We start from the raw sequence: 56,430 nt of genomic DNA, 5'->3' as shown, positions 1-56,430 counted from the left end.
GCGTTGGTGAAATCCACGAGCAGCTTCTGCGAGCGCCAGGAGTGGGAGAGGTTCTCCACCTCGCCGGTCCCGAACACGGTTTCTCCCCCCTCGAGCGCACGGATGATGTCCTGCATCAGGCGCGGGTCGGCGTCACGGAAGCCGTAGATCGCCTGCTTGGGGTCGCCCACCCAGATCTTCTCCTCGATGAGCTGGGAGAGCTCGAGGAACAGGGCCAGCTGCACGGGGGAGGTGTCCTGGAACTCGTCGACCGCGAGGAGGCGGTAGCGCGAGGCGATGGATTCACGCACCCGCGGCGAACCCTGCAGCAGGCGCAGCGCCTGCACCTCCTGGTCGATGAAGTCGATCAGACCCAGCTCGCGCTTGTAGGTCTCGTAGGCGTCCAGCGAGTCCGCGGCGACGTCGAGCACGAGCGCGATGAGATCGCGGAGGTCCTGCTGCCAGGCAGGATTCTGCGCGAAGCCCTCGCCCACCTCGATCGCGAGCGGCTCCAGGGCCCGATTCGCCGGGGCACCGTACCTTCCGCCGGCCAGCTTCAGCCAGCTCGACCACGGTGCCCGCTCCCGATCGCGCAGGGTCCGCTCGAGCCGGCGCAGCGCCTCGAGGTCGCCCCGGGCCCTGTTCACGCTCCGCGGCGAGATCGGCCCGCCCTTCACCCCCTCCCCGGTCTCGTCGACCGACGCGGCCAGATCCTCCGCGAACCCGTCGATCCGCCGCCCCAGCTCGTGCAGCCAGCGGCCTCGCAGATCCTCTCCGGGCTCGGGCAGCCGGGCCGCCTCCCGGAGCTCCTCCCAGGACACGGTTGCGGCGGCACGCAGCTGCTCGGCGCCGAGCAGGTTGGTGCGGGCGGCGTCCGCGACGTCCTTCACCCGGCCCCGCCAGGCCTGCTTCCTCTGCACGAAGCCGTTGTCCTTCTCGTCGCCGTCGTGCTCGGTGCGGGCGAGCATCGCCGCCCAGCGCACCCCGGCCGCGGCAGCGGTGCGGTCGATCGCCGCGGCGAACGCAGCCTTCTGGGTCGTGTCGTCGAGCACCTGCACCTGCGGGGAGATGCCCGCGTCCAGCGCGTACTCGGTCACCAGGCGCCCGGCGACGGAGTTCACGGTGCTGATCAGAGCGCTGTCGATGCCGCGCGCCGCCTCGACCTGCTGGCGGTCCAGGAGCGTGGAGCGCACCCGCTGGGAGAGCTCGTCGGCCGCTTTGACGGTGAACGTCGTGGCGATGACCTGCGAGGGGTCCAGCCCGGCCTCGAGGCGCTCCGCGAGCAGCCGGGTCAGGGTGTACGTCTTGCCGGACCCGGCCGAGGCGTTGATCAGGGTGAAGCTCATGATGCATCGCCTCTCAGGCCGCACAGCAGGGAGAAGTCGCAGTAGTCGCAGCGGGCGTCGACCACGATCCCGCCGCCGGCCCGCGCCTCCTCCTGCGCCGCCGCGTAGGTCTTCTTCGCCTCGGTGCGCGGGGTGCCGAGCCCCTGCCCGGCGTCGCGCAGGATCTGCCCGGACTGCGCCGTGACGGTGCCCTCGCCGATCGCGTCGAGCGCCTCGGTGATCCCTCCGACCGTTCTCGACCACGCCCCGGCGATGTCCAGCGTGGGCCGGCCGTGCGGGTCCAGCGCCGGGTTCGCGGAGACGAACTCGCCCTGCTTGAGCAGGAAATACCCGACGTCGGCCGAGTCGTCATGCAGCGACCATGCATAGGAGGCCAGCTGCAGCGCTTCCCCGGCGTCGAACAGCTCAGGGTACTTCTTGGCCGCTGAGGTCCACTTCAGGTCGATCACGGTAGGCTTCCCGGCGGCGTCGTCGGCGAGCACGTCGCGGTAGCCCAGGAACGGCACCTCGAGGTCCCCGCGCTCCAGATGCAGCGTCAGCGGCTCCTCGAAGCGGGACTCCACGGAGGTGATCACGAGCCCGGCCTCCGCGAGGCGGCCGAAGAACTCGACCAGGGAGCGCACGGCGGTCTCGCGCATCGTGGTCAGCTCGACCTCCCGGCCGGGCAGCAGCAGCTCGGAGGCCAGCTGGGGGACGAGCCGCTCGAGCATCGTCGAGATCTCCTCGGCGGAGGGCGCACCGCCCTGCTCCCGACGGGTGTTCACCAGCTCCTCGACCACGGTGTGCACGAGGGTGCCGATCATCTGGTTGCCGCTGGGCACGCTCGCGACCGAGGCGGGACGGATCCCGAGCCCCGTGCGATACGTCCACTTCTGCCGGCAGCCCAGCAGGTTCTCCGCCTGGGAGTAGCTCAGCGCGGTCGGCACCAGATGCGGTGCCGGGCCGGTGCGCTTGGTGAGATCCTGCGCAGGCTCCGCCGGGCCGACGAGCGCAGGAACGCTCAGCAGCCGACGCGACCCCGCGAGCTCCCAGACCCCGTCTCCGACCGCTGTGCGCGGATCCACCCGGAACTGCTCGAGCACCTTCGCGACGTCCTCCCCGGGCGCGGCCCGCTCTGCCGCGAGGTGGGCGAGCAGGGAGTGGGGAGCGGTGGCCTTCTCGGCGCGGCCGCGGGTGCGGACCACGATCAGCCGTCCGGTGCCGAGCAGCCCGCGCAGTCCCGCATCGGTCTCGAGAGCGGCCAGAGCGGCAGGTTCCACGAGACGCCCCCCGAGGCCCTCGAGCGCCGCGATCTCGACGGCGTCCCAGGTCACGCCGGTCTGCGGGTCCTGTCTGTCCGCGCCCCACCACAGCACGTCCCCACCGCGCGGGCGCAGCTGCGCCGGGCGGGTGCAGGCGGTCCAGGCATCGGTCGCCTCGGGCCGGGCGACCGGAGAGGCGGCGCGCCCGGCGGAGGCCTCGACGATCTGGGAGAGCTCTCGCGCGCCCAGCAGATGATCATCGCCGAGGGTGTCGAGCACCGCCAGGACCGTCTGCAGATGGGCGCTCGCCCGCACCAGCCCCGGATCGCCCTGCCCGAGGGCGTGCAGCCGTTCCCCGAGCCAGGCGGTGGCGACCCGCAGCCGCGGGGGCGTCAGCTGCTCCGGGTCGAGCGGGTGCGTGACCAGCGCCGAGACCGCTCGGGCGATCTCGAGGGCGGCGACCTCCTCGGGATCGGCGGCGAGCTCGGAGAGCACAGCCTCCCAGGCTGGACCGCCGGTGCCGGGCTCGGCGGCCAGCGCATCGAGGAAACGGCGACGCACCCGTGAGGGCACCAGGCCGATCGGCTCGCGGTCGGACTCCGGGGCATCGAGCACGCGCAGGTCCAGGAACGCCCCGAGCTGCTGCACGTCCACCGGGGCGATCGCGATCGAGAGGTACAGCGGGAGGATCTGCAGGCTGGTGCGGTCCGCGGAGGCTCCCGCCACCCCGATCGCGGCCACGCCGCGGCGGTGAAGCTCCTGGTCCAGCAGGATCGTGTCCTCCGTGGCGAGGACATGGACCGGGTCTCCGTCGCGCCCGGCGAGGAACCGCGCGGCGGTCTCCGCGGCCGTCCATTCGTCGTCGGCCTCGAGCAGCACCAGCTCGGGTCGTCCGGCCGGCATCTCGCCTGCCGGGCGCACCTCCACCCCGGCCCCGGCCAGCAGTTCCAGCAGCTGCGGCCACAGCCCGGGGAGGGTCGCCGGTTCCTCGTGGCAGAGGACCTGCTCGATGCCCAGCGGCCAGGGCGAGACGGCGAGCTCCGCGAGCAGGTCGATGATCTCCCGCAGGTCGTCGGCCGCGCCGGGGGCGATGTCGGCCTCCTGCTCGATCGCGCACAGGGCATCGATCCGGGCCGGCAGTCCGGGCGCCCGACGCAGCGTGGCCCCGGCCGTCACGGCCGCATCGCGCCAGGACAGCATCGTGCTCGCGGTCGACCAGGGATCGACGTCGAACGAGGCCCGTGCCCACTCGTGGTCCGCGGCGGCGATCGCGCGCGCGTACTGCGCGGTCCGCACCGCGGGATCGACCGACGGGCGGGTCAGCGCGAGCCGGGTCTGCAGCAGCTGCACGAGGCCGCGGGGCCCCATCCGCACGGTCCCGGTCGCACCGGCACCATCCGCCCAGGCGGTGCCGTCCAGCGACCAGCCGAACTCGATCTGCATCTGGGCTCCTCCGTCGTCGCGTCCCGCCCCAGACTAGGGGAGGGGGCCGACATCGGGGGGCTGCGATCGCGGCGACGCGGTCTCGATGATCCCGCCGATCAGTTGGGCAGTGCGGGCCCACGGAGCGAGCAGCACGAGCGTCCCGGCGAGCAGCCACCAGGCCCCGACGGCGGCCTGCTGCAGTTCGAGCGCCCCGGCGGTGAGGGCGAGTGTCGTGATCAGCACCGGCACGACGGTGGACACGGCGACCGCGACCAGGGAGATCACCGGCACCGCCGCAGGATGCGCCCTTCCGCCGATCCGGCGCATCGACATCACGCCCACCACGGCGTCGAGCACCAGCGTGAGCACCGCCAGCGCCGCGGCTCCCACGGTCACCGCGATGAGCACGCCGAATGCCAACTGCCCGTCCCGTTCGTCCGACGGGGAGGGGGTCAGCACGGCGGAGGCCCCCAGGAATGCGGAGTAGACGCCGACCAGGAGGCCGACGACCACCATCACCACCGTGAGCGCCCAGCACGCCGCGGCGAGCAGGCAGAGGATGCCGTAGCGGCGGTGTGGTCGCATGGGGCGATGCTACGGCCGGCGCGATCAGCGGTTGAACGGATCGTCCGCACGCACTCCCCAGCTGAAGCCGCGGTCGTAGTAGACCGAGCCTGAGTCGTCCGGGGCGAGTACCAGCTCCTGGCCCTCGCCGCTCACGCGCAGCGTGCCGTCGACCTGCTCGTCGATCTGCAGGGTGATCGTCGTCGGCTCGATCTCCGTGTGCTCCGCGAGCGTCTGCCCCGGCGCACGCAGCGGCCGCAGCGACAGCTCGACCGTGCCCTCCCCGAGGCGCTCGTAGCGGCCGGTCAGCAGCTCCCCGTCCGCCTGGCGGATCTGCACGGCGGCGGCGCCGTCGTAGGCGACCTCGCCGAAGGAGAGCGCGCTCCATCGTGTGTCCTCGCTCAGCTGCGCGGCGGGCTCGGCGGCGTCCTCCTGCACCTCCCACACCCCGGCGGGAGCGGACTCGTCGGTGGTGCGCTCGGGGTACATCGAGCTGACGCCCCAGCCCACCAGACCCACCAGCACGAGGGCGGCGATCGGCCCCAGCACGTCCAGGACCCGGGCCAGCGGTCGCCACGGGACCAGGGTGGGCAGCGGTCCGCGCGGGATCTCGCCCCGGCCGATGAACGTCCTGGCCAGTCGCGGCATCCAGGGGATCAGCACGAGGACCGACATGATCAGCAGCGCCAGGGCGATCTGCTTGACCGGCACGTCGTAGCCGAGGTTCAGCACGAGCACGAGGGACATGTCAGCCGCGGCGATCAGCGCACCCAGCGGCACCGACCTTCGCCACAGCAGGGCGAGTGCGGCGCCAGCCTCCGCGACCCCGCCGAGCACCTGGAACAGCGGGGAGAAGGCGACCATGCGCCAGAGCATCCCCATCGGGCTCATCTCGCCCTGGGTCACCAGCGCATCGCCCATGTCCGCCACCCCGAACTGCCCGAGCACGATCTTCGCGAAGCCGTAGTACAGCAGCGCGATCGCGAGCAACAGGCGCACGCCGCCGTGCGCCCACCAGCCCAGCGTCACCGCGACGAGGCGGCCGATGCGCTTCTCGGCGGAGTAGTCGTCGGAGGGAGGGGCGGCGGAGGACGGAACCACAGGGGAGGAGGAGGGATCACTCATGACCCCAGTCCAGCGGATCTGCGTGTGGGCCGCATCGGTCCCGGGGCGCGGAACGCACCTCCGGTTGAGGGACCATCCGACGGAGAACACACGACTTTCGACGGACTCAGAGCCGCGCGAACTCCCGCACCCACGTCGCCTCGGACTGCACCGGCCGGCCCGCGACCAGCTCGCCGTCCGCGACGAAGCCCTCCTCCCGCCCGCTCAGCTCCCGCACCAGGATCTCCCGGTGCCGGGCCAGCTCGTCGGCCGCTCCTGGATCCGCGGCGAGATCCCGCAGTTCCTGCGGGTCCTCGACCAGGTCGAACAGCTGCTCATGGCCATCCCCGGAGAACCACACGTACTTGTGCCGCTGCGAGCGGATCCACTGCATCGAGTGCCTGCCCAGCGAGCCGATCAGATGCTCCCCGTGCAGATGCTCGCGCACCGGGCCCCCGGGGCGCAGGCTCATCCCGTCGACCCCGCCCGGCACCTCGACGCCCGCGAGCCCCAGCAGCGTGGGCATCAGATCGCGCAGCTCGGCGATCGATTCGACCTCGCCCGGCGCGCCCCACCCTTCGCGGTGACGCGGCGGCACGTGCACCACGAGCGGCACCCGCGCGGAGCCCTCGTAGCCCACGGACTTCCGGTACATGTCGTGGTCGCCCATCATGTCGCCGTGGTCGGAGACGAACACGATGATCGTGTCCTCGAGCAGAGCGTGGTCCGAGAGCGTCTCCCGCAGCCGGTTCAGCTGCAGGTCGATGAACTCGATCGAGCCGTAGTAGCCCGCGCGCACCTGCTGATGGGTGGTCTCCTTCTGCGCCCCGAACTCGGCCTCGGAGGCGAAGTCGCGGCGGTGCTCGTCGAACCGCTCCACCCAGTCGCCCAGCGGCCTCGGCGGGAACTCGCGGCCGCGGTACTTGTCCCACAGCCACTGCGGCGGATCGAAGGGGGCATGCGGCCGATGGAACGACATGTACAGGAAGAAGGGGCGTGTGGGGTCGCGCCGCTCGAGCATCCGGAACGACTCATCGGCCACCCAGCGGGTGGGATGCAGCCGCTCCTCACGCTCCCAGGGCCGGGCGGTCATCGCATTGCAGCCGATCCCTGTCTCCTGGTAGTCGGCCCGCGGGTCCCCGGTCTCGCGGCGCAGGAAGTCGACATAGTCGTCGATCGCCGCCGACGGCCCGCCGCTCAGCCTCCGCGAGGTGTGCAGGAACCCGTCGTGCAGCTGCACGTCGTCGAAGCCGCAGCGGGCACGGTCGGGGAAGACGTGCATCTTGCCGACCCCGAACGCCTGGTACCCGGCATCGCGCAGCGTCGACTGCAGCGTGACCGGGTACGCGTCCGGGAAGGAGATACCCTCGCGGTAGCCGTAGCGGCCGTGCAGGTCGGGGGACTTCCCGGTGAACATCGCGACCCGGGCGGGCACGCACGTGGGCGTCGCCGAATAGGCCCGCGTGAAGCGGTAGCCGCCGCGCGCGAGGTCATCGAGGTTCGGGGTGTCGATGTGCTCGTTGCCGGCCGCGCCCATGGCGTCGGCCCGCATCTCGTCGACGCACACCAGGATGATGTTCGGGCGGTTCATCGGAGTCCTTCTCTCTGGGGAACGCTGAGGGCCCGGAGTGCGTGCAGCACCCCGGGCCCTCGACGACGGATCAGCCCTGGTTCGCGGATCCGGGATGCGCCCACGGCGGCGTGCCGGGACCGCCGCGGTGCTGCCCACCGTTCTGGGCCTGCTGCTGCGCCTGGCGGGCCTTCTGCTCGGCCGCGGAGCGGGCACGCTCGGCGCGTTCCTGCTCCTGCTGCTTCAGCTGCTCGGCGGAGACGCGCTTGCGCGAATCGGCGTCGGCCACATCGGCGTCCTTGCTCGCCTCCGCGGCCGCCTGCGACTGCAGCATGGCGGTGCGGATCTCGTCACCCATGGAGCCCACTGCACCCGGGTTCGAGGGCAGGTAGAGCACGTTGGACCGGGCGTTGCGCGCCACGTCCTGCATGGTGTCGAAGTACTGCGTCATCAGCAGCAGCTGCTCGGCGGAGTTCTCTATGCCGACCTTGCGGAGCATCTCGTACTGCTCGGCGATGCCCAGGGCGATCGCCTTGCGCTGGGCGGCGACGCCCTCACCCTGGAGGCGCTTGGACTCGGCCTCGGCCTCGGCCTGGGTGACGCGCTTGATCTTGTCCGCCTCGGCGAGCGACTGGGCGGCGACGCGGTCGCGCTGGGCGGCGTTGATGGAGTTCATCGAGTCGCGCACGCGCTGGTCGGGGGAGATGTCCTGGACCAGGGTGTTGATGATGTTGAAGCCGAACTCCTGCATGCGGGCCGAGAGGGTGCTCTCCACGCTGCGGGCGATATCGTCCTTCGATTCGAAGGCCGCGTCCAGCTCGAGGGCCGACAGGGCGGAGCGCACGGTGTCGAACACATAGGAGCGGATCTGCGCCTCGGCGTTGGAGAGCTTGTAGTACGCGTCGACGACCTGCTCCTCCTTGATCACGTACTGCACCGCGACGGGCACGTTGACGAACACGTTGTCCTTGGTCTTGGACTCGATGTTGACCTCGAGCTGCTGCACGCGCAGCGAGATCGGCCGGGTGGTGTTGTCGACGAACGGTGCCTTGAAGTTCAGGCCGGCGTGCGCGACGCGCCTGAACTTGCCGAAGCGCTCCACGATCACGGCTTCGCGCGAGTGCACGGTGAACAGGACCGACGTGCGCAGACCACCGAACAGCAGAGCTGCCAGGATGATCACGACCACGATCACGACGACCGCGACGACGAGGAAGATGACTGCGCCTTCCATGAGGGACCCCTTTCCAGTGGGACGTAGTTGTGTCCCACGCTACAGGGTGGGCCTGTGCGGTTACCGCAGACCGAGGTCGGTCTCTATCCGTCGGGCGATCCGCACCGGGGGCACCGGCGGGGCGTAGCGGCGCAGCACCTGGCCGTCGCCGTCGATCAGGAACTTCGTGAAGTTCCAGGCGATGCGACCGCCCATCACCCCGCCCTTCTGGGCGCACATCCACTGCCACAGCGGGTGCGCGAGGGGACCGTTGACGTCGATCTTGGAGAACAGCGGGAAGGTGACGTCGTAGGTCGAGGTGCAGACGTCGTGGGTGTCCTGGTCCGTCCCGGGATCCTGGTGGAACTGGTCCGACGGGAAGCCGAGCACCGTGAAGCCGTGCTCGCCGTACTGGTCCTGGAGGGCCTGCAGGCCGCGGAGCTGCGGGGTGAAGGTGCACTGCGTCGCGATGTTGGTGACCAGCACCAGCCGCCCGCGGTATCTGCTCATCTCCTGGAGCTCGCCATCGACCGTGGTGGCCCGGAAGTCATGGAAGCTCGTGGTCACTGCGCGATCCTCTCGCCGCTGTCTTCTCGTCGTGCCAGGCCATCGTAGGGCCGGGCGCTGGGCATCGGGTGGGCGTCATGCCAGGAAGGCGTCGACCTCCGCGCGGGTGGGCGCGCTCTGCGGCCCCCTCCGGGTCACGGCGATCCCGGCGGCGGCGTTGGCCCGGGTGGCCGCGGACTCCCAGTCGGCCCCGAGCGCGCGCTCGGCCAGGAGCACGCCGGTGTGGGTGTCGCCCGCCCCGTTGGTGTCCACGGCCTCCTGCGGGAAGGCGGGGATCTCGGTGCCACGGCCGTGATGGAACACGAGGCAGCCCCGGTCGCCGTCGCGCACGATCACCACGGCATGGCTGCCGATCCGTCGGCGCAGCGCCTCCGGGGTGTCCTGGAGCGACTCGAGCCCGGTCAGCGCGCGGGCCTCGTCCGCGTTCGAGGTCCACACGGTGGTGCGCGCGAGCACCCTCTCCTGCACCTCGCGGGGGAAGGTCGCAAACGGCGCGCCCGGATCCAGCACCACCTCGACGCCCTCGGGCACCGTCTCGAGGAACGCCAGCAGCGGGTCGCGCGTCGGCTCGAACAGGCTGTACCCGGACAGGCACAGCAGGTCGCCGGGCTGTGGGTCGAGGGTCGCGAGGGACGCCGCGGTGATCTCGCGCTCCGCGCCGTAGACGGTCAGGAAGGTGCGTTCGGCCGACGGCTCGAGCATGACCACGCAGTACCCGGTGTCGGAGTCGGGACGCACCTCGTCGGAGAGGCCCACGCCGTCGGTCGCGAGTGCCTCGCGGATCAGGTCCCCGTGGGGGCCGGCGCCGTGCGCGCCGCCGTGCACCGCCTCGGCGCCGGTGCGGGAGGCCGCGACCAGCGTGGTCACCGCTCCTCCGGCGTACCACTGCTCGCTCAGCGCATTGGCGTTGCCGCCGCGCGGGGGGAGGTCCTCGACCTCGACGACGATGTCGACGAGGGCCTGGGCGGTGTGCAGCACGCGGGACATGGCCCGAGTCTAGGTGGGACGATGGTCCCATGGACCATGCTTCCTCCCGCCCGCGACGCCGCGGACCCCTGCTCATCGCCCTCGCCGCCGTCGTGATCGTGGCCCTCGTGGTCGGTGTGCTCCTGTGGCGTGATCGCTTCGGGGACGGCGCCGAGGAGGCCCAGGCCCTGGCGGATGCGCTCCCGGAGGGGGACTTCGCCGAGGTGGCGCTCGAGGACCTCTCGGCCTCGGCCGCCGCGACCGAGCACGAGCGGGTCCTCGGCCCGCTGCTCGAGGCGGTCGAGACGCCCCCGCAGGTCGAGCTGGTCGACGCCGGAGACGCTGAGGACGGGTCCCGCACCGCGACCCTGCAGTGGACCTGGACCCTCCCGCAGGACGCCGGGACCTGGGAGTACACCACGGAAGCGGTGCTGCGGCGCGGCGAGGACGGCTGGGCCGCGCAGCTCGCCCCCACGGTGTTCGCTCCTGACCTCAGCGCCCGTGACCACCTGGACCTGAAGCGCCTCGACCCGACGATGGGAACGGTCACCGACCGCGACGGGAACATCCTCTACGGTCCCCACGACGTGCAGGTGATCGGTCTGGACAAGGCGCAGCTCGAGGAGTCCGAGCTGGACGACGCCGCACGGGCGCTCGCCGGGCACCTCGGGATCGACGAGGACAACTACGCGAGCTCCGTCGCGGGCAACGGACCCGAGGCGTTCGTCCCCGCGCTCACGATCCGCGTCGAGGACCTCGGGGACTACCCGCTGGCCACGGCCGAGGAGGTCCCGGGCTACCGGGCGCTCGAGAAGAGCCAGCCGCTGGCCGTCGAGCGCGACTATGCCCCGGGCGTGCTGGGGTCGCTGCGGGAGGCCACGAAGGAGGACGTCGACGGCTCCGACGGCGAGATCGTCGCCGGGGACCTCGTCGCCACCGGCGGTGTCGTCGCCGCCGAGCATGACGCCCTCGTGGGCAGCGCCGGCGTCAACGTGGTCGCCGTCGACCCCGACGCGGACGCCGAGCGGTCCCTGCACAAGGTCGAGGCGAGCGACGGCACCGAGGTGCGCACCACGCTCGACGACGGGCTGCAGCGACGCGCCACGGAGGCGATCGCCGACCAGGATGCCCCGGCCGCCGTGATCGCGCTGAAGCCGTCGACCGGCGATGTGCTCGCCTCGGCGCTCGGGCCGACGGGGCAGAGCTATCCCATCGGGCTGGTCGGCCAGTACGCACCCGGTTCGACCTTCAAGGCGGTGACCGCTCTGTCCCTGCTGCGCGAGGGCGTCACCCCGGATACCGAGCTGCAGTGCCCGGAGACCGCGACCGTCGAGGGGCGCAGCTTCAAGAACGCCGATTCGATGAATCCGGGCCTGTTCGGGCCGATGCCGCTGCGGGACGTCATCGCGCACTCCTGCAACACGGCGCTGCTGCTGCAGTACGACACAGTGGACCAGCCCGCTCTCGCCGATGCCGCGACCACGCTCGGCATCGGCCAGGAGGCCCCGAAGGGCCTCGAGGCGTTCATGGGGTCCGTCGACCCCGAGGACACGGGCACCGAGCACGCCGCGGCGATGATGGGCCAGGGCCGCGTGCTGACCTCGCCGCTGTCGATGGCTGTGGTCCTCGCGAGCGTGCAGCAGGGCAGCACCGTCCATCCCCGGATCCTCGCCGACGACGAGACGGCGGCGCCCGAGGTGCCGAACCCGCTGACGGCCGACGAGACCGCGCAGATGCAGGAGCTGCTGCGCGGCGTCGTCACCTACGGCAGCCTCGACGAGTTCGCGGACCTCCCGGGCGAGCCGGTGATCGGCAAGACCGGCACCGCGGAGTGGACGAACGAGGACGGCGAGCTCAAGCTCCACTCGTGGGTGATCGTCGCCCAGGGCGATCTGGTCGTCGTCGCCTTCGTCGAGGACGGCAGCTACGGCTCGACCACGGCAGGGCCGATCGCCCGCGAGGTGCTCGAGGGTCAGTAGGTCAGCTGTTCAGTACTCCGCGCGGTCCTCGTGGTCGCGCCAGGCGGTGAACGGCGCGGCCGCGCCCGCCCGACGGTGCTGCTCGGTGCGCAGCAGGTCGTCGGATCCGGGGGTGTCGAAGTACCCGTAGAACGCGGCGTCGTCGAAGCCCGCCTGCGCCGCGTCCTCGCGATCGGCGGCGAACACCACCGTGTCGATCCGTGCCCACAGCGCGCTGGCCAGGCACATCGGGCAGGGCTCGCAGCTCGCATAGAGCACCGCCCCGGGCAGCTCGTGCGTCCCCAGCTCCGTGCAGGCCGCCCGGATCGCCAGGACCTCGGCGTGCGCGGTGGGGTCGTGGTCCGCGGTGACCCGGTTGACCCCGTCGAAGCCGCGCCCGTCGGCGGTGAGGAGCACCGCCCCGAACGGCCCGCCTCCCTCGGCCACGTTGGCGGCGGCCAGGTCGATGGCACGGTCGAGGTGGTCGTTCTCAGCTGCGGTGCTCATGGGTGGGATCCTCTCTCACAGGTCAACGGTCGGCGGGATCATAGGCCCGCCGCGACCTCCACAGCCTGCCGGATGGCACGCTCGGCGTCGAGCTCGGCGGCGACGTCGGCGCCGCCGATCACGTGCACCCGGGGCGTGCGGCCCGCACGAGCGCCGCGGATCTCGTCGGCCAGGGCGTTCACGCTGACCTGCCCGGCGCAGACCACGACCGTGTCGACCTCGAGCACGCGCTCGGCGCCGTCCTCGAGGATGTGCAGGCCCTCGGCGTCGATCCGCTGGTAGGTCACGCCCTTGTGCTGGATGATCCCCGCGTGGCGCAGCTCGGCGCGGTGCACCCAGCCAGTGGTGCGGCCCAGTCCGGCGCCGATCCGGGTCTCCTTGCGCTGCAGCAGGTGGACCTCGCGGGACAGCCGGCCGTCGTCCGGGTCGCCGTCCGGGCGGGGGATCACGCCGCCGCGGTGGGCATCGGCATCGACGACGCCCCAGTGCGTACGCCAGGCGGCGACATCGAGGGTGGGGGAGGGTCGGGCGGAGGTGAGGAACTCCGCGACGTCCACGCCGATGCCGCCGGCGCCGATGATCGCGACCCGTCGGCCCGCCTCGGCGCGGCCCTCGAGCAGGTCGGCATAGCTGATCACCGTCGGGCCGTCGGCGCCGTCAACCGCTGCGGAACCGGCGCCCGGGAGGTCCAGCTCGCGCGGGGTGACCCCGGTGGCGATGATGACGTCGTGGAAGCCGAGCAGGTCCTCCGCGTTGGGGCGGAGGTCCAGACGCATCCCGACCCCGGCCGCGGCGAGGCGCATCCGCCAGGACTGGAGCGCCTGTGCGTAGTCCTCCTTGCCGGGGATGCGCGCGGCCAGACGCAGCTGGCCGCCGATCTCGCCGGTGGCCTCGAACAGCGTGACGACGTGGCCGCGCTCGGCGGCGGCGAGGGCGGCCTCGAGTCCGGCCGGGCCGGCGCCGACGACGGCCACCTTGCGCGCCCGACGCTGGGTGACGGGGCGCAGCACCAGCTCGGTCTCGTGGCCGGCGCGGGGGTTGACCAGGCAGCTGGCGCGCTTGCCGTCGAACACCTTGTCCAGGCAGGCCTGGTTGCACGAGATGCAGGCGACCACCTGGGAGGCGCGGCCGTCGGCGAGCTTGGCGGGCAGGTTCGGGTCGGCCAGCAGCGGGCGGGCCATGGAGATCAGGTCGGCCTGGCCATCGGCGAGGACCTGCTCGGCGACGGCAGGGTCGTGGATCCGGTTCGAGGCGACGACGGGTACGTCGACCAGCTCGCGCAGCAGGCTGGTCTGCTGGGTGAAGGCGGCGCGAGGCACGGAGGTCACGATGGTCGGGACCCGGGCCTCGTGCCAGCCGATGCCGGTGGACAGCACGTCCACCCCGCGTGCGGTGAGGCCCTGGGCGAGGGCCGTGGTCTCCGTCCAGGTCTGCCCGCCGGGCACCAGGTCCAACAGGGAGATGCGGTAGCTGAGCAGGGCATCCGGACCGATCGCCTCGCGCACTGCGGAGGTGATCGCGAAGGGCATCGCGCGCCTGCCCTCGGAGCTGCGGCCCCAGCGGTCCCGGCGACGGTTCGTGGCGGGGGCGAGGAACTGGTTGAGGAGGTAGCCCTCGGAGCCCATGATCTCGACACCGTCGTATCCGGCGGCGATCGCATGGCGGGCGGCCTCGGCGAAGTGGTCGATCGTGCGTCCGACGCCGCGGCGGGTGAGGCGACGGACCCGGAACGGGGAGAGCGGGGAGCGGCCCCGGCCTGCCGACGCGGCGAGCGGGTGGAACGCGTAGCGGCCGGCGTGGAGGAGCTGGAGGATGATGCGGCCGTCGGCCTCGTGGACCTCGCGGGTCACCAGCTGATGGCTGCGCAGGGTGCGCTCCGTGGCCTGGGCCCCGCGCGGGGTGAGCCGGCCGGTGCGGTCGGGGGAGAACCCGCCGGTGACGATCAGCCCGGCGCCGCCGCGGGCGCGCTCGCCGAGGTATGCCGCGAGCTTCTTGGCATCGGAGGTGCGGTCCTCGAGGCCCACGTGCATCGACCCCATGACGATCCGGTTGCGCACCTCGAAGCGGCCCAGGTCCAGGGGGGAGAGCAGGGTCGGGTACGAGCGGGGTGCGGTGGGGTGGGGAAGCGGCGTTGCCATGCCGCGATTGTGCCAGGGTCTGCCGGGTGATTCGGTACCAGGGTGCGTCACCGGTGAGGTGCGGCGGGACGCTCCGCCGTCGCTGCGTCGTCACCTCGGGCATCCGCCTCATGGCCGAGTCAGGTGGGGCTGTCGTCGGGTTCGTCGGGTGAGGGGCGGGGTGGGGGCGGCGGTGGCTTCAGGGGTGGCAGGGGGTTGTTCTTGAGGAACTCCTGGAGGCCGTCGTCGTCGCCCGCGCCGTCGCCCTGTCCGTCGTACTGGCCGCGTGATCCGCGTTTTTCGGTCATGCGCTGGCGTTCGATGCGGCGTTGTTCGATGATCCGGTCGCGGGCGGGGCGTGCGGCTTCGATCTCGGCGATCCGGACCGCGTCGGCGTGGGCACGCAGGTGCGTGTCCCAGGCGCGATCCAGTGCGGCGGCGAGGACAGGGGTCAGCAGGTCGTGTTCCTCATAGGTCGCGGTGCGGAGCTCACCATCGATCGTCCACCGAGTCTGGGTGGGCTCGACGACCGGCCGGCGCGGAACCGGGCGGGGAGGCAACGTGGCAGGCGGGAACCGAGGCGGATCCTCGGGAACATTCCGGAGCCTGTCCGGGGCAGGATCAGGACTGATGTCCGCACCGGGGTCGGGCTCAGTGTCGCGTTCGGGGTCGATGAGGCCCGCGGTCTTGATCGTGTGGTGCAGCCAGCAGAGCCGGTGGAGGTTCGCCAGGGACGTGGGGCCGCCAGCGGCAGGATCGTCGTGGTCGTACTCCTCGATGTGGTCATCCTCCGAGGCGAGCACCGTCGCCCGCGTGCAGCCGGGGGCCGCACACACGGGGTGGCGCAGGCGGAGCTGGAGACGCATCTGCGCAGTCGGCGTATACGTGTCGGCGGTGACGGGGAGATACGCACCGGTGGTGGGATCGGTGAGGATCCGCTGCCAGGTGGCCTGCCCCGCAGCCAGCGCACGGGCCTGCTCCGCGGGGACCGGGATCAGGCCGTCGATCACCCCGGGTGCGTCACTCTCACCCAGCAGAGTCATCGCCGGCACCGTGACCAGCAGCTTGTAGGGGGAGACGGGTTCGGGCACCGGATTCGTGTCGAGCATCGACTGCGTCAGCACCGCATACCGCAGCGCCGCCAGAGACATCGCCCGGCCACGTTGACGCAGCACCTCATCAACATCGAAGGGGATCGGGGCGTCGCTGTCCTGATCGTTCAGGGCGTGGCGCTGGGCTTTCTGGATCGCCTGCGCCGCGACATCGAGGCGGTGGGCGAGGGCTTTGATCTCCAACGTCGGCCCCGTCACCGACAACGTCGCAATCCCCCGCGCCGGGTCGATGATCTCCAGGTCCACGCGCCGTTCTGATTCCGGGGTCACGGGGATCGTGCCCGCAGTGACCATAGTGATCAACGAGCCGAGGTGGCGGGCGAATTGATCCCGAGAGATCGACGCCAGATCCCACCCCGCCACATGCTCATCCACAACACGGACCTGGTCATCGGGCAGTGCCCGTACTTTGCGCAGCAGCAGACGATGGAAGTCCTCGGGCAGATCACCCGAACGCAGGACCTCGAAGGTGCCGGGCATGAGGGTGACGGAGCGGTGAGCGTCCCGGATCAGGCACTCCGCCCGATGCAGGGACGCCCGCAGACCGGTGGCGACCTTCAACGCGGAGATATCCGCTGAATCGATGCACCCATCAGACTCCGGATCCCGCGTCAGAAACGCCGTCAGCAGCTCCTGCTCCCGGGCATACAGCTTCGTACGCTCACGCATGTTGTCGTGGATCGCCAGTGCCCGCACCGCCTGCTCGCTCTCGGGCTCCGCCTCACACGCCTCGATCACCCGCTGCGCAGTCAGCACCCGCCGAGCCCGCACCGGCCACACCGGCACCGCAGGCACGACGCTGGAATCAGAGGCGGGACCGGAAGGCGGATCGGAGGCGGCACCAGAAGGACCGTCGGAGTGACTGCCGGAGCGGTCGCCCGGAACGTTGCTCGCAGGCCCATCCTGCCCACCATCGGACAGCGAATCCCGCTCGAACTCCTCACCCACGACAACCCCTCCTTCCACCCCTGGAAAACACCGGCCCCACTGCCGACGACTTCACTTCATTTTACGCGATCGAACACCTTTGCGATAGACCCAACCAGCACTGTGTATGAATTTGTGGATAACCACCCACTGTGGAGGAAGGGTGACGCTCGGCGAGAGTGACGCCGAGGGGAGAGGGCTGCGCGCATGGCGGTCGGAGAGGTGGTCAGATGGTCGAGGTCTCGTACGTCAACGCAGGTCAGTGGTCACTGTGTGGAAGGTGTCCAGATTTTCGAGGTCGCGCTGGCGGGCCGAGGCGCGAGTGCTCTGCAGGGGAGGGGGTTCGGTCAGTGAAGGGTGCGACCTGCGTTTTGTGGATAACCTGCCACTGTGGAGGAAAGAATGGGAGAGGGGGCGTTCGGGAGTGCATATATCGGTCGCATTGTTGTCGGTGGAAGTGGTGGACTTCTGATGGCGCATTTGGGCTGCTGAACCTCGGGGTGTCGGCGTCGGCGTCGCGGTCGCGGTGGCGGCCGCCGGGCCGGGTCTCGTCGACCGGGTTTCGTCGGCTGGGCCCGTCGACCCGCCCTGCAGATCCGCTGGCCCGCCCTGCAGATCCGTCGGCCCCTTTACATACAGTCACCCACACGAGAGAGTCGTCGGGGCGCGGCACTGTTCCACGCCCGCTCCCTCCGCACGCCCGCTCCCTCCGCACGCCCGCTCCCTCCGCACACCCCCACCCACTCCAGACGGGACCCCATGGACCACCGGACCGGTAACCCCTTCACCCCGGGCTTCGGCCTGACGCCGTTCATCCTCGCGGGCCGCGCCGAAGCCATCGAGGACTTCACGGCGGCGCTGGCCGGCAACGTCCCCGAAGCACGGGCGATCCTGATCTCCGGGGCGCGTGGTTCCGGGAAGACGGTGCTGCTGACCGAGTTCAAGGAGCTCGCCCTCGACGCGGGGTGGACGGACCTGCGCGTGCACACCTCCTCGAGCTCGCTGGTGGACGAGCTGCGGGGCACGGCGATCGCCCGGCTGCGCGAGCTGGACCCCGAGGCGGAGACCTCTCGGCTCACCTCTGCCCGGATCTCGGGAGCAGGCGCGTCCCGGGAGATCCATCAGCGCTACGAGGGCGAAGGAGAACCGCTCACCACGGTGCTCGACCGGCTCGCGGCGCTCACCGAGGAGGACGGCGGCGGTCTGCTCATCACCCTCGACGAGCTGCAGTCCGTGGACCGCGACCAGCTGCATGCGATCACCCAGCACGTGCAGGACCTCATCGGGTCCGGGCACGCCGTCGCGTTCCTCGCCGCGGGTGTGCGGCCCGGGGTCGATGCCCTGCTCGACCACGAGCGCACCACCTTCCTGCGCCGGGCGCACCGCATCGAGGTGGGCAGCGTCGACGTGGGCACCGCGGCCGAGGCGATCCGTATGACCATCGCCGACACCGCGAAGACCATCACGCCCGAGGCGGCGGTGCTCGCCGGGGAGATCTCGCAGGGCTACCCGTACCTGATCCAGCTCATCGGCTCCAAGGCCTGGCAGAACAGCGGCGACGCCGACACGATCGAGATCGAGGACGTGCACGGCGGGCGCGACGGCGTGGTGGCGGCGATGATCAAGAACGTGCACGGCCCGGCCCTGCGCGGCCTCAGCGCCCGCAAGCGCGAGTACCTCCACGCGATGCTCGCGGACGACGGGCCCTCGAAGGTCGGGGACATCGCCGAGCGCATGGGCATCGACCCGCGCAACCAGTCCACCTATCGCGAACGGCTGATCGACGACGAGCTGATCCGCGCCGCCGGCCGCGGCCTCGTGGAGTTCGCCCTGCCCTACCTCGGGGCAGCGCTGATCCATGAGCAGGCGGAGGGGGCCGCGACGGAGCCGGGGAAGGGGCTGACGCGGTCCCATCGCTCGCGGCGCCCCCGCGGCACCCGCTGATGGTTACCGTGGGGGAATGACGAACTCGAGACCTGCCCGGACGTACCGGACCAGCCTCCCCGTACGGATCCTGCGCGCGATCGGACTGCTCGGGGCGCTGACGATCACCATCTGGCTCGTGCTCGCGTACCGGACGATGCCGCAGACGATCGCGACGCACTTCGGCCCCGGGGGTGCGGCCGACGACTACGGCAGCAAGGTCACGGCCCTGGTGCTCGCCGCGCTCATGGTGGCCCTGACCCTGTTCCTCGCCGTTCTGTCCCTGCGCCCGTCGATGCTGAACTATCCGACGGTGATCACCAAGACGAACGCGCAGGCGATCTACCGCGAGGGCGAGCGAATGCTGGTGCTGGCGCTGGTCAGCATGCAGGTCGTGTACCTCGGTCTCGGCCGGTCCGTGTCGGACGGCGCGGGGTCGGCCCTCCTGGCTCTCGGTCTGGTCCTGCTGGTGGCCTGCATGGTCCTCGGGATCGTGCGACTGGTGCGAGCGGCGCGGACGGACGAGGGCGTAGCCGCCTGAGGGCCACGCACCTCGCCCGTTTGCCTGACCCCGTCAGATCCGGGCGAGCGCGACCGCGACGTTGTCCGGTCCGCCGGCCTCGAGGGCCAGGGCCACCAGGTCGTCGGCCAGCTGGTCGACGTCGGCGGCCGGCGCCGTGAGGGCATCGGCGAGGGCCGACGGGTCGACCACCGCGTGCAGCCCGTCCGAGGAGAGCAGCACGAGGTCGCCCGGTTCGAGCCGACGGATCAGGAGGTCCGGAGCGGTCGGGGCGCCGGCGGCCAGCGCACGGTTGAGCACGGCGCGATCCGGATGCGCGGCGACCTCCTCCGGGGCGATGCGGCCCGCCGCGACGAGGGAGCGCAGGCGGGTGTGGTCCTGGGTGACCGCCTCGATCCGGGTGCCGCGCACGAGCGTCACGCGCGTGTCGCCGATGTGCGCGACATGCAGACGGCCGGCATGGAGGAGCGCCGCCGTCAGGGTGGCGCCGTCGGGCCCGTCGGCCGGCACCAGCGCCTCGGCGGCGGACCAGGCGGCTTCCAGCGCGGCGAGCGGATCGGCCGACGGGTCCTGCCCGGCGGCCCCGCCACCCCCGACAGCGTCGACGAAGGCGGAGAGGACCCGTGCCGAGAGGTCGTCGTCGGTGCCGAAGCCGTCGGCCAGGGCGAGCAGCACGGCGCCACCGGGGAGCTCGCGGGTGGCCACGGCGTCCTGCTGGGCGGTGCGCACGGGACCGCGCTCGGCGGCGGTGGCGACCTGCAGGGACGCGGTGGGGTGGTCAGCGGTGGATGCGGTCATGGTGGTGTCCTCCTGGGGACGTTCCCCGAGGTCACGGACGAGGTCGTCGACGGCGGCGCCGCGGGAGAAGGCGTCGGCCTCCTCCTGCCGCCACCAGGAACGCAGTTCGGAGACGGCGGCCGCAGCCTCGAGATCGCAGAGCACCTGGATGCGGGCGAGCCCCATCCCGAGCCCTCGCAGGGACGCGATCAGCTGCGCCCGCCGAACCTGGTCGGCCCCGTAGGAGCGGTACCCGGTGAAGGGATCGATGCGTCGCGGCGGGAGCAGTCCTGACTCGGCGTACAGGCGCAGCGCCTTCGGGCTGAGCCCGCTGGCCGCCGCCAGCCCGCCGATGCTCAGCAGCTGTGCATCCCGGTCCACCTTCGCCATGCGTTCCTCGGTCGTGCCTCGCCCGAGGTCCTCGGGCACCGGGGCGTTCCCGGCACGGACCACGCTCGGGATTGCCCCCGGGGCAGAGTCAAGCGTGCCTGGTCGGGAGTGTCCGGATATTCCATCGACCCGCACCGATTCTCTGTGATGCACTGCGATCATGCACTTCTCGATCCGTCCTCTGGACCCCACCTCCGATCTCGAGCTCACCCAGTACGGCGCCCTCGACGTCGCGCTGGACGAGGCGGCGCACGGCGGCAGCGAGGTGTTCACGCTCGCCCAGCGTCGGGTGCTGCTCACCGACACCCCCTACTACCGCACCCAGCGCTGGGTGGCGGTCGCCGAGCCGGTGGAGGGCGGGGAGGTCCTCGCCGGGATCGCCTCGGTGTACCTCCCGCAGCAGGAGAACCTCGACACGATCTCGGTGGGAGCCTCCGTGCACCCGGCGTTCCGGGGGCAGGGCATCGCCACCGCGCTCGTCGAGGAGGCGCTGATCCCGGCGATCCGGGAGTCCGGGCGCGCCCTGGTGGAGTGCTACGGCGCGATCCCGGCCGACGGCGACCCCGATGACCCGTCGGTGCCGACGAACCGTCTCGCCGCGCGCCTCGGGATCTCCCGCAGGAACGTCGCCGTGTGCCGCATCCTCCCGCTCCCGCTCGAGACCTCGCTGCTGGATCAGCTGCAGGCCCAGGTCGACGAGAAGATCGGCGACTACCGCCTCGAGCTGTGGGACGGCGGCATCCCCGAGGAGCATCTGACGGCCTATGGGCTGCTCATGCGCCAGCTCGAGCTGGACGAACCCGACGAGGAGGTCGAGCACGAGGCGCCCGAGTACACGCCCGAGCGGATCCGCACGATGGTCCAGCGGCTGCAGGACGCGGGCACCCGCGCGATCATCGCGGTCGCCGTCGCGCCCGACGGCAGCTTCGTGGGCAACTGCGAGGTGCACCTCCAGCAGGAGGAGGGGACGACGATCGCCTGGCAGGAGAACACGCTGGTCATGCCCGATCATCGAGGTCACCGTCTCGGTCTCGCGCTGAAGGTCGCCACGCACCGTCTGCTCACGGAGCAGGCGCCGCACGTGCGGTCGATCGCCACCTGGAACTCGCACGTGAACCCGTGGATGATCGCGATCAACGAGGCGCTCGGGTACCGGATCGCGTATCGCGAGATCGCGCTGCAGGGCCGCCCGCAGCACTGAGGCCGGCCCCGGCGACACGCCCAGGTCTCGTCGGCTCCGCGCCGACGGGCTCTCCTCGGCCTAGGTTCGTGGCCACCGACCGAGGGGGACCAGCGTGCAGGCACGGCATCGTAGGAGATCGTTGCGGCCAGGGCGGCCGCATGACCAGTTCACCATGATGATCGCGATCATGGCCGTCATCATGTCCGGCGGGATGCTCACGGGCCTGCTCGCCAACGCCTCGGCTCCCGCCCAGGAGCGGGACGCGGCCGCGCACCGAACGTCGCTGCTGCCGCCGGGGGACCCGTCCAACTCCACCCGCATGGACGACCGCACCCGGATCACGGGGGACATCACGCCGAAGTCCGTGGTCGCCGGTCCGGGCGGCACCGTCATCGCGAACAACATGATGTACAGCCACAGCTCGACGCTGTACGACGCGGAGACCCTCGAGCTGACCGCGACCGTCTCCGACGAGGTGGACCTGTCCGAGTTCGGGTTCGAGGATCGGGCCGGCGCCACGCAGGGCGCCCCGGTGGAGGCGGTGTTCTCGCCCGACGGCGCCTATGCGTACGTGTCCCAGTACCGGCTCAAGGGCCCCGGAGCGGGCGCGAAGGCCACCGACGACTGCACGAACGGCGACGCGATCGGGAACTCCGCCGTGTACCGCCTGAACCTCGCCAGCGGACAGTGGGACCAGGTCATCGAGGTCGGCCGGGTCCCGAAGTTCATCTCCCTCTCGCCCGACGGCAGCATCGCCCTGGTCTCGAACTGGTGCGACTCGAGCGTCTCCGTCGTGGACCTGGACGAGGGCGTCGAGACCAGCCAGATCCCGGTGGACTCCGCCCCGCGCGGCAGCGTGGTGCTGCCGGACAACCGCACCGCCTACGTGACCGCGATGTACGCCGACGAGCTGTACAAGCTCGACCTGGTGACCGGCGAGAGCGAGCTGGTGCTGGAGACCGGTCGCAAGCCCCGCCACCTGGTGCTCTCGCCGGATGCGAGCCGCATGTACCTCACCGAGTCCGGTTCCGACCGGCTGCTCGAGCTCGACCCGGCGACGGGCGAGGTGCTCCGGGAGACGGAGACCGGCCGCGAGCCGCGCTCGATGACGATCTCGCCGGACGGCCTCGCCCTGTACGTGGTGAACTATTACGCGAACACCGTCTCCAAGTTCGACACGGAGACGATGGAGGAGATCCAGACGGTGGAGGTCGGGCAGAACCCGATCGGAGTCACCTACGAACCGACTCAGCGCCGCATCTGGGTCGCGAACTACGCGGGGTCGATCGACGTCTTCGACGACACCACCCGCGCCGAGGAGATGATGTGACCATGAGTGAGAGCACCGGAGCAGGGACCACCCCGGCAGATCGCGTCGTCCGTGCGTCCCGGGAGATCGCCGCCTCCGCCGGAGCGATCTTCGCCCTGATCGCCGATCCGGCGGAGCAGCCGCGCTGGGACGGGAACGACAACCTCGCCGAGGCCGCCACCGGGCAGCGGGTCACGGCGCTGGGCGACGTGTTCGTGATGACCAACCGCAACGGGGGAGTGCGCGAGAACCATGTCGTCGCTTTCGCAGAGGGTCGCGAGATCGCCTGGATGCCGGCGCCGGAGGGCCAGGAGCCGCCCGGGCACCGCTGGGGCTGGGAGCTCGAGGAGCTCGATGCCCGGCGCACCCTGGTCACCCACACCTACGACTGGTCGCAGCTGACCGACGAGAAGCGTCTGGCCAAGGCCGCCGGCTACACCGCCGAGAATCTGCGAGCCTCGCTCGACCGGCTCGCTCTGCTCGCCGAGGGTGCGGACGGGCCATGAGCTCGCGGGACGACGCCCGGGTCCAGAGCGAGCTCGAGCAGGCCATCGCCCGCGGCGACTTCGACGACCTGCCCGGCACCGGCAAGCCGCTGGACCTGCCGGCCTCCCCGGATCCCGACTGGTGGATCCGGCAGCGCCTCGCCGAGGACGACGTGGACCGCGACGCGCTGCTGCCCGTGGTGATGCTGCTGCGCCGCGAGTACGAGCGCCGCGACGACACCCTCGTCGAGCTGCCCAACGAGCAGTCCGTGCGCGAGTTCGCGACCGAGTTCACCCAGCGGGTGCACGATGATCGTCGTGCGAACCCGCTGGCCCGTGTGATGGCTCCCGAGATGGATCCCGATGACGCCGTGGAGCGCTGGCGGGAGCTGCGCGCCGCGACGGCCGACCGCGAACCGGCGCGGGCCGAGACCGCGGTCGAGGGCCGACGGCCCCGTCGGCGCTGGTGGCTCTTCGGCCGACGGGGATGAGCCGGGAGCTCGGAGGGGTCGGAGGGCTCAGCGCCCGTCGGCCAGCGACTCCTGCGCCGTGGTGATCAGCGCACGCACGGTGCGCACCGCCGCGGTGAGCGCGGGCTCCGAGAGGTCCTGACCGATCGTGGACAGCGCGGCTGTCGCTCGACTCGCGAAATCCTGGGTCTCGAGGGGGAGGCGGTCGACCGCGGGCACGAGGCCCTTCTCGGTCGTCACCCACGCGCCGGCATCGGCGTGCCAGGCGTGCGCGCACCACATCAGGGACGTCGCGCAGCACAGCTGGAGGTAGGCGACATCGCCGCGGCCCGTCACCTTCGCGGCACCGCCGACGAGGAATTCCGCCGTCCGGAGCTGCTCGACCAGGGCATCGCGCAGGGGAGCGGGATACGGGTCCAGGCCGTGGCGGAGCTCCTCGAGGACGCCTCGGGGATCGACCAGAGGTCGGCAGGTGGCGACCTCGCCCGCATAGGCGATGTCGACGTATCCGAGGGGATGCCCGGTCTGGTGGTGGACGGCGAACTCGCCGCGCCGGGCACGACGGCACTGTTCGCGCACCCGGTCCACGTCCCGCAGGATCAGGTCCACGGGGGTGCCGTCGATCGTGAGCCAGGCGCCGCCGTCGACCCAGGGGCCCCAGCCGCCCGGCCCCGCGACGTCGACCGGGGAGCCGACGATCGAGGTCGCCGCTTCGCGCAGGGCGGGGAGATCGAGCTCGGACGCCTCGTAGTAGAGGCCGAGGTCCACGTCGGAATCGGCGTGATGGGTCCCCCGGGCGCGACTGCCTCCGAGGGTGACAGCGCGGATCCCCTGCACGGCGGCCACTCGCTCGGCGACCTCCTGCAGGCGGGCACCGGTGATCATGGGGTCTCCCAGCGGCGCATGGACTCCGCGAACCACTCCTCCGGGTCCGCGGCCGTCGGTGACGCCCCGTGCGCGAGCAGCCAGGTGCACACGTTCGTGCAGTCGCGGCGCAGGAACTCGGGTCCCTTGGGATTCGCGATCAGGTCGATGACCTGGGGGACGTCGATGATCACCGGATCCGGCACCTCGGCGCGGGAGTCGATGAGGATGTTGTACGGCGAGAGGTCGCCGTGGACCAGCCCGAGCCCGGCGAGGTCGATGACCACGTCGCGCAGCCGCGCCGCCCAGCGCGTGGTTGTGGCCGCGTCGGGGCTGGTCTCCTGCAGGCGCGGCGCGGCGACCGCCCCGCGCTCGTCGTCCGTGCCGATGAACTCCATGCACACCTCGGTGCCGACGATCTGGATCGGGTAGGGGACCGGCAGGCCCGCCTCCCACAGACGGTTGAGCACGTCGAACTCGGTGCGGGCCCACTGGGCGGCCGCGACCTGCTTCCCGAAGGCGGTGCCCTTGGCCATGGCGCGGGCTTCGCGGGTGTCCTTCCCGCGGCGGCCCTCGGAGTACTCATGGGAGCGGTGGAACGAGGAGTGCTCCGGGGCGCGATAGCGCTTGGCGACCATTAGGGTGGCCTCGCCCGGAGAGCCGGTGAGCAGCTCCTCGGGCAGGGCGCGCTCGAGCAGGAAGGCATCGGCCTCCTTGCCGGTCTTGAGGATGCCGAGCTCGGAGTCGATCGCCCCGTCGTGCTGGACGATCCAGGCGGGGAAGGGCTGCGGGCCGCGGTCCATGGTGTGCGCGGTCTCGGGCCAGGTGGACCAGCGCTGGTCGTCGTCGAGCTCGGCGACGGTGGCGGTGAGCAGGGAACGGGCGAAGAAGGCGTCCAGATCGAAGGACGGGGTCATGGGGTCTCCTGAGGGAGGACCTGCGAGATGCTCAGCAGGTCGGGGTGGAACGGAGGACTGCAGGGGTCAGCGCGGTGACAACCATCTGGTCCTCCTTCCCTCGGGGCCGTCCCGTCCGGGGCGGCGATGGATCCACCGTAGAGGCGCGCGATGCCGGGGTCCACTGAATTACCGGGGATCGATCACGAGCGGTCCGCCGTCCCCGTCATTAACCGGTTCAGCGAAATGCTTCCCACGGTGCACTGAGGGCGGTTAGCCTCAAGATCCCTCTCACCCGATCAGGAGTCGACGATGACGTCCGACCTGCATCATGCCCAGCCCTCCCACCCCGTCACCCGCCGCGCGGTGCTCGCGGGATCCGTGGGCGCCGCGGCGCTCGGAGCCGGCATGGGTGCTCCGGCCCTCGCCGGCGGGCCCCCGGATGCCCGAGCCGTGCACTGGAAGCGCGGGCATGTGTTCCCGATGGTCAGCGCGACCGGGAAGATCGTGGTCGCGGACGTCCGGGAGCTCGACGGCTTCGACCGCCTGCTGCTGATCTCCCTGCAGGGGCTCGTGAACCGCGACCGTCCCGAGATCTACCTGATCCTCGACCCCGTCGACGAGACCTGGATCCCCGACCTGCCCGTGCGGGCGACCCGGGTCGAGGACCCGTTCTCCCTGCTCGAGACCTACCGCGACCGCGTCGCCGGGGCCGTCGTCTACGACATCGACTCCCCGCACACGATCAACCTCGCCACCACGATCGCCGGCCTGCGCGGAGGGATCGTCGCGAACGCCGAGCAGGTGCAGGCGCACGGCCTGAGCGTGCTCGAGGACCTCACCGGCCGCTTCGAGGACGATCCCGCCGCGGTGCACGACTGGGCGATGTCGACCCTCTGGCCGGAGTGCACCCGCGAGGTGCTGGTGGGCCTGCCGCCCACGCACACGGTCACCGTCGAGGGGATCACGTGGACCGAGCTGCTGCGCGAGGAGGACCGGGTCACCGACTCCTCGAACCTCGACCCGTACACCGTCGACCTCTCGGGCTCGCTCGGGGCCGACGCGATCTTCCTGCGCCTGAGCGACGCCTTTCCCCAGGATGGCTGGGGCCCCGCCGTGCACGCCGTCGAGGTGACCGCGGACGGCGCGGTGATCGCGTCGTTCGTGCCCGGCACGGACGAGGAGACCCCGTTCCTGTTCGACGGCAGCGGCTCCTCGACCAAAGAAGGCCTGCGCTTCGCCGACGGCGGCGGGTCGTTCATCTACCGCGTCGAGGTCCCTTCGGGGACGTCGGCCGTGAGCGCCGCGATCGAGGTGGAGAACCAGTTCGTCATCTCCGCGACCGACCAGGCGCCCACCCGCGTCGAGCCGTTCGCCTCCTTCCGGGACTTCTCGGTCGCGACCGGGGCGCTGGTCAGCTGGCTGCCGCCCTCGGGTGCGAGCGGGAGCCAGTTCGAGGATCTCCTGGAGCAGGTCGATCCCGGCACCGTCTACGCGGGCTGGTTCTCGAACGACGTCTCGGGGGAGTGGTCCGGCGTCGAGCTGTGCAGCCGGGCCGGGGTGATCGTCGTGGCGGCGGACTACTACGCCAACGCGAGCGTGCTCTCGGCGATCCGGGCGAGCACCCGCGCCACCCCCTCGGCGCGGTCGACGGCCGCACCGGAGAACCGCACCTACCTGACCCTCACCATCGGCGAGGGCGACAACATCCAGTACTGCCAGCGGCACATGCGCGAGCTGTGGGACGACCCCGGTCGCGGCGCCGTGCCGATGAACTGGACCGTCTCCCCGCTGCTGGAGGACATCGGTCCGGCGCTGCTGCACCACTTCCAGACCTCTGCCACGGAGAACGACCTGCTGGTGTGCGGGCCCTCGGGCGCCGGCTACACGTACGGGGACTCCTGGCCGGAGGACGAGCTCGCGGTGTTCACGCAGCTCTCCGGGCAGTACCAGAAGCGCACCGGGCTCGACGTGGTCTACGCCTACTCCACGCCCGTGCCCGGCGGCGCCCCGCCGGTCCTGCCGGACTGGGTGCTGGAGTCCTACGCCGAGGACGTCGAGCTGCGCGGCATCATCCAGACCGACGAGTCCGGGGAGATCTCCGATCCCGGCGCGGCGGTGCCGTTGATCGGCACCTTCTATCCGCCCGGCGGGGTCGAGGAGTTCCGCTCCGAGCTGCTCGCGCGGATCCAGGAGCACGACGGCGACGGTCCGCTGTTCCTGGCCGGCCTCATCAACGCCTGGAACTGGACGCCGAGCGATGTGGTCGCCCTCGTGCAGGGCCTCCCCGAGGACGTCGAGGTGCTCCTCGCCGACGAGTTCTTCGACCTGTTCGCGCAGACCGCGTGAGCGCAGACCCCCGCGCCGCGCAGCTGCTCGCCGCCTATGACGAGCAGTTGCGCGAGGAGGCGGACGTCGACGGCGCGCTCGACGTGACGCGGCATGGGCCGCTGTGGCTCGTACGGCTCACGGGAGGTCGGGGGTTCGTGACCTATCGCGACCTCGGGGGTGCCGGGGGCGAGGAGGTGCGTCGGCTGGTGGAGGCGGCGGTTGCGCACTTCGTCGAGGACGGGTCCGTGCGGGAGATCGAGTGGAAGAGTCGCGGACACGACGATGCACCGGGACTCGAGGATGCGCTGGCCGAGCACGGCTTCGTGGCCGAGGAGACGGAGTCGATCATGATCGGCCCGCTCGAGGGGCTCGTCGGCGACGGGCGGATGCCCGAGGGGGTGCACGTGCGGCGAGCGGTCGAGGAGGCCGACGTGCGCGCCGTGAGCGCGATGACCGACCGCGCCTTCGGGAACGAGGTCGACGGCTCCCGCGCCGACTCCCTGGTCGCGCTGCTCGCCCGGGACGACGGGTCGCAGCAGTGGGTCGCCGAGGTCGACGGCCGGCCGGTGAGCGCTGGTCGCCTGATCCCCGTACCGGGCACGGAGTTCGTGGGGATCTGGGGCGGGGCGACGCTGCCCGAGTTCCGGCACCGCGGGATCTACCGTGCGCTCACCGCCGCCCGCGCCAGGTCCGCGCTCGAGGCGGGCTACCGGTACCTGCACAGCGACTCGACGCGGTTCTCCCGCCCCATCCTCGAGCGCTCGGGGCTGGTGGCCGTCTCCACGACCACGCCGTGGGTGCGGCGGGAGGGCTCGTCGGGACAGTAGGGCTGGACGCCGGATGCCGCCGGCCGGGAGACTGGTTCGATGTTCCTGGAGAACCTCGGCATCGATGCCACCGACCCCGTTCGCCTCGGCCGCTTCTGGGAGGCGGCGCTGGGCACCACCACGCTGACCGCGGAGCCCGACATCGTCGAGACCCGCCTCGACCTCGACGGCACGGCATATCTCGACCTGTGCTTCGTGCGGGTGCCGGAGCCGCCCACGTCGCCGCAGCGCCTGCACCTGGATCTGCGGGGTGGTGAGCAGCAGCAGGAGGTCGCGGCGCGGCTGCGGGAGCTCGGGGCGGGCGACCTCGACATCGGGCAGGGCGAGGTGCCGTGGATCGTGCTCGCCGATCCTGAAGGCGGGGCGTTCTGCGTGATGGAGGATCGGGAGGAGTTCGTCGGCACCGGGCCGATCGCCGCGCTGCCGCTGGACTCCTCCGATCCGGAGCGCGACGCTGACTTCTGGGCGTGGCTGACCGGCTGGGTCGATGTGGACGGCCAGGCACCGCGGGCCCTGCGGCACCCGTCGCTGAGCGGTCCGCTGCTGTCGCTGTATCCGGAGCCCGCGCCCAAGGTGCCCGGGGCCAAGAACCCGATCCACCTGGACGTGCGTCTCGAGCCGGGGGACGACGCCGACGAGATCGCCGCGCAGATCGCCGAGCGGGGCGGGTGGGAGCTCCGCCACAACTGGGGCGACCTGCCCTGGCGGGTGTTCCAGGATCCCTCCGGCAACGAGTTCTGCGTGCTGCCGGTTCCCGGGGCGGCGGCATGAGCGGCGGGCGGAGGACAGCAGGCTTCCTGGCCGTGCTGCTCGGCGGGGCGGGAATTCTGCACCTCGCGCGACCGGAGACCTTCGACGGCATCGTGCCGAGGGCGCTGCCCGGACGGGCCCGGGTCTACACCTACGCCTCCGGGGCGGCGGAGCTCGGCGTGGCCGGGCTGCTCGCCGTGCCGAGCACCCGTCGCCTGGGCGGGATCGCGGCAGCGGCCCTGTTCGTGGCGGTGTTCCCCGCGAACCTCCAGATGGCGTACGACTGGCGCGGTGCCCGGCCGCGGAAGCGGGCCATCGCCCTGGGGCGCCTGCCGCTGCAGGGCGTGCTCATCGCCCAGGCCAGGCACGTGGTGACGGCGGTGGATCGGGGCTGACCGGGGCTGTATGGCGTACCTGCTCTCGTTCTCGCGCCGTCGGGGTGGCGATTCATACGGGGAGGGGGTATGCTTCGAGCAACAGTTACATACCCCTAGGGGGTATCGAATAAAAGGGGGTGGCGATGAGCATGCACGTCGCGGAGTCGGGTATCGAGCTGGAGATCGGCGGGATGACCTGTGCTTCCTGCGCGAACCGGATCGAGCGCAAGCTCAACAAGCTCGACGGCGTCTCGGCGAGCGTCAACTACGCCACCGAGAAGGCCAAGGTCACCGCCCCGGAGGGGTATGACCCGCAGCTGCTCGTCGCCGAGGTCGAGAAGTCCGGTTATACCGCCGCGCTCCCGACGCCCCCGTCGGCCCGCGGCGCGCAGAGCGATGGCGCCGAGGAGCCGGCGCCGGATCTCGAGCTGATCGCCCTGCGCCAGCGCCTGATCGGCTCGATCGTGCTGAGCGTGCCCGTCATCGCGATGGCGATGATCCCGGCGCTGCAGTTCACGTACTGGCAGTGGCTGTCCCTCGCACTCGCCGCCCCGGTGATCATCTGGGGAGCCTGGCCGTTCCACAAGGCGGCTTGGGCGAACCTCAAGCAGGGCGCGGCCACGATGGACACGCTCATCTCGATGGGCACCTCCGCCGCGTTCCTGTGGTCGCTGTACGCCCTGTTCCTCGGCACGGCCGGGATGCCCGGCATGACCCATCCGTTCGAGCTGACGATCTCACCGTCGGACGGCGCGGCCACCATCTACCTCGAGGTGGGCGCCGGCGTCACGATGTTCCTCCTCGCCGGCCGCTACGTCGAGAAGCGGTCCAAGCGGCAGGCGGGAGCCGCCCTGCGTGCCCTGCTCGAGATGGGCGCCAAGGAGGTCTCCGTGCTCCGCGGCGGCCAGGAGCGGACGATCCCCGCCCGTGACCTCGTGGTGGGCGACGAGTTCATCGTCCGGCCCGGCGAGAAGATCGCGACCGACGGCGTCATCACCTCCGGAACCTCCGCGGTGGACGTCTCCATGCTCACCGGCGAGTCCGTGCCCGCAGAGGTCGCCGAGGGCGACGCCGTCACCGGCGCGACCGTCAACGCCGGAGGCCGCCTGCTGGTCCGGGCCACCCGCGTCGGCGGCGACACCCAGCTCGCCCAGATGGCGAAGCTCGTCGAGGAGGCACAGACCGGCAAGGCCGAGGTGCAGCGCCTGGCCGATCGGATCTCCGGCATCTTCGTGCCGATCGTGCTGGTCATCGCCGTGGTCACCCTCACCGTCTGGCTCCTGCTGGGCTTCCCCGTCACCGCCGGGTTCACGGCCGCCGTCGCCGTGCTCGTCATCGCCTGCCCCTGCGCCCTGGGTCTTGCGACCCCGACCGCCCTGCTCGTGGGCACCGGCCGCGGCGCGCAGATGGGCGTGCTCATCAAGGGCCCCGAGGTCCTGGAGTCCACGCGCACCGTCGACACCGTCGTGCTCGACAAGACCGGCACCGTGACCACCGGGAAGATGACCCTGGTGGACGTCGTGGCGGATCCCGGCACGGACCGCGCCGAGGTGCTGCGGATGGCCGGGGCGGTCGAGGACTCCTCGGAGCACCCGATCGCGCAGGCCATCGCCACGGGCGCCACGCAGGAGACCGGGGTGCTCCCTGCGCCGTCGACCTTCGAGAACGTCCCCGGTCAGGGTGTGCACGGGACCGTCGAGGGCCGCTCCGTCCTCGTGGGCCGCGAGACCCTGCTGGCCGACGCCCAGATGGTGCTCTCCCCGGAGGTCGCCGCCGCGAAGGCGGAGGCCGAGGGGCAGGGGCGCACGGTCGTGACGGTCGGCTGGGACGGCGCCGCCCGCGGGATCCTGGTCGTGGCCGATGCGGTCAGGCCCACCAGCGCGGAAGCCGTTGCGCAGATGGTGGAGCTGGGGCTCACCCCGGTGCTCCTGACCGGGGACAACGAGACGGTGGCGCGGCAGATCGCTGCGGAGGTCGGCATCGACGAGGTCATCGCCGAGGTGCTGCCTGCGCAGAAGGTCGACGTGGTCACGCGGCTCCAGGCGGAAGGGCGCGTCGTCGCGATGGTCGGCGACGGCGTCAACGACGCCCCGGCCCTCGCCCAGGCCGATCTCGGCCTCGCGATGGGCACCGGCACCGACGTCGCGATCGAGGCCTCGGACATCACGCTCGTGCGCGGCGACCTCCGCAGCGCGGTCGACGCGATCCGGCTCTCCCGCCGCACGCTGTCCACGATCAAGGTGAACCTCTTCTGGGCCTTCGCCTACAACGTCGCCGCGATCCCGATCGCCGCCCTGGGCATGCTCAACCCCATGCTCGCCGGCGCCGCGATGGCGTTCTCCAGCGTGTTCGTCGTGGGCAACAGCCTGCGGCTGCGGAGCTTCCGGAGCGTCGCCGGGAAGTCCTGAGGCGCGACACCATTGCATGCGCCATGCATGCACGGCTATGGTCGCTCCATGAGCACACTTCAGGTCCGTGACGTCCGACCCGAGACGACCGAGGTCCTCAAGCGGCGGGCCGCTTCCCGCGGGGTCTCGCTGAGCGAGTACCTCCGCGCCGAGCTCGACCGGCTGGCGGCAGTGCCCTCGCGCTCGGAGGTGCTGGCGCGGATCGCGGCCCGGTCGACACCGGAGCTGACCCCTGCGATCGACGAGCTCGCGCGCGCTCGGGCCGAGCGGTCCGGGGAGTGATCGTCCTCGATGCCTCGGTCGCTGCGGAACTCCTGCTGGACCAGCCATCGGCCCCTGCGATCGCCGCGACCCTCGAGGGCCAGGACATTGCGGCGCCGGAACTGCTGGGAGTGGAGATGCTCAGCATCCTGCGTGCGTGGACCCGGGGCAGGGGCTTGGACGTGACCAGAGCCCAGGAAGCCTTGATCGACCTGGAGGACCTGGGGATCGCCTGGTACTCCGATCGACCTCTGCTCCGGGTGGCCTGGGGGAAGCGGGACAACGCCTCGGCGTACGACGCCATCTACCTCGCGCTCGCCGAGACCCTGTCCGTCCCGGCGCACGAGGTGAGAGTGCTGACCCTCGATCGCCGCCTCGCCAGGGCGTTCCCGTCGCTCACCACGATCCCTCAGGACGGTGGAGGCACCCGCTGACGACGCGAGCTCGTCAGCGCCCGCTCGGGGGATGCCCGGCGACGAGGGTCTCGAGCACGACCGTCTCCCGCAGACGGTGCGCGGCCTCGCGGGCGGCCGCGTCGACCATGAGGCCGTCGGCTCCGAGCGGCACGTCGGCGAAGGGGTCGCTCCCGAGCAGCACGAGGTCTGCGGGTCCGCCGACCTGCAGGGACGTGATCCCGTCGGTCGAGGCGGCGAGGGCCTCGCGGGGCTGGAGCTGCTGCTCGGGGTGCCAGCCGGGGCGGTCGTCGGCGCTGCGGTGCACCGCAGCCGCCATGGCCAGCCACGGGTCCAGCGGGGCGACGGGGGCATCGGAGCCGAGCGCGAGCGGCACCCCGGCGGTGAGCAGATCCCGCAGCCGGAACGCCTGCGCGCCGTGGCCGGGCCACACGCTCTCGGTGGCATCCCGGTCATCCAGCAGGTGGGCGGGCTGCACGGAGGCGGTCACGCCGAGCGCGGCCATGTCGTCGACGTCGTCATCCGTGAGCATCTGCGCGTGCTCGATGCGCGCGGCGATCCCCACCTCGGCGATCGCCTCGAGGGCGACCTGCGCGGCGGCGTCCCCGATCGCATGGACGGCCGCGGTGAGGCCCTGGGCCCGTGCCCTGGACAGCGCGTCACGCAGCAGCTGCGGGCCCACGCTCAGCACGCCGCGGCCCGCATAGCCGTGCCCGTCGGAGTACATGTCGCGGGTATAGGCGGAGTGGGAGCCGAGCGCGCCGTCCACGATGACCTTCAGAGGGCCCATCGTCACCAGACCCGTCCCGTCGAGCACGGTGCCCGTCGGCCCCGGGGCGTTCGCGAGCTCCGCGGGGTAGACGGCGGTGCGCACCCGCATCCGTGCCGGACGCTCCTGCCAGACCTCCCAGGGTCGACCCCATTCCATGTCGACCAGGCCCACCACGCCGCGCTCCAGGGCCTGGCGCTGCATCATCGCCGCGCCGGTCGCGACGGAGTGGGCCACCCCGGGCAGCTCGGGCAGACGCGGCGCGATCGCGAACCAGTCCTCCTCGGCGAGGATCCCGTCGCGCGGGGGCAGGCCCAGCAGCGCCAGGGCGGCAGAGTTCAGCCAGGCGTGATGGGCGTCGCCGCCGATCAGCACGGTCGGCACCGTGCCGGTCGCCTCATCGAGGGCGGGAACCGTGGGCTGCACCGCGAAATCCACCAGGCGATGCCCGAAGCCGATCAGCGCCTGGCGCGGATCGGTGCGCCCCTCGCGACGGTGGGCGAGCTCGGCGCGCACCAGCTCGAGGATCACGCCCACGCTGCCCGCGCCGCCGGTGTCGAGGCGGGCATGGGCCTGGGCGAGCTGTCCGGTGTGCACGTGCTGATCCCAGAGCCCGGGGATCGCGATCGCGCCGCCGCCCTCGAGGGACTCCTCGCCGGCGGCGGGGGAGAGGCGCGGGGCGATCTCGGCGATCACGCCGTCATGGACCCGCAGGTCCACCGGGTGGGAGGAGGTCCCGCCGCTCGCGGCATCGAGGGGCCGCACCTGTCTGATCAGCACCGATCCAGCGTAGCCCGGACTGGCGCCGCCTTACCGTCCCATGACTGCTGTCATGGGTCCGAGATGACCGGTGGGGGTGGGGCACGGAGGCTCGGCGCGGAAGGCTGAACGCCATGAGCACCACGACCGCCACCGGCACCACCGCATCCGGCACTCCGACCCCCGCTCGTCACGCCGCGATCAGCCTGCGCGGGGTGAGGAAGACCTATGGGCGGATCTGCGCCCTGGACGGTCTCGACCTCGAGATCGGCGCCGGCGAGATCGTGGCCCTGCTGGGCCCCAACGGCGCCGGCAAATCCACCGCCATGGAGATGATGGTGGGCCTGGCCACCGCGGATGCCGGACAGGTGCGCATCCTGGGCACCGACCCGGTCACCGCCACCCGCACCGGGCTGATCGGCACCATGCTCCAGAGCGGGGCGCTGCTCCCGGACCAGAGCGTGCGCTCGATGCTGCGCATGCTGCACGCCCTCCAGGCCCACCCCATGCCGCTCGAGACGGTCGCGGAGCAGGCCGACATCACCGATCTCCTCACCCGGCGCATCGGCGCCCTCTCCGGCGGGCAGGCCCAGCGGGTGCGCTTCGCGATCGCCCTGCTCGGCGACCCGCAGGTGCTGCTGCTGGACGAGCCGACGGTGGGCATGGACATCGGCGCCCGCCGCGCCTTCTGGGACCAGATGCGCGAGGTCGCCGCCACCGGCCGCACCATCGTCTTCGCCACCCACCACCTCGACGAGGCCGAGCGCGAAGCGCGCCGCGTGATCGTCATGGACCGAGGGCGCGTGGTCGCCGACGGCACCGTGCCCGAGATCAGCGCCGTCGTGGGCGGGCGCGTCATCACCCTGCGCGGGGCCGACGCCGCCGCTGTCGCGGCGCTGCCCGGGGTGGAGAGCGCCGGGGCCGACGAGACCGACCCCGAGCGCGTGCGCGCCCTCTGCTCGGACTCCGATGCCGCGCTCGCCGCCCTGTTCACCGGGGGCCTCGCGGGCGAGGTCCACGAGGTGCTGGTCTCCGCGCCCGGACTCGAGGAGGCCTTCCTGCGCATCACCGACCACTCCGATCAGACAGACACCACCGTCCCGGACGGAGCAGACCGATGAGCCACGCCGCAGATCCCGCTACTCCCGTACCCACCACCTCGCTCCGGAGGCACACCATGACCGCACCCGCCGATTCCACCGTCCTCAGCTCCGGCACGGGAGCCGCCGTGGCCGCGGCACCTGCCGCTCGGGCGGACGCCGCCCCGTCGGCCGCCCGACGCACCCTGCACTACGCCCTGCACACCACCCGCATGACGGTCACCAACGTCATGTTCATGGTGTTCACGATCCTCATGCCGGTGGGCATGTACTTGCTGTTCTCGATGATGTTCGGCAAGGAGGCGGGCGGGGAGGCCGGCGGACTGATCATGGTGAACATGGCCGCCTACGGCGGGCTCGGCGCCGCGGTCACCGCCGGCACCCAGATCCAGGAGGATCAGCGCAACGGGTTCCTGCGCCAGCTGATCGTGGCGGGCCTGTCGCCGCGCTCGTTCCTGGCCGGGTCCGTGATGGCCGCGAGCGCCGTGATCATCCCGGCGCTGCTCGCCGTGGGGATCGTCGGCCTGCTCACCGGCGTCGAGGCGAGCATGGGGGCGTTCCTCCTGACCCTCGCGGTGCTGTGGCTCGGGCTGCTGCCCACCATCCTCGTCGGCCTCGTGCTCGGCATGGTGCTCAAGGGCGGCGCCGCGATGGCCGGCGGCGTGGTCACCATGATGGCGATGGCGATCTTCGGCGGGCTGTGGATGCCGCTGGAGATGTTCCCGGACTGGATGCAGTCCGTCGGCCACGCGCTCCCCACCTACTGGATCTCGGGCCTGGGCGAGTGGGCCCTGTACGGCAGTCAGTTCCCTGTGACGGGCCTGCTGGTGATCGGGGTCTGGACCGTGGCGCTCGGACTGCTGTGCGCTGTGAGCATGTCCCGCGCCGTCGGTCTCAGCCGCCGGTGACACGAGACGCTGACACAATGAGCTCCATGGGAACCGACACCGCCGCGACCTTCGGGATCCGGGCACGAGGCGGCGAGCAGGAGGCCGCCGGGCGCCCGCTGACGCCGCGAGCGATCCACCGTGCCGCCGTCGAATCCGGGGGACTGCCCTACTCGCTCGCGCCGGTCCTGTTCGTCGCCATCCCGATCGTCCTCGCCTGGATCGGATCACCGGGGCCCTCGGCGATGCTGGTGACGGCCATGCTGCTGGTGTACGGGGTCGCGTTCGTCTACTGCTGCGGCATCGGGATGTACCCGCTCCGCGTGCGCCTGGGCTGGTTCGCGATGTGCTCTCTGATCCTGCTCGCCCTCATCCCGCTGATCGGCGTGAACGTGCTGTTCATGGTGATGTTCCAGGCGATGACCCATGTGCTTCTGCTGCCCTGGCGATGGGCCGTGCCGAGCATGGTGGTGATGAGCCTCGCGGTGATCGTGCTCGCCGTCGCCACACAGACCTACCTCGCCGCCGGGCTCGCCGTGATGGGCGCGCTGATGTCCTGGGGCATCGGCTACGGCATCCGTCAGCAGATCCTCCAGGAGCAGCTCGAGGCGGCCCAGGAGCGCAACGCCGTGCTCGCCGTGGCCGCGGAGCGCGAACGCATCGGGCGCGACCTCCACGACCTGCTCGGGCATTCCCTGACGTCCCTGACCATCTCCGCGCAGCTGGCGCGCCGGCTCCTGGACTCCGATCCCGACGCGGCCCGTGAGCAGCTCGTGCACATCGAGAGCACCGTGCGCCAGGCGCTGTCGGACGTGCGCGCCACCGCCAGCGGCATGCAGCACGTGCGCGCGGCCACCGAGATCGCGTCGGCTCGCACCGTGCTCGCGACCGTCGGCATCCGGGCCCAGGTGCCCACCGCCCTGCCGCAGCTGCCGGACGACCGCGCCGAGCTGTTCGGCTACGTGATCCGCGAGGGCGTCACCAACATCGTGCGCCACTCCCGGGCCGAGCACGCCACGATCGCCGTGGACGAGAGCTCCGTGCGGGTCACCGACGACGGCGTGGGCATCCCCGAGGACGCCCCCTGCTCGGGTCTGCGCGGGCTGCAGGCGCGGGTGGCCGTGGCCGGCGGGCACCTCGAGGTGAGCTCCGAGGGCGGCGGGACGACGCTGCACGTGCGGATGGACGACCCGCACGAGGGGCGACCCGGAGAGCGATCAGATGCCGCGCAGAACGTGGCGACGGGGGAGCGGCGATGATCCGCCTGGTGGTGGCCGATGACCAGTCGATCCTGCGCTCGGGACTGGTGGCCCTGCTGCGCCTGGAATCCGATCTCGAGGTGGTGGGGGAGGCGGCCGACGGGGCGAGCACCCTCGCCGCGGTCGCCGAGCACACCCCGGACCTGCTGCTGCTGGACGTGCAGATGCCGGCCGGGACCCGGGCCGACGGGGCGCCCGGGCCGGCCGACGGCATCGAGGTCGCCGAGGCTCTGCAGGCGGCAGGTGAGCCCGGGGCCCGGCCGCGGATCATCGTGCTGACCACCTTCGGGCGCGCCGGCTACCTGCGCCGCACGATGGAGGCCGGGGCCCACGGCTTCATGGTCAAGGACACCCCGGTCGAGCGGCTGGTCGACGCGATCCGTCGGGTGGACCAGGGGCTTCGGGTGGTGGACCCCGAGCTCGCCGCGCAGTCGCTGTCCGTCGGCGCCAGCCCGCTCACCGCGAAGGAGACCGAGGTGCTGCAGAGCGCGGCCTCCGGCGGCACCACCGCGCAGATCGCCGCCACCCTGTTCCTGACCGAGGGCACCGTGCGCAACCACATCTCCTCCGCGATCGGCAAGATCGGCGTCACCAATCGCGTCGATGCGGTGAGGGCGGCCGCGGACAACGGCTGGATCTGAGACCAGACGGACATCGGGGGCAAACCCCCGTGACCCGGCCTCGGCACAGCACGTAGCCTGCGGGGGTGCAGACGATCGAATCCTTGCTGGGCCTGCTGATCCATGTCAGCGTCCCGGCCTTCGCGATCGCGTCCATGCTCTCCATGGGCCTGCGCACTCCGTTGCGCGCCTTCCGCGACCAGCTGCGGGACCGCCGCACCGTGCTCGCCGTGCTCGGGGCGAACTTCGTGGTGGTCCCGGCCGTGGGCACCCTGATCATCTGGATCCTCAACGGGATGCTCCCGCACCAGATCGGCGCCGGATTCATCATCGCCCTGTGCGCGGCCGGGGCCCCGTTCGTGCTGCAGCTCGGCGCGATGGCCCGCATCCCCTACGGCGAGACGGCCGGCCCGATGGCGGTGCTGCTGCTGGGCTCGATCGTGTTCATGCCGATCGTGGTGCCCTTCGTGCTGCAGGACGTCCAGGTCGACGGCTGGGCCGTGGCCCGCCTGCTGCTGGGCACGATGCTGTCCCCGATGATCGCGGGGATCGTCATCGCCTGGGTGTTCCCCGGTCGCGCCGACCGGTTCGCGCGCATCGCCGGCGCCGTCGCGGCGATCTCCGCGGTGCTCATGTTCCTCTCCGGTTTCGGCTCGAACTCCGGGATCGTGCTGCAGCTGCTCCTCTCGCCGGTGATGCTCGTGGCGGTGGGGCTGGTGGCCCTCGCCTTCGTGGCCGGTCGCCTCTCCGGGGACCTCGCCGGCGACACCCTCACCGTGGTCGACGGCCCCGCGATCCTCACCAGCCAGCGCAACATCGCGGCCGCCCTGCTGGTGGCTCGCACGGGCAGCGGCGACGGCTCGATCGTGGTGGCGATCCTGCTGCTCAGCGCCGTCGGCTTCGTAATGCTCGTGCCGTACGCCCTCGCGACCGGCGTTCTGCGCCGTCGCCGCGCCGGGGAGAAGGGCTCGCTCTGGGTGCTGCTGGGCGTCGTCGGCCCCAAGACCGACTGACCCGCGCGCCAGCCGCGCCTGCCGACCCGCGCGCTGACATCTCGCGTCGCCACTGCTCGCTACCCGCTCCTGCTGCCCGCGCGGACTGACCCCTCCCGGTGGCTCTCCTGCCGCCCCCTCCCGCCGATTACTGCTTGGTATCCAGCACCATGTGTCGGTGAGAGCGCCCTCACCGACACGTGGTGCAGGGTGGACGAGTGGTGCGGAGGGCGCGGACTTCCCGTGCGACAGATCCCGGGACCCGGCGCGGCTCGACGCGTGCCGGTACTCCTCGGCGGGGATCCTCGACGGGAATTCTGCTGTGCGTGGATCGGCCCACCCAGCCGTTCCTCGTGCCTGGAATCGCGCCTACGCTGTCCCGGTGTCGTCCCTCCTGCGCATCGTCCGCTTCACCCGGTCCCTCGCCCCGCTCTACACCGCGGTCATCATCGCGTCGGTGCTCACCGCCGTCGCCGGGCTGACTGTCCCCTTCCTGATCGGCCACGCCACCGACACCGTCAGCGGAGCCGTGAACGGGACGACCCCGACCGGCACCGCCGTGCGCACCGTGCTGCTGATCGCCGCGGCCGTGCTGCTGGCGGAGCTGCTCAACACGGTGATCTCGAACGTCGGCGGCTGGTTCGGCGACGTCATGAGCAACCGGATGCGCACGATCCTCTCGGTGCGCTACTACGACAAGCTGCTGCACCTGCCCCAGCGCTGGTTCGACGGCGAGATCACCGGCACGATCGTGGCGAGGCTGAACAGGTCGATCACCGAGATCACCAACTTCACGAAGATGATGTCGAACTCCTTCGCGTCGATGCTCATCACCACCGTCGCGGTGCTCGCGATCAGCGCCTGGTACGCGTGGCCGCTCACCGTGCTGCTGCTCATCGTGTTCCCCGTCTACGTGTGGCTGACCTCGCTGACCTCCGTGAAGTGGCAGCGCCTGGAGGGCGAGAAGAACGAGCAGGTCGACATCGCCTCGGGCCGTTTCGCCGAGGTCGTGGGCCAGATCCGCGTGGTGAAGTCCTTCGTGCGCGAGCGCGGCGAGCTGGAGGACTTCTCGCGCCGCTTCCGCTCCACCGACGCCACCACGCGGGCGCAGTCCTCGCACTGGCATCGGATGGACGTGATCCGTCGGGCGTTCCTGAACCTCATCTTCTTCGGCATCTACGCGATCATCTTCGTGCGCACGGTGCAGGGCCAGTTCACGCTCGGCGAGATGGTGCTGCTGGTCCAGCTCATGACCATGGCCAAGGCTCCGGTGGAGTCGATGAGCTGGGTGATCGACGCCGCGCAGCGCGCGATCGCCGGCTCCAAGGACTACTTCCGGGTGATGGAGACCCCGGTCGATCCGCGCACCGCCGCGGTGATGGCCGCCCGTCCCGTCGATGCGGCCGACGCTGGTCACGCGGGGGGCACGGCATCGGCCGAGGAGCCGCGCCCGGCGGGGACGACGAGCTCGATCGGCGAGGCGGGCGCGGCAGCTGCTCCGGCAGCGTCCGGGACCGCCGTCGCGCTCGCCGAGCGCCCCCGGATCGAGCCCGTGCCCGGTGCTCCCGTGGTCGCCTTCCGCGGCGTGGACTTCGCCTACGAGGATGGCGACGACGTGCTGCACGGCATCGACTTCCAGGTGGACCGCGGCGAGAAGATCGCCCTGGTGGGGGAGTCCGGCGGTGGCAAGTCCACCATCGTGAACCTGCTGCTGGGCCTGTACGAGCCGCGCAACGGAGCCGTCGAGGTGGTGGGCCATCCCAGCTCGGACCTGCCGCTGGACCAGCTGCGCTCCCGCATCGGCGTCGTCTTCCAGGACGCGTCCCTGTTCTCCGGCACGATCCGCGAGAACATCGCCTACGGCCGCCCCGAGGCGAGCGACGAGGAGGTGCTCGAGGCCGCCCGGCGCGCCAACGCCGACGCCTTCATCCTCCGCTTCCCCGAGGGCTATGAGCAGGTGATCGGCGAGCGCGGGCTGAAGCTCTCCGGCGGCCAGCGCCAGCGCATCGCGGTGGCCCGCGCGATCCTCAAGGACGCCCCGGTGCTCGTGCTCGACGAGGCCACCTCAGCACTGGATACGAAGGCGGAGATCCAGGTGCAGAAGGGTCTGGACCAGCTGATGGCCGGCCGCACCTCGCTGATCATCGCCCACCGTCTCTCCACCATCGCCGAGGTGGACCGCATCATCACCCTCCGCGACGGCCACATCGACGAGATCGGCTCCCCGGCGCAGCTGGCGACCTCCGGTGGCATCTACGCGCAGCTGCTCGCGCTGCAGAGCTCCGGCGACAGCCGCAAGCTCGCGAAGTTCGACATCACCGGTTGAGGGTCAGCCGAGGTCGCGGCGCAGGGGGACCAGGACGGCGACCGCGGCGGCGAGCGCCGCGTAGCCCAGCAGGATCAGGGCCCCCATCACGGGGCTGCCCAGTGCCGCGGCGGTGCCGGTCTGCTGCTCGATCGCCTCGGTGAGGAACGTGAAGCGGGTGAGCGAGGCCGTGGCTCCACCGGGCAGGATCGGGTACAGGCGGTTGATGCCGGGGATCAGCATCAGCACGTACTCCAGGAAGTAGAAGTACCCCAGCACGATGCCGACGGCGAGCAGCTGGTGGCGGGCGAGAGCTCCGATCCCGACGCCCAGCACCATGTAGACCGCGGAGGCCAGCGTGAGCTGCACGAGCATCGTGACCAGCTGGCCGGCGGGGAGGCCGAGCTCCTCGCCGTGGATCGCCGTGCCGAGGAGCAGGGCGAGACCGGAGGAGAGGGAGCTGACCAGGCCGTAGCCGAGTCCCAGGATCGCGAAGACCCCGAGCTTGGCGCGCAGCACGGCACCGCGCCGGGGCACGGCCAGGAACGTGGCACCGATGGTCCGGTGACGGTACTCGCTCGTGACCGCCGTCGTGCCGATCAGAGCGGGGACGAACAGCAGCAGCCCGCCGATCCCGAGCACGATGCCGCCGCCCTCGGGCGTGTCCAGACCGGGCATCGGGGGCGTCGCGTTCTCGGGGCCGATCAGGGCCAGGAGACCGGTCAGTCCGCCTCCGCACAGCATCGCGGCGAACAGCGTCCACAGGGGGAGACGGGTGGAGCACAGACGGGTCAGCTCACCGGAGAAGGCCGTCATGCCGCCACCCCCGCGCGCGTCGCCTGCAGGAAGGCGGATTCGAGAGAATCAGCCGTGGCGAGAAGGTCGCCCAGCGGGCCCGAACGGGCGACCCTGCCCCGGTCGATGAGCACCACATCGTCGATCGCCCGCTGCACCTCGCCCAGGGCATGGCTGGAGAGCAGCACCGTGCCGCCGCGCTCGGCGTAGGTCCGCACGAAGCTGCGCAACCAGGCGATACCGGCCGGATCGAGGCCGTTCGTGGGTTCATCCAGGACCAGCATCTCCGGCTCGCCGAGCAGCGCGGTCGCGAGGGCGAGGCGCTGCCTCATCCCGGTGGAGAAGGTTCCGATCCGGCGATCGGCATACTCCTGCGCCCCGACCTCGTCCAGGACCTCGTCGATGCGGGAGGCCGGGACCGCTCCCAGCGCGGCGTAGGTGCGCAGATGGCCGCGGGCGGTCATGCCCGGATGCGCGGAGGACAGGTCCAGCACGGCACCGAGGGTGCGGCTCGGCTGCTCGAGGTCGCGATAGGCCCGCCCGTTGATCAGAGTGCTCCCGCTGTCGGAGCGCATCAGCCCCAGCAGGATGCGCAGGGTCGTCGACTTGCCCGCCCCGTTGGGCCCGAGAAAGCCGGTGACCCTGCCCCGACGCACGCCGAAGCTCACGTCGTCCACGGCCTGCACGGGACCGAAGCCCCTGCTCAGTCCCATCACCTCGATCGGCAGGGCCGTCATGACCGCGCTCCGGCGTGGAGGCTGTCGGCGATCGCCGCGCCGTCGCGAGTGCTGAGCAGCATCTCGTCGAAGCCGGTCGCCGCGCGATCCACCTCGAGCCGCAGGAGGGGGAGCCCTCGCGTCATGGACACCAGGCGGCGGGTGCCCGAGGGATGCCGGAAGGTGCCCACCGCGCGATATCCCGAGATGACCAGTCCGCAGCGGATGCCCAGGACCTCCGAGGTCCACCCCGGTTCGACCTGGACGCCTCGCAGCGCCGAGAGGGGGACCGTGACGGTGCCGCGCCGGGTCATCAGCGACTCCCATCCGGGGAACTCGAGGCGGATCTGGTGGGGTTCGATGTTGATGTGCGTCATGTCGGGCTCCGTCGCTCGTAGAATGATCTCGTAGTGCGAACATTATCAGCATGAGAACGGTAGGGGAAGTGCAGATGCCTGATCCCGGCGACCTCGGACGCTCGACGCTCTCCGAGACGATCACCCATCCCGTCCGGCTGCGGATCATCCAGCAGCTCGGTGGGCGCAGTCTCACCACCACGCAGCTCAGGGCAGCGCTGCCAGAGGTCAAGCAGGCCACGCTCTATCGGCACATCAGTGCCCTGCTGGATGCCGGGCTGCTGGCCGTGGTCGAGGAGCGCAAGGTGCGCGGGGCGGTCGAACGCACCCTCGCGCTCGGGGAGCGGATGGCGCACGTCGACCATGAGGGCCTGCGGGCGATGAGCGACGCCCAGCTGCGGGAGTCCTTCGTGGTCTTCCTCGGGGAGCTCGCCGCGGACTTCGACCGCCTGCTCGAGCGGGGTGCGCCGGACCTGCGGGACCTGCTCGGCTTCGGGCGCGGACCGCTCTATGCTGACGCCGAGGATCTGGCCCATATCCAGCAGGCGCTCGCCGAGCTCCTCGCCCCGTACCAGGAGGAGCGCGGCACCGGGAAGCCACGGCTCACGCTCGCGACCGTGCTGATGCCGGAGGACGGCGCGTGAGCAGCTTCGACGGAGTGGCCGACGCGTACCGCAGATCCTTCGCGACCCTCTGCGTCGGAGCAGTTCCGGCGCTGCTGGACGCCACCGCCCCGGGGCGCGACCATCTCGACGTGGGGTGCGGGACCGGTGAGCTCGCGATCGCTGCGGCTCGGGAGGGCCGACGGGTCCTCGCCGTGGATCCGGACGCGGACATGGTGGCCCTGACACGGGAGGCCGCGGCATCGGCGGGGGCGGCGCTCGCGGTCCGACAGGCCGGTGCGCCGCGGCTGCCGGTCCCCGACGGATCCATGGAGGCGGTCACCGCGAACTTCGTCGTCAACCACGTTCCCGATCCGCGCGCCACGGTGCGGGACCTGGCGCGGGTCGCGGCGCCGTCGGCCCCGATCGCGATGACGATCTGGCCCGCCGCGCCCGGGCCGCACCTGGCGGCCTACGGAGAGGCGAGCCGGGCCGCCGGCGCTGTCCCTGTACCCAGCGCTCGCCTGGTGCCTGAGCTCGACTTCCCGCGCTCGACCGACGGGCTGGCGAGCATCGCGCGGGAGGCCGGTCTGCAGGTCGGGCGCGCCGAGGAGCTGCTCTGGACCTGGCGCGTCGCGGCCGACGAGCTGATGGCCGGGATCGCGGGCGGCGTCGGGGGTGCGGGCCGGCTCCACCGGGCGCAGACGGGCGCGGTGCGTGCGGAGATCGAGGAGCGGGTGCGGAGGCTGTGGGCTCCGTACGTGGAGGCCGACGGGACGCTCGCGTTCCCGGTCAGCGCCGCGCTGGTGGTCGCGTCCCGTCCCTGACCAGCCGCGGCAGGATCCGCACCAGCAGCACCATCCCGAGCAGCTCGACGAGGGTCTGGGTGACGACTGCGGCAGGAACGAGCGGCGAGGGGATCGCGAGGGCCAGCGGCAGCACCACGAGGGAGTTGCGGGTCGCGCCGGAGAAGGTCACGGCGCGGGCGGCGGGGACGTCGAGGTGCGCCAGGCGGCTCACGAGGATCCCGGCACCTGTGGCGAGCACCAGGAAGCCGGCATAGATCGGCACGAGGGCCAGCAGCGCGGTCCCTGCGGCGAGCACGCGAGGGGTCTGCGAGGCGACCACGGCGACGAGCACCAGCACCATCAGCGGCACCATCGTCGGCGAGAGGTCCCAGCGCGGGGCGAGGCGCTGGATCGCGGCGGCCACGAGCAGGGGGAGCAGGACCAGCAGCGCCAGGGCGCGCACGAACGGCCCGGGATCGATCAGGCCCGTGGCGGCGCCACCGCTCAGCAGCGGCACCAGCACGGGCAGGGCCACCAGTTGCGCGAGCATCAGCAGCGGGGTCGCCGCGAGCAGGCGGTCCTTCGCCCCGCCCGCGAGCGCCGTGAACACCAGGACGTAGTCGATGCACGGGGCCAGCAGCACCAGCAGGGCGCCGACGAGCAGCTCCGGTGAGCCTGCGAGCGGGAGCGTGATCAGCGCGACGATCAGCGGCACCGCCAGGACGTTCACCGCCAGCAGGGTCAGCAGGAACCATCCGTCCCGGAACCCGGCGCCGAGGTCTCGCAGCGGCACACCGAGGAAGGTGACCAGCAGCAGGGCGGCGATCGCGGGCTCCACGGCGACCTCGAGCGCGGGCGAGGCGCCGGGCAGGAGCACGCCCAGTGCGAGTCCGCCGACGAGGGCGGTCAGATAGATCGCGACCTGATGGCGCTCCCACCGCTCGGGGAGGCTCTCGAGCCCCCGAGGGCGCGTGCGCTCCCGAGGGTCCTCACCACGCGTCGGCTCCATACCCAGCGACGGTAGTGCGTGGATCCAGCGAGCGTTCGGGCGCTGCGCGATACCATGGCACCGATCACACGCTCGGGGGCGACGAAGGAGCTCACATGGGATTCATCCAGGCATTCAAGGGCGCTGTCGGCGGCATGCTCGCCGATCAGTGGAAGGACTTCCTCACCGTTCCGAACGGGCTGTCGCAGACGGCGGCCCTGTTCCCGGCGGTGCCGCAGGGCACCAACGCCGGTCGCGGCTCGAACACCCGCGGGTCCGAGAACGTCATCTCCAACGGCTCCAAGATCCTCGTGCCCCAGGGCTACGGGCTGATCACGGTGGTCGACGGCCGCGCGACAGGCCTGATCACCGAGGCCGGCGGCTACGAGTTCACCGACTCCTCGCCGGATGCCCGCTCCGTCTTCGCCGGGGACGAGATGCTGGCCTCGACGGTCGGCACCTCCTGGGAGCGCTTCAAGTTCGGCGGCCGCCCCTCCTCGCAGCAGCTCGCCTTCTACGTGAGCCTCAAGGAGATCCCGAACAACCGCTTCGGCACGCAGTCCGAGATCTACTGGGACGACGCCTACCTCAACGCCCAGGTGGGCGCGGTGTGCCGCGGCTCGTACACGCTGCGGATCATCGACCCGCTGCTGTTCGTGCACAACTTCGTGCCGGCCACCTTCATCTCCGCGGGTGCGCCCGTCTTCGACTTCTCCGACCAGGACAACGACGCGGGAAACCAGCTGTTCCGCGAGGTCGTCGGCTCGCTCGCCCAGGCGTTCTCCCGCTACACGAACGATCCCGACAAGGGCAACCGGATCTCCAAGATCCAGGGTGACTCCGTGGGCTTCGCGCAGTCGCTCTCGGCGGCCGTCGAGGAGGGCTACCGCTGGTCCAGCGATCGCGGCCTCGCGATCGTGAAGACCGCGATCGTCTCGATCGAGTACGACCAGAACACCCGCGAGCTGCTCAACGACGTCCAGAAGGCCGACGCCCTCTCCGGCGCCCGCTCGCAGTCCTTCATGAACCAGGCCGCCGCGCGCGGCGTGCAGTCCGCCGGGGAGACCGGCGGCGGCGCGGGACTGGCGATGTTCGGTGCCGGCATGGGCGCGGCGGGCGGCATGGTCAACCCGGCCCAGCCGTGGTCGCCTCCCGGCCAGCAGGGTGGTCAGCAGCAGGGTGCGCCCCAGCAGGGTGGGCAGCAGCAGGCTCCACAGCAGGGGGAGGGTCAGCAGCAGGCCGCGCCCCAGCAGGCCGCGCCCGCGCAGGAGGATCCGGTCGCCAAGCTCGCCCAGTACAAGCAGATGCTGGAGCAGGGTCTGATCTCGGAAGAGGACTACGAGGCGGCGAAGAAGGCCGCTCTCGGCCTCTGACCTGTCATGACCGTTCCTCCTCAGGATCCGCGCTGGGCGCATCCCGACCAGCCCTCCCGGCCCCCGGCCGACGACGGCATGGGCGCGGGTGCGCACACCGGACCGCAGCACGACCCTCGCAGCCCGGGGGCACGGCCCGATCTCGATCGCGGCGTGCCCTCGGCCTCCGATGACGGTCGTTTCTCCGCGCCGGGAGCCCAGAGCTCCGACCCCCGCTCCACGCCCCAGTGGCCTGCGGGGCGGGGCGGGCAGGGTGGGCAGGCAGGGCAGGGCGGCGCGCCGACGGGGTCGTCCCCGCAGCACAGCCGGCCTCCGCAGAACCAGCAGAACCAGCGCCCCGCCGAGATGCTCGGTGACGAGTCCGTGGCCGGCGCCGCCGAGGCGGCGCGCCAGCACGCCAGCAACCGCATCATCGACACCAGCTCGAGCCACGGCGACGGCCTGAACAAATGCCCGTCGTGCGGCGGCACGGACATCTCCTACTCGCTCTCGGCGAAGGCCCTGGTGTGCGCGTACTGCCGCCACCAGTGGAACGAGGAGAACGCGGAGAAGGCGTTCGGGCTGGACTCGTCGATCGCGGACCTGCGCGGCCACACGCTGGCCTCCGGCACCGCGGATATCCGCGAGGACTTCACGGTGATGACCCTGAAGTGCCAGGGCTGCGGCGCCGAGGTGGTCGTCAACGTCGACCAGGAGCTGCAGGCACGGTGCCATTGGTGCCGGCAGACCCTGTCGGTGAACACCCAGATCCCCAACGGTGCGGTGCCGGACGCGGTGCTTCCCTTCCAGCTCACCCGCGAGGAGGCCGTCGAACGCATCGACGCCTTCGCCGGGAAGCGCAAGGCCTTCGCGCTGGGACGCTTCAAGTCGGAGTTCGTCCCGGACAACGTCATGGGCGTGTACATCCCGTACATGGTGGTGGACGGCAACATGCATGCCGAGCTCGGCGGCCTCGGCGAGGTGACCACCCGTCGGTACACGGTGACCACCGGCAGCGGCGACCACAAGCGCACCGAGACCTACTACGACGCGGACGTCTTCCAGGTGAAGCGGGCCTTCGACCTGCTGGTGGACGACCTCACGATCGAGTCCGCGCAGCGCTTCGACGCGCAGGACAACGCGCAGGCGACGAACAACATCCTCAACGCCGTCCAGCCGTACGACACCGAGAACGCCGTCGCCTACAACTCGAACTACCTCAAGAACTTCACGTCCGAGCGCCGCGACCTCAACGTCCGCGATGTCGACGACGAGGTCGAGGAGAAGTTCCTGTCGATCGCGCGGGCGAAGGCCACGCCGACCGTCGGCCGGTACGACCGCGGGGTGCGCTGGGAGCAGGAGGGCGTGGCCGTGCGCGGAACCCGCTGGGTCTCCGTCTACGTGCCGGTCTGGCTGTACAGCTACGCCGACTCCGCCAAGGGCGAGGGCTCGCTGGTCCACTACATCGCGGTCAACGCCCGCAACGGCAACACCATGGGCTCGGTCCCGGTCTCGCACCCGAAGATCTTCGCCGTGGCCTGCGCGGGAGGCACGGTCGCGGCGGTGATCGGGGCCGTGGTCGGCTTCGGCTGGTTCCTGGCGGGATGAGGGCACAGATGAGCAGTTTGACGACGATGATCACGATGACGACAGCGCCCGACACCTCGTCGGCCGAGGGCGGAGAGGACGGACGCGATGTTCCCACTGCTCGCTGAGCTGGCGGCGGATCCGATGACGCCGATGCTGCTGGCCGATTCCGGAGACGGCGCGATCGGCATCGCCTTCCCCTTCGTCGCAGGGCCGGCGGTGTTCGCGGCGATCTACGGCGGCATCTACCGCTATTACCGCAACACCGACAAGCGTCACCACTTCGAACGGGAGACGGAGGTCGCCGTCGGCAACCTCCAGCGCGGGGACCGCAAGGTCGGCACGAACAACCGCCAGAAGTCCCGCACCATGAGCGGCGACAACTCCACCGATCATCTCGAGCGGGTCCACCGCATCTCGGTGCAGTGACCGCTGCGCGCCACGCCGCGGACGGCGCTGACGTGATCGTGGTCGGCGCGGGCCTGTCGGGCCTGGTCGCCGCCACGCGGATCGCCGACGGCGGCCGACGGGTGCTGCTCCTGGAGCGCGAGGGCGAACAGGACCTCGGCGGGCAGGCCTGGTGGAGCTTCGGCGGGCTCTTCCTCATCGACTCCCCGGAGCAGCGGCACCTCGGCATCCGCGACAGCCTGGAGCTGGCCCGCCAGGACTGGCACGGTTCCGCCGCCTTCGACCGGCCGGAGGATCACTGGCCGCGCCGCTGGGCCGAGGCCTACCTGCAGTTCGCCGCGGGGGAGAAACGATCCTGGCTGCACGGCCTGGGACTGCGACTCTTCCCCGTCGTCGGCTGGGCGGAGCGGGGCGACGGCCGCGCCGAGGGACACGGCAACTCCGTGCCCCGCTTCCACATCACCTGGGGCACCGGGCCCGGCGTCGTCGAGCCCTTCGTCCGGGCGCTCGCCGCCCACCGCACCGCGGGCCGGATCACGCTGGCCACCCGCCATGCGGTCGAGGAGGTCCTCGTCGAGGGCGGGCGAGCCGTCGGGGTGCGCGGGCAGGTGCTCGCCCCGGATGCCACCGCGCGCGGCGTCGGCTCCACTCGCGAGGCGAGCCGCGAATTCGAGCACCGGGCCGCCGCGATCGTGGTCGCCACCGGCGGGATCGGCGGCAACGAGGAGCTGGTGCGCGAGCTGTGGCCTGCGGATCTCGGCACCATGCCCGAGGAGGTCGTGCATGGGGTGCCGGCGAGCGTCGACGGCACCGGGATGCTCGCCGCCGAGCGCGCCGGCGGGAGCTGGATCAACCGCGACCGGATGTGGCACTACACCGAGGGCATCCGGAACTGGGACCCGGTGTGGCGCGGCCACGGCATCCGCATCCTGCCCGGCCCGTCCTCGCTCTGGGTGGACGCCCGCGGGCACCGGCTGCCCGCCCCGGCCTTCCCCGGCTTCGACACCACCTCCACACTGCGGCACCTGCGCACCACCGGCCATGACCACTCCTGGTTCGTGCTCACGCCGAAGATCATCGCGAAGGAGTTCGCGCTCTCCGGCAGCGAGCAGAACCCGGACCTCACCGGCAAGGACGTGAGGCAGGTGCTCTCGCGCGTGAAGCCCGGCGCGCCCGCCCCGGTGCAGGCGTTCCTCGACCACGGCGAGGACTTCCTGCAGGCCGACACCGTGCCCGAGCTGGTGGCCCGCATGAACGCCCTCACCGGCGAGGACCTCGTCGAGGCCGGCGAGCTGGAGCGGGTGATCCGGGCCCGGGACGCCGAGATCACGAACCGCTTCTCGAAGGACACCCAGATCACCGCGCTGCGCGGGGCCCGTCACTATCTCGGGGATCGCCTGATCCGCACGGCGGCCCCGCACCGTCTGCTGGACCCGTCGGCCGGCGGGCTGATCGCCGTGCGGCTGCACGTGCTGCTGCGCAAGACGCTCGGCGGCCTCGAGACGGACCTCGGCGGACGGGTACAGCGGGCACCTGCGGCCGCGGTTCCGGGCACTGCCGAGCAGGACGCCTACGCCGTCGATCGTCGGCTGCCGGGCCTCTACGCCGCAGGAGAGGCGAGCGGCTTCGGCGGCGGGGGCGTGCACGGGGACAACGCCCTGGAGGGCACTTTCCTCGGTGGCTGCCTCTTCAGCGGGCGCCAAGCCGCCAAGGGCGTGCTCGAGGACCTGCGATGAGCGGTGCGCCCGCCCTTGCGGCGGGCGCGGTGATCCCGCGGGCGCTGCTGCTCATCGGCGCCGTCGGGGTCGGGAAGACGACCACGACCGACGCGATCGCCGAGGAGCTCGAGGCACGCTCGATCCCCGGCTCCGCTTTCGACCTGGACTGGCTGCGCCGGGCCTGGCCCGCCCCCTCGGACGACCGCTTCCACAGCCGGCTCGAGCGGGCCGCGCTCCGCGCCGTGAGCGCGGTGCACCGGGAGGCCGGGGCCCGGGTGCTGGTCGCCGCCGGGGTGATCGAGGAGCGCGACGCCCGCGCCGACTACGAGGCGGCGTTCGGCTGCCCGCTCACCGTGGTGCGGCTGACCGCGCCGCGGGGTGTCGTCCGTGCGCGCCTGCACCGCCGGCACGAGGACGATCCGGACGGCCTCGCCTGGCACCGGGACCGCTTCGACGAGCTCACCGTGATCCTCGACGCCGCCGAGGTCGAGGACGTCACGGTGCCCGTCGGCCCCGACCCGCGCAGCACCGCTCAGGCGGTGCTGCGCGCAGTCGGGATCTGAGCCGGCCGCTCTCAGAGCTCCTGCTCGGCCATCCACTCCCACATGCTCACGCCGTCGTGGGAGGGATCGTTGCGGGCCGCGTAGATCCACGACCAGTGACCGGGATAGTCCACGCCCTCCCAGGTCACCGTGTCGTACAGGCTGAGGATCGACTCATCGATCAGCTCGTGGGCGTGCACGGAGTTGGCCTGCGGGTTGATCGTGTCGTCGTTCGCCGCGGCGATCAGCCAGGTCGGCGTGGTGACCGCCTCGAGCTGCTCATCGCTGACCAGCGGCGTGGGACGACCTTCGACCGCGCAGCAGATCGGCACGGCGGAGGCGAACGCCCCGGGGTTCTCCACGATCATCTTGAGCGTCATGTAGCCACCGTTGCTGCACCCGGTCACATGGACCCGATCGCGGTCGATGCGGTGGGAGGCGGCGACCTCCTCGATGATCTCGTCGATCAGCGGCTCGAAGGCATCGCCGTCCGCCATCCACGCCGACGTGCACTGGGGCGCGACGACGTAGGCGCCGCCGAAGAGCTCCTGCGCCTCCTTCGTGGCCGGGCCCAGCGCCCCGCGGTTCGCCCGCAGCTGGGTCTCGTTGTCGTAGTAGTCGGCCCCGCCCTTCCCGACGCCGCCCTCACCGCCGCCGTGCAGCCAGACCACCAGGGGCAGCTCGGCCTTCTTCCCGCGCTGAGCGGGGCTGAAGAGGCGGTAGTTGGTGCCGGAGGCGGAGACGTGGGAGGTGAAGGCGTCGACCTCGGGGGAGACGAGGTCGCCCTGGATGAAGGAGGAGATCTGCGGGACGCCCTTGCCGTGCAGGGGGAGCGGCTCGTTCTGCGTGATCGTGTACTCGAGGTCGAGCTGCACGTTGCGGCCGACGGACCCGATGTAGGCCAGGGTGCTCGCGCCGTCCACGCCGAAGCCGTGCTCGAGATCGACCGTGATGCGCCCGTGATGATCAGCGGTCACGGCGGTGACGGCCCGGTCCAGGTCGTAGGCCACCGAGCCCCGGAGCCTGTCCGTCCCGCGGGCGTGGACGGTGAAGGTCGAGGTCGGGAGCTCGCCGGTGGGCAGGCCGCCCCGGCGGGTGGCGTCGATCGTCACCGAGACGATCTGCTCTCCGCCGTCGAGGACCTCGGCGTCGAGTGAGAACGGTGCGGAGCGCTCCGGGCCCTTCGCGAGAGCCGCGGGGGCGAGGCCGACGGTCGCGGCGGCAGCGGCAGCAGTGGCGGCGCCGGCGGTGAGGACGGCACGACGGGGGAAGGGACTGCTCATGGGGAACTCCTTCGTTCGGGCGGGCACTGATGTGGCCCGCATCACCACGAATGAATCTATGGCCCCTCGGGGAGAGCGTCAATAGTGGAACGACACTATTCAGTTCGACGGCGGGGCCCCGGGGCGCCAGGGCGCCGGGGCTGTCGCCCGGCCTTACTCCCCGGTGGGTTCTGCCCCCGGCAGCAGGATGGTGGAGAAGTCGTCGTCGCCGTGACCGGCGGCGATCTCCGCATCGAGGGAGGCGAGGGCTCCGCGCAGGGCGGGCAGGTCGCCGCCGGGGCGGGTGCTGTCGTCGGCGGCGGTGACCGTGCCGATCATCAGCCGTGCGTCCTTGGCGATCGCGTCGGCCGTGAAGTCGCCGCCCTCCGTAGTGCGCTCGCCGCGGACGAAGGCCCCCTTCATGCCGGCGATGAAGGCGAGGCCGGTCGAGCCGAGCATGTCCAGTGTCTCCTCGGCGGAGGCGCCGGCGGCCTCACCGAGAGCCAGCGCCTCGCGCAGCCCCTGGGCGCTGATCGCCAGCGCAAGGTTCGCCAGCAGCTTGCCGGTGGCGGCCTTCCGGCCGGAGTCGACGCCCGTCAGCCGCGCCGGATCGGCCCAGGGCGCCACGACCTCCAGGACCTGCTCGCGCAGGGAGGCGTCGGGCGTGCCGACGTACACCCCGAGCGATCCCTTGCGGGCCGGGCCGAGCGTCCCGATCACCGGCACCCCCACATAGGTGGGGACGGACTCGGCGAACTCGTCGGCGTCCTCGGGCGAGACGGTCGTGGTGTCGATCCAGGGGATGCCGGCCGGGATCAGGCCGGCGGCGATGACGGTCTCGCGCACGGCCTCCGGACCGAACAGCGAGGTGATCACGAGGTCGGCGTCGGCGACAGCGTCGGCCGGGGAGTCAGCGACGGCGGCGCCCGCCTCGGCGAGCGTCGAGGTCCGGGCCGCGGTGCGGTTCCAGACGGTCAGCTGATGGTCGGGGAGCAGGTGGAGGGCCAGTTCCGTGCCCATGCGGCCGGTGCCCAGGAACGCGATTCTCATGCCCGTCAGTCTCGCATCGATCGCCGATCCTTGTCCGATCCATCCCGGGATCCATGCCGGCCGGGCCGGGCCCGCGCCAGGTCACGCGGGGCGGGAGCGGTGTGGACGATCGTCGGGAAAACAGTGGGGAGGACCCGTCGTCCACACCGACGTTGTGGTCTGCGATGCAATTACTGCACAATGGAAGGCATGTCACCGAGCATCAGCCGCCGCCGTGCACTTGCCGCCGCTGCCGCAGCGGGCCTCGGCCTGCCGGCAGCAGCGTCCCACGCAGCCCCTCAGCCCAGTCGCCGCGGTGGCCAGTTCGACCAGGTGCGCGTGGCGACCTACAACGCGTCGCTGAACCGTGCGAAGGCCGGGGAGCTCCTGCGCGATCTCCAGACCGGCAAGGATGCGCAGATCCGCGCGGTCGCCGAGGTCATCCAGATCAACAACCCCGACATCCTGCTGCTGAACGAGTTCGACGCCGACGAGGACGGCGCGGGCGCCGATCTCTTCCGCAGCAAGTACCTCGAGGTCGGGCAGAACGGCCGCACCCCGGTCTTCTATCCCTATTCCTTCACGGCCCCGGTGAACACCGGCGTGCCCAGCGGGCTCGACCTCAACGGTGACGGCATCGCCGACGGCCCGGACGACGCCTGGGGGTACGGCGAGTTCCCGGGCCAGTACGGAATGGTCATCCTCTCCCGTCATCCGATCCTCACCGAGCAGGTGCGCACCTTCCAGAAGCTGCGCTGGGCCGACATGCCGAGCAACCTGCTGCCCACCGAGTACTACGGGGAGCACGCCGCCGATCTGCGGCTGAGCTCGAAGTCCCATTGGGACGTGCCCGTGCAGGTCGGTTCCTCCACCGTGCATGTGCTCGCCGCGCATCCCACCCCGCCGAGCTTCGACGGGCCGGAGAAGCGCAATCAGCGACGCAACAACGATGAGATCCGCCTGTGGGCGGACTACCTCAGCCCCGGTCGTCGCTCGCAGTGGATCGTCGATGACGCCGGCACCTACGGCGGCCTCGCCGCGCGCGAGAACTTCGTGATCCTCGGCGACTACAACTCCGATCCGGTCGACGGCGACTCCTGGCCGGGGGCGATCGACCAGCTCCTCACGCACCCTCGCGTGCGCGATACGAAGCCTCACAGCGCGGGCGCCGTCGAAGCGGCGGAGCAGGGCGGCGCGAACGCCGATCACGGCACCGATCCCCAGTACGACACGGCGGACTTCGGGGACACCCCGGGGCCCGGGAACCTGCGCGTGGACTACGTGCTGCCGGCGAAGTCGCTCCAGATCGTCTCCTCGGCCGTGTACTGGCCGGAGTCCGGACAGCCCGGCAGCGAGCTGACCGGCACACATCCGTTCCCCACCTCGGATCATCGCCTGGTGCGGGTGGACCTCCAGGTCCGCGCCTGACCGATCTCCGTTCGCTCGGCTGACAGCATGGCTGTGTGGCTGTGTGGCTGTGTGGCTGTGTGGGCATGGGGTGCGCCGCCGCGTAGGCTCGCGCCATGACTTCCGCAGCGCTCGCCCCGATCATCGACGTCGCCGATCTCCACGAGGTCCTCGAGACCGCCGGGACCCGCCCCGTGCACCTCCTGGACGTGCGGTGGGCGCTCGATGGCTCCACCGGTCGTCACGCCTATCTCGAGGGGCATCTGCCCGGCGCGGTCTACATCGATCTCGACACGGAGCTCGCCGCGCCCCCCAGTGCGGAAGCCGGCCGCCACCCCCTGCCCGACCCCGAGGCATTCGCCGCCTCCCTGCGCCGCGCCGGGGTGAAGGACGGCTCGATCGTGGTCGCCTATGACGACACCAACGGGTCGCCCGCCGGACGCCTGGTCTGGATGCTGCGGGCGCTGGGACACGACGCCGCAGTGCTCGACGGCGGCGTGGACGCCTGGGACGGCCCGCTGGAGACCGGTGAGATCCGTGCCGAGCCGGGTGACGTGCCCGCCCGGGCCTGGCCCGCCGCGCAGATCGCCACGGCCGACGAGGTCGCCGCCGGCGAGGCCCTGATCATCGATGCCCGGGCGCCGGAGCGCTACCGGGGCGAGATCGAACCGATCGACCCCCGCGCAGGGCACATCCCCGGGGCGGTGAACCTGCCCTTCACTGGGAACCTCTCCGAGGGCGCCCGCTTCCTCGGCCCCGAGGAGCTGCGCGAGCGCTTCGAGGCCGCCGGAGTGCGCCCTGATCAGGACACCATCGTCTACTGCGGGTCGGGAGTGACCGCCACCCACGACGTTCTCGCGCTGCAGCAGGCCGGGTACACGAAGGTGCGGCTGTTCCCGGGGTCCTGGTCGCAGTGGAGCGCCGATGCGTCCCTGCCCATCGCCACCGGCCCGAACCCCTGAGCGCACCGCAGGAGCCGTGCTCGCCGGAACGGTGCGCGTGACTTCTCGGCGGTGATCATCAGGCGGTGATCGCCCCGTGGTGACTGGCCGACGGTGACTGGCCGGTGGTGACTGCCGAGGGGCAGCTCAGACCCGAGGGTTGATCTGCCGGATGGCCTTCACGATCGCGAGGTGCCGGCTGCGCTGGGCCGCGCCGTCGGTCTCAGGGGCATCCTGTCCGAGCACGGCGGCCCAGATCGGCACCATCTCCTCGTGGTACGAGTGCCCGTGCCCGCCGGTGACCTTGATCGACAGGGGCATGTCCGCCGCGATCTGCCAGAACGTGATCCAGGGGAACCAGCGCATCGCGGTCGTGACGTCGTGCCCGAAGCGCTGGCGCAGCCAGGCAGGCTCCTCCCACAGCAGCGAGGGACGCCACCAGACCACCGGGTCCGAGGGATGCTGGGC

The 56,430-nt window shown here is 71.6% G+C and carries 51 protein-coding genes (2 of these 51 running past the window's edge); 29 read left to right on the top strand and 22 right to left on the bottom strand.

Going from position 1 to position 56,430, the window contains the following annotated elements:
- The 8 genes from ABD093_RS08635 to ABD093_RS08600 form a co-directional block, all read right to left on the bottom strand.
- On the bottom strand, positions 1-1,325 hold the start of the coding sequence (locus tag ABD093_RS08635) for a UvrD-helicase domain-containing protein (RefSeq protein WP_343923772.1). The gene continues 1,915 nt to the left of window position 1, outside the view; only the first 1,325 of its 3,240 coding nucleotides appear in the window; its start codon is at positions 1,323-1,325; its stop codon lies off the left edge, out of view.
- Positions 1,322-4,009 carry a PD-(D/E)XK nuclease family protein gene (locus ABD093_RS08630; protein WP_343923770.1) on the bottom strand — a complete coding sequence of 896 codons (2,688 nt, stop codon included), beginning with the start codon at positions 4,007-4,009 and terminating at the stop codon, positions 1,322-1,324. Before ABD093_RS08630 ends, ABD093_RS08635 begins: the two co-directional genes overlap by 4 nt.
- Positions 4,010-4,042: 33 nt before the next feature.
- Positions 4,043-4,576 carry a hypothetical protein gene (locus tag ABD093_RS08625; protein ID WP_343923768.1) on the bottom strand — a complete coding sequence of 178 codons (534 nt, stop codon included), beginning with the start codon at positions 4,574-4,576 and terminating at the stop codon, positions 4,043-4,045.
- A gap of 24 nt (positions 4,577-4,600) precedes the next feature.
- Positions 4,601-5,680 (bottom strand): hypothetical protein, encoded by a 1,080-nt coding sequence (locus ABD093_RS08620; protein ID WP_193116422.1) that lies wholly within the window; start codon positions 5,678-5,680, stop codon positions 4,601-4,603.
- Positions 5,681-5,786: 106 nt separating this feature from the next.
- Positions 5,787-7,250: an arylsulfatase gene (locus ABD093_RS08615; RefSeq protein WP_193116421.1), complete on the bottom strand. Its 1,464-nt coding sequence runs from the start codon at positions 7,248-7,250 to the stop codon at positions 5,787-5,789.
- A 70-nt stretch (positions 7,251-7,320) separates the two neighbouring features.
- Positions 7,321-8,463 (bottom strand): SPFH domain-containing protein, encoded by a 1,143-nt coding sequence (locus tag ABD093_RS08610; protein WP_193116420.1) that lies wholly within the window; start codon positions 8,461-8,463, stop codon positions 7,321-7,323.
- A 60-nt stretch (positions 8,464-8,523) separates the two neighbouring features.
- The gene (locus ABD093_RS08605; protein WP_193116419.1) at positions 8,524-9,009 is read right to left on the bottom strand and encodes a glutathione peroxidase; all 486 of its coding nucleotides are present in this window, start codon (positions 9,007-9,009) and stop codon (positions 8,524-8,526) included.
- Between the two features lie 75 nt (positions 9,010-9,084).
- Positions 9,085-9,996, bottom strand: coding sequence for a PfkB family carbohydrate kinase (locus ABD093_RS08600; RefSeq protein WP_193116418.1), 912 nt, complete (start codon positions 9,994-9,996; stop codon positions 9,085-9,087).
- A gap of 29 nt (positions 9,997-10,025) precedes the next feature.
- On the opposite strand from ABD093_RS08600, the gene ABD093_RS08595 reads away from it, so the two are divergent.
- Positions 10,026-11,954, top strand: a complete 1,929-nt coding sequence (locus ABD093_RS08595) for a penicillin-binding transpeptidase domain-containing protein (RefSeq protein ID WP_193116417.1) — start codon at positions 10,026-10,028, stop codon at positions 11,952-11,954.
- 9 nt (positions 11,955-11,963) lie between these two features.
- Here the strand turns inward: ABD093_RS08595 and ABD093_RS08590 are convergent, their stop codons facing one another.
- The 3 genes from ABD093_RS08590 to ABD093_RS08580 form a co-directional block, all read right to left on the bottom strand.
- Complete coding sequence (locus tag ABD093_RS08590; RefSeq protein WP_193116416.1) at positions 11,964-12,440, bottom strand: nucleoside deaminase; 477 nt, start codon at positions 12,438-12,440, stop codon at positions 11,964-11,966.
- A gap of 38 nt (positions 12,441-12,478) precedes the next feature.
- The gene (locus ABD093_RS08585) at positions 12,479-14,578 is read right to left on the bottom strand and encodes an NADPH-dependent 2,4-dienoyl-CoA reductase (protein WP_343923763.1); all 2,100 of its coding nucleotides are present in this window, start codon (positions 14,576-14,578) and stop codon (positions 12,479-12,481) included.
- A 119-nt stretch (positions 14,579-14,697) separates the two neighbouring features.
- A complete protein-coding gene (locus ABD093_RS08580) occupies positions 14,698-16,464 on the bottom strand; it encodes a DUF222 domain-containing protein (RefSeq protein WP_343923761.1) in 1,767 nt (588 codons plus the stop codon).
- An 891-nt stretch (positions 16,465-17,355) separates the two neighbouring features.
- Between ABD093_RS08580 and ABD093_RS08575 the strand changes: the two genes are divergently transcribed.
- Positions 17,356-18,540 carry an ATP-binding protein gene (locus ABD093_RS08575; protein ID WP_343923759.1) on the top strand — a complete coding sequence of 395 codons (1,185 nt, stop codon included), beginning with the start codon at positions 17,356-17,358 and terminating at the stop codon, positions 18,538-18,540.
- A gap of 16 nt (positions 18,541-18,556) precedes the next feature.
- Entirely contained in the window at positions 18,557-19,060 is a 504-nt protein-coding gene (locus ABD093_RS08570; protein WP_343923757.1) for a DUF1648 domain-containing protein, read from the top strand.
- Positions 19,061-19,093: 33 nt separating this feature from the next.
- Here ABD093_RS08570 and ABD093_RS08565 read toward each other — a convergent pair whose 3' ends face one another.
- Positions 19,094-20,269: a MerR family transcriptional regulator gene (locus ABD093_RS08565; RefSeq protein WP_343923755.1), complete on the bottom strand. Its 1,176-nt coding sequence runs from the start codon at positions 20,267-20,269 to the stop codon at positions 19,094-19,096.
- A 97-nt stretch (positions 20,270-20,366) separates the two neighbouring features.
- On the opposite strand from ABD093_RS08565, the gene ABD093_RS08560 reads away from it, so the two are divergent.
- The 4 genes from ABD093_RS08560 (at position 20,367) to ABD093_RS08545 (ending at position 23,674) form a co-directional block, all read left to right on the top strand.
- A complete protein-coding gene (locus ABD093_RS08560; protein WP_343923753.1) occupies positions 20,367-21,407 on the top strand; it encodes a GNAT family N-acetyltransferase in 1,041 nt (346 codons plus the stop codon).
- A gap of 154 nt (positions 21,408-21,561) precedes the next feature.
- A complete protein-coding gene (locus ABD093_RS08555; RefSeq protein WP_343923751.1) occupies positions 21,562-22,719 on the top strand; it encodes a YncE family protein in 1,158 nt (385 codons plus the stop codon).
- A 2-nt stretch (positions 22,720-22,721) separates the two neighbouring features.
- Entirely contained in the window at positions 22,722-23,204 is a 483-nt protein-coding gene (locus ABD093_RS08550) for an SRPBCC family protein (RefSeq protein WP_343923749.1), read from the top strand.
- Positions 23,201-23,674: a DnaJ family domain-containing protein gene (locus tag ABD093_RS08545; protein WP_343923747.1), complete on the top strand. Its 474-nt coding sequence runs from the start codon at positions 23,201-23,203 to the stop codon at positions 23,672-23,674. The genes ABD093_RS08550 and ABD093_RS08545 overlap by 4 nt, the downstream gene beginning before the upstream one ends.
- 27 nt (positions 23,675-23,701) lie before the next feature.
- Here the strand turns inward: ABD093_RS08545 and ABD093_RS08540 are convergent, their stop codons facing one another.
- The gene (locus ABD093_RS08540; RefSeq protein ID WP_193116407.1) at positions 23,702-24,538 is read right to left on the bottom strand and encodes a nucleotidyltransferase family protein; all 837 of its coding nucleotides are present in this window, start codon (positions 24,536-24,538) and stop codon (positions 23,702-23,704) included.
- Positions 24,535-25,434 (bottom strand): serine protein kinase RIO, encoded by a 900-nt coding sequence (locus tag ABD093_RS08535; RefSeq protein WP_193116406.1) that lies wholly within the window; start codon positions 25,432-25,434, stop codon positions 24,535-24,537. Before ABD093_RS08535 ends, ABD093_RS08540 begins: the two co-directional genes overlap by 4 nt.
- A 291-nt stretch (positions 25,435-25,725) precedes the next feature.
- Here ABD093_RS08535 and ABD093_RS08530 point away from each other — a divergent pair, with 291 nt between their 5' ends.
- From ABD093_RS08530 to ABD093_RS08500, 7 genes are all read left to right on the top strand, one after another.
- Positions 25,726-27,762, top strand: coding sequence for a GxGYxYP domain-containing protein (locus tag ABD093_RS08530; protein WP_343923743.1), 2,037 nt, complete (start codon positions 25,726-25,728; stop codon positions 27,760-27,762).
- Positions 27,759-28,571: a GNAT family N-acetyltransferase gene (locus ABD093_RS08525; RefSeq protein ID WP_343923741.1), complete on the top strand. Its 813-nt coding sequence runs from the start codon at positions 27,759-27,761 to the stop codon at positions 28,569-28,571. Before ABD093_RS08530 ends, ABD093_RS08525 begins: the two co-directional genes overlap by 4 nt.
- A 39-nt stretch (positions 28,572-28,610) precedes the next feature.
- Positions 28,611-29,342 (top strand): VOC family protein, encoded by a 732-nt coding sequence (locus tag ABD093_RS08520; RefSeq protein ID WP_343923739.1) that lies wholly within the window; start codon positions 28,611-28,613, stop codon positions 29,340-29,342.
- Positions 29,339-29,716: a DoxX family protein gene (locus ABD093_RS08515; RefSeq protein ID WP_343923737.1), complete on the top strand. Its 378-nt coding sequence runs from the start codon at positions 29,339-29,341 to the stop codon at positions 29,714-29,716. Before ABD093_RS08520 ends, ABD093_RS08515 begins: the two co-directional genes overlap by 4 nt.
- A gap of 125 nt (positions 29,717-29,841) precedes the next feature.
- Positions 29,842-32,106 carry a heavy metal translocating P-type ATPase gene (locus ABD093_RS08510; RefSeq protein WP_343923735.1) on the top strand — a complete coding sequence of 755 codons (2,265 nt, stop codon included), beginning with the start codon at positions 29,842-29,844 and terminating at the stop codon, positions 32,104-32,106.
- A gap of 48 nt (positions 32,107-32,154) precedes the next feature.
- Complete coding sequence (locus ABD093_RS08505; RefSeq protein WP_343923733.1) at positions 32,155-32,388, top strand: FitA-like ribbon-helix-helix domain-containing protein; 234 nt, start codon at positions 32,155-32,157, stop codon at positions 32,386-32,388.
- Positions 32,385-32,801 (top strand): type II toxin-antitoxin system VapC family toxin, encoded by a 417-nt coding sequence (locus ABD093_RS08500; protein ID WP_343923731.1) that lies wholly within the window; start codon positions 32,385-32,387, stop codon positions 32,799-32,801. The genes ABD093_RS08505 and ABD093_RS08500 overlap by 4 nt, the downstream gene beginning before the upstream one ends.
- Positions 32,802-32,814: 13 nt before the next feature.
- Here the strand turns inward: ABD093_RS08500 and ABD093_RS08495 are convergent, their stop codons facing one another.
- On the bottom strand, positions 32,815-34,329 hold the full coding sequence (locus ABD093_RS08495) for an amidohydrolase (protein ID WP_343923729.1): 1,515 nt from the start codon (positions 34,327-34,329) through the stop codon (positions 32,815-32,817).
- Positions 34,330-34,442: 113 nt separating this feature from the next.
- On the opposite strand from ABD093_RS08495, the gene ABD093_RS08490 reads away from it, so the two are divergent.
- The 6 genes from ABD093_RS08490 to ABD093_RS08465 all read left to right on the top strand — a co-directional run bounded on the left by ABD093_RS08490 (position 34,443) and on the right by ABD093_RS08465 (position 41,492).
- The gene (locus ABD093_RS08490; RefSeq protein WP_343923727.1) at positions 34,443-35,429 is read left to right on the top strand and encodes an ABC transporter ATP-binding protein; all 987 of its coding nucleotides are present in this window, start codon (positions 34,443-34,445) and stop codon (positions 35,427-35,429) included.
- Positions 35,430-35,485: 56 nt separating this feature from the next.
- Entirely contained in the window at positions 35,486-36,316 is an 831-nt protein-coding gene (locus ABD093_RS08485) for an ABC transporter permease (protein WP_193116398.1), read from the top strand.
- Positions 36,317-36,333: 17 nt separating this feature from the next.
- A complete protein-coding gene (locus ABD093_RS08480; protein ID WP_193116397.1) occupies positions 36,334-37,554 on the top strand; it encodes a histidine kinase in 1,221 nt (406 codons plus the stop codon).
- A complete protein-coding gene (locus ABD093_RS08475; RefSeq protein WP_193116396.1) occupies positions 37,551-38,195 on the top strand; it encodes a response regulator transcription factor in 645 nt (214 codons plus the stop codon). Before ABD093_RS08480 ends, ABD093_RS08475 begins: the two co-directional genes overlap by 4 nt.
- A gap of 65 nt (positions 38,196-38,260) precedes the next feature.
- Positions 38,261-39,187, top strand: a complete 927-nt coding sequence (locus ABD093_RS08470; protein WP_343923723.1) for a bile acid:sodium symporter family protein — start codon at positions 38,261-38,263, stop codon at positions 39,185-39,187.
- A 361-nt stretch (positions 39,188-39,548) separates the two neighbouring features.
- On the top strand, positions 39,549-41,492 hold the full coding sequence (locus ABD093_RS08465; protein ID WP_193116394.1) for an ABC transporter ATP-binding protein: 1,944 nt from the start codon (positions 39,549-39,551) through the stop codon (positions 41,490-41,492).
- A 3-nt stretch (positions 41,493-41,495) separates the two neighbouring features.
- Here ABD093_RS08465 and ABD093_RS08460 read toward each other — a convergent pair whose 3' ends face one another.
- The 3 genes from ABD093_RS08460 to ABD093_RS08450 are packed head-to-tail and all read right to left on the bottom strand — an operon-like array spanning position 41,496 to position 43,359.
- The gene (locus ABD093_RS08460) at positions 41,496-42,287 is read right to left on the bottom strand and encodes an ABC transporter permease (RefSeq protein WP_343923721.1); all 792 of its coding nucleotides are present in this window, start codon (positions 42,285-42,287) and stop codon (positions 41,496-41,498) included.
- Positions 42,284-43,003, bottom strand: coding sequence for an ABC transporter ATP-binding protein (locus ABD093_RS08455; RefSeq protein ID WP_343923719.1), 720 nt, complete (start codon positions 43,001-43,003; stop codon positions 42,284-42,286). The genes ABD093_RS08460 and ABD093_RS08455 overlap by 4 nt, the downstream gene beginning before the upstream one ends.
- Positions 43,000-43,359, bottom strand: a complete 360-nt coding sequence (locus ABD093_RS08450; protein ID WP_343923717.1) for a hypothetical protein — start codon at positions 43,357-43,359, stop codon at positions 43,000-43,002. The genes ABD093_RS08455 and ABD093_RS08450 overlap by 4 nt, the downstream gene beginning before the upstream one ends.
- A gap of 74 nt (positions 43,360-43,433) precedes the next feature.
- Here ABD093_RS08450 and ABD093_RS08445 point away from each other — a divergent pair, with 74 nt between their 5' ends.
- Entirely contained in the window at positions 43,434-43,982 is a 549-nt protein-coding gene (locus ABD093_RS08445) for a helix-turn-helix domain-containing protein (protein WP_343923715.1), read from the top strand.
- Positions 43,979-44,767 (top strand): class I SAM-dependent methyltransferase, encoded by a 789-nt coding sequence (locus ABD093_RS08440; RefSeq protein ID WP_343923713.1) that lies wholly within the window; start codon positions 43,979-43,981, stop codon positions 44,765-44,767. Before ABD093_RS08445 ends, ABD093_RS08440 begins: the two co-directional genes overlap by 4 nt.
- Here the strand turns inward: ABD093_RS08440 and ABD093_RS08435 are convergent.
- Complete coding sequence (locus tag ABD093_RS08435) at positions 44,733-45,737, bottom strand: arsenic resistance protein (RefSeq protein ID WP_343923711.1); 1,005 nt, start codon at positions 45,735-45,737, stop codon at positions 44,733-44,735. The genes ABD093_RS08440 and ABD093_RS08435 overlap by 35 nt on opposite strands.
- 95 nt (positions 45,738-45,832) lie before the next feature.
- Here ABD093_RS08435 and ABD093_RS08430 point away from each other — a divergent pair, with 95 nt between their 5' ends.
- From ABD093_RS08430 to ABD093_RS08410, 5 genes are all read left to right on the top strand, one after another.
- Positions 45,833-47,089, top strand: a complete 1,257-nt coding sequence (locus ABD093_RS08430; RefSeq protein WP_193116388.1) for an SPFH domain-containing protein — start codon at positions 45,833-45,835, stop codon at positions 47,087-47,089.
- A gap of 6 nt (positions 47,090-47,095) precedes the next feature.
- The gene (locus ABD093_RS08425; RefSeq protein ID WP_226849706.1) at positions 47,096-48,676 is read left to right on the top strand and encodes a TFIIB-type zinc ribbon-containing protein; all 1,581 of its coding nucleotides are present in this window, start codon (positions 47,096-47,098) and stop codon (positions 48,674-48,676) included.
- A gap of 87 nt (positions 48,677-48,763) precedes the next feature.
- A complete protein-coding gene (locus tag ABD093_RS08420) occupies positions 48,764-49,084 on the top strand; it encodes a hypothetical protein (RefSeq protein ID WP_343923707.1) in 321 nt (106 codons plus the stop codon).
- Positions 49,081-50,799: an FAD-binding dehydrogenase gene (locus ABD093_RS08415; RefSeq protein WP_343923705.1), complete on the top strand. Its 1,719-nt coding sequence runs from the start codon at positions 49,081-49,083 to the stop codon at positions 50,797-50,799. Before ABD093_RS08420 ends, ABD093_RS08415 begins: the two co-directional genes overlap by 4 nt.
- Positions 50,796-51,344, top strand: coding sequence for an AAA family ATPase (locus ABD093_RS08410; protein WP_343923703.1), 549 nt, complete (start codon positions 50,796-50,798; stop codon positions 51,342-51,344). The genes ABD093_RS08415 and ABD093_RS08410 overlap by 4 nt, the downstream gene beginning before the upstream one ends.
- Positions 51,345-51,355: 11 nt before the next feature.
- Here ABD093_RS08410 and ABD093_RS08405 read toward each other — a convergent pair whose 3' ends face one another.
- Complete coding sequence (locus ABD093_RS08405) at positions 51,356-52,606, bottom strand: prolyl oligopeptidase family serine peptidase (protein ID WP_343923701.1); 1,251 nt, start codon at positions 52,604-52,606, stop codon at positions 51,356-51,358.
- A gap of 153 nt (positions 52,607-52,759) precedes the next feature.
- The gene (locus ABD093_RS08400; protein WP_343923699.1) at positions 52,760-53,635 is read right to left on the bottom strand and encodes an NAD(P)-dependent oxidoreductase; all 876 of its coding nucleotides are present in this window, start codon (positions 53,633-53,635) and stop codon (positions 52,760-52,762) included.
- Between the two features lie 189 nt (positions 53,636-53,824).
- On the opposite strand from ABD093_RS08400, the gene ABD093_RS08395 reads away from it, so the two are divergent.
- Both ABD093_RS08395 and ABD093_RS08390 read left to right on the top strand, forming a co-directional pair.
- The gene (locus tag ABD093_RS08395; RefSeq protein ID WP_343923697.1) at positions 53,825-55,042 is read left to right on the top strand and encodes an endonuclease/exonuclease/phosphatase family protein; all 1,218 of its coding nucleotides are present in this window, start codon (positions 53,825-53,827) and stop codon (positions 55,040-55,042) included.
- Positions 55,043-55,137: 95 nt separating this feature from the next.
- On the top strand, positions 55,138-55,983 hold the full coding sequence (locus tag ABD093_RS08390) for a sulfurtransferase (protein ID WP_343923695.1): 846 nt from the start codon (positions 55,138-55,140) through the stop codon (positions 55,981-55,983).
- Positions 55,984-56,109: 126 nt separating this feature from the next.
- Here the strand turns inward: ABD093_RS08390 and ABD093_RS08385 are convergent, their stop codons facing one another.
- On the bottom strand, positions 56,110-56,430 hold the final stretch of the coding sequence (locus tag ABD093_RS08385) for an alpha/beta hydrolase (protein WP_343923693.1). The gene runs 1,533 nt beyond the window's last position; the window shows 321 of its 1,854 coding nt (coding positions 1,534-1,854); the start codon falls outside the window, past its right edge; the stop codon is at positions 56,110-56,112.

The organism is Brachybacterium tyrofermentans (assembly GCF_039526165.1).
Lineage (GTDB): Bacteria > Actinomycetota > Actinomycetes > Actinomycetales > Dermabacteraceae > Brachybacterium > Brachybacterium tyrofermentans.
Note: the sequence above shows the minus strand (reverse complement) of the source record. Positions and strands in the feature narration are given on the sequence as shown.

Excerpts from the sequence above, each read along its gene's own strand:
- ABD093_RS08530 (WP_343923743.1), top strand. The coding sequence starts at position 25,726 with ATGACGTCCGACCTGCATCATGCCCAGCCCTCCCACCCCGTCACCCGC.
- ABD093_RS08435 (WP_343923711.1), bottom strand. The coding sequence starts at position 45,737 with ATGGAGCCGACGCGTGGTGAGGACCCTCGGGAGCGCACGCGCCCTCGG.
- ABD093_RS08445 (WP_343923715.1), top strand. The coding sequence starts at position 43,434 with ATGCCTGATCCCGGCGACCTCGGACGCTCGACGCTCTCCGAGACGATC.
- ABD093_RS08585 (WP_343923763.1), bottom strand. The coding sequence starts at position 14,578 with ATGGCAACGCCGCTTCCCCACCCCACCGCACCCCGCTCGTACCCGACC.
- ABD093_RS08545 (WP_343923747.1), top strand. The coding sequence starts at position 23,201 with ATGAGCTCGCGGGACGACGCCCGGGTCCAGAGCGAGCTCGAGCAGGCC.
- ABD093_RS08625 (WP_343923768.1), bottom strand. The coding sequence starts at position 4,576 with ATGCGACCACACCGCCGCTACGGCATCCTCTGCCTGCTCGCCGCGGCG.
- ABD093_RS08400 (WP_343923699.1), bottom strand. The coding sequence starts at position 53,635 with ATGAGAATCGCGTTCCTGGGCACCGGCCGCATGGGCACGGAACTGGCC.
- ABD093_RS08600 (WP_193116418.1), bottom strand. The coding sequence starts at position 9,996 with ATGTCCCGCGTGCTGCACACCGCCCAGGCCCTCGTCGACATCGTCGTC.
- ABD093_RS08510 (WP_343923735.1), top strand. The coding sequence starts at position 29,842 with ATGAGCATGCACGTCGCGGAGTCGGGTATCGAGCTGGAGATCGGCGGG.
- ABD093_RS08405 (WP_343923701.1), bottom strand. The coding sequence starts at position 52,606 with ATGAGCAGTCCCTTCCCCCGTCGTGCCGTCCTCACCGCCGGCGCCGCC.
- ABD093_RS08540 (WP_193116407.1), bottom strand. The coding sequence starts at position 24,538 with ATGATCACCGGTGCCCGCCTGCAGGAGGTCGCCGAGCGAGTGGCCGCC.
- ABD093_RS08515 (WP_343923737.1), top strand. The coding sequence starts at position 29,339 with ATGAGCGGCGGGCGGAGGACAGCAGGCTTCCTGGCCGTGCTGCTCGGC.
- ABD093_RS08505 (WP_343923733.1), top strand. The coding sequence starts at position 32,155 with ATGAGCACACTTCAGGTCCGTGACGTCCGACCCGAGACGACCGAGGTC.
- ABD093_RS08430 (WP_193116388.1), top strand. The coding sequence starts at position 45,833 with ATGGGATTCATCCAGGCATTCAAGGGCGCTGTCGGCGGCATGCTCGCC.
- ABD093_RS08590 (WP_193116416.1), bottom strand. The coding sequence starts at position 12,440 with ATGAGCACCGCAGCTGAGAACGACCACCTCGACCGTGCCATCGACCTG.
- ABD093_RS08610 (WP_193116420.1), bottom strand. The coding sequence starts at position 8,463 with ATGGAAGGCGCAGTCATCTTCCTCGTCGTCGCGGTCGTCGTGATCGTG.
- ABD093_RS08490 (WP_343923727.1), top strand. The coding sequence starts at position 34,443 with ATGAGCACCACGACCGCCACCGGCACCACCGCATCCGGCACTCCGACC.
- ABD093_RS08420 (WP_343923707.1), top strand. The coding sequence starts at position 48,764 with ATGTTCCCACTGCTCGCTGAGCTGGCGGCGGATCCGATGACGCCGATG.
- ABD093_RS08390 (WP_343923695.1), top strand. The coding sequence starts at position 55,138 with ATGACTTCCGCAGCGCTCGCCCCGATCATCGACGTCGCCGATCTCCAC.
- ABD093_RS08520 (WP_343923739.1), top strand. The coding sequence starts at position 28,611 with ATGTTCCTGGAGAACCTCGGCATCGATGCCACCGACCCCGTTCGCCTC.
- ABD093_RS08480 (WP_193116397.1), top strand. The coding sequence starts at position 36,334 with ATGAGCTCCATGGGAACCGACACCGCCGCGACCTTCGGGATCCGGGCA.
- ABD093_RS08560 (WP_343923753.1), top strand. The coding sequence starts at position 20,367 with ATGCACTTCTCGATCCGTCCTCTGGACCCCACCTCCGATCTCGAGCTC.
- ABD093_RS08615 (WP_193116421.1), bottom strand. The coding sequence starts at position 7,250 with ATGAACCGCCCGAACATCATCCTGGTGTGCGTCGACGAGATGCGGGCC.
- ABD093_RS08475 (WP_193116396.1), top strand. The coding sequence starts at position 37,551 with ATGATCCGCCTGGTGGTGGCCGATGACCAGTCGATCCTGCGCTCGGGA.
- ABD093_RS08450 (WP_343923717.1), bottom strand. The coding sequence starts at position 43,359 with ATGACGCACATCAACATCGAACCCCACCAGATCCGCCTCGAGTTCCCC.
- ABD093_RS08455 (WP_343923719.1), bottom strand. The coding sequence starts at position 43,003 with ATGACGGCCCTGCCGATCGAGGTGATGGGACTGAGCAGGGGCTTCGGT.
- ABD093_RS08550 (WP_343923749.1), top strand. The coding sequence starts at position 22,722 with ATGAGTGAGAGCACCGGAGCAGGGACCACCCCGGCAGATCGCGTCGTC.
- ABD093_RS08570 (WP_343923757.1), top strand. The coding sequence starts at position 18,557 with ATGACGAACTCGAGACCTGCCCGGACGTACCGGACCAGCCTCCCCGTA.
- ABD093_RS08425 (WP_226849706.1), top strand. The coding sequence starts at position 47,096 with ATGACCGTTCCTCCTCAGGATCCGCGCTGGGCGCATCCCGACCAGCCC.
- ABD093_RS08485 (WP_193116398.1), top strand. The coding sequence starts at position 35,486 with ATGACCGCACCCGCCGATTCCACCGTCCTCAGCTCCGGCACGGGAGCC.
- ABD093_RS08575 (WP_343923759.1), top strand. The coding sequence starts at position 17,356 with ATGGACCACCGGACCGGTAACCCCTTCACCCCGGGCTTCGGCCTGACG.
- ABD093_RS08595 (WP_193116417.1), top strand. The coding sequence starts at position 10,026 with ATGGACCATGCTTCCTCCCGCCCGCGACGCCGCGGACCCCTGCTCATC.
- ABD093_RS08555 (WP_343923751.1), top strand. The coding sequence starts at position 21,562 with ATGATGATCGCGATCATGGCCGTCATCATGTCCGGCGGGATGCTCACG.
- ABD093_RS08410 (WP_343923703.1), top strand. The coding sequence starts at position 50,796 with ATGAGCGGTGCGCCCGCCCTTGCGGCGGGCGCGGTGATCCCGCGGGCG.
- ABD093_RS08460 (WP_343923721.1), bottom strand. The coding sequence starts at position 42,287 with ATGACGGCCTTCTCCGGTGAGCTGACCCGTCTGTGCTCCACCCGTCTC.
- ABD093_RS08620 (WP_193116422.1), bottom strand. The coding sequence starts at position 5,680 with ATGAGTGATCCCTCCTCCTCCCCTGTGGTTCCGTCCTCCGCCGCCCCT.
- ABD093_RS08630 (WP_343923770.1), bottom strand. The coding sequence starts at position 4,009 with ATGCAGATCGAGTTCGGCTGGTCGCTGGACGGCACCGCCTGGGCGGAT.
- ABD093_RS08535 (WP_193116406.1), bottom strand. The coding sequence starts at position 25,434 with ATGACCCCGTCCTTCGATCTGGACGCCTTCTTCGCCCGTTCCCTGCTC.
- ABD093_RS08395 (WP_343923697.1), top strand. The coding sequence starts at position 53,825 with ATGTCACCGAGCATCAGCCGCCGCCGTGCACTTGCCGCCGCTGCCGCA.